This is a genomic window from Streptomyces sp. NPDC040589, from assembly GCF_055594445.1.
This window is the reverse complement of record NZ_JBVIWP010000001.1, coordinates 1,182,597-1,237,355: the sequence shown is the minus strand read 5'-3', so window position 1 is coordinate 1,237,355 and position 54,759 is coordinate 1,182,597. Positions and strand designations below refer to the sequence as shown.

Genomic DNA, 54,759 nt, shown 5'->3' with positions numbered 1-54,759 from the left:
GGTGGCGGACTCGGAGATCGCGCCGACTCGGGCGGAGACCCGGCGCTCGGTGGGAGGGGTTGCAGGGCTCATGGGCCCCATCGTTTCAGACCGGAAACGCTCGCGGCACGGGGGTTTCACAGACTGAACAACGTCGGGCAAACCCCTGAACAACAGTACGGATCGGCCGCCCGGCCTGGGCGATCTTCAGCCTGAGGCCCGCCGCCCGCTTCCTGCCCCGGGGGCGATCTTGCGCCAACCAGGCCTGCCGCGGGCCCTTTCTGTTCGACGACCGGCCGCGGAGCACGTACACTCTCACCTCGTTGGCCTTCAGCAGGCCGCGCCCGTTCGGTGCACACCAAGCATCCGGATGGATGCGGTACGTTGGGGGACACACAAAGGGTCGTAGCTCAATTGGTAGAGCACTGGTCTCCAAAACCAGCGGTTGGGGGTTCAAGTCCCTCCGGCCCTGCTACACACACCTTCGCCAGGATGTGTGCGCATGTACGTACAGCAATGCACCGCCGTGCGGCTCAGACCGGGCGCGGCACGGCCACGACCCGGAATCAGGTGAGGACGAGTGACGGACGCCGTGGGCTCCATCGACATGCCTGATGCCCAGGATGAGGCGCCGGAGTCCAAGAAGGCCCGCAAGGGCGGCAAGCGCGGCAAGAAGGGCCCGCTGAAGCGCCTGGCCCTCTTCTACCGCCAGATCGTCGCGGAGCTGCGCAAGGTCGTCTGGCCGACGCGCAACCAGCTCACGACGTATACGACCGTGGTGATCATCTTTGTCGTCATCATGATCGGCCTGGTCACCGTGATTGACTATGGACTCAGCAACGCCGCCAAGTACGTGTTCGGCTGAGCAGCCCGCGAAGAGCGCCGAGGTACCCGGCGCTCCTTTCGCATGTTCCACCCCTATGTATCCAGGAAGAAGCAGCCACCGTGTCTGACCCGAACGTGAACGACGCCATCGAGCCTGTCGAGTCCGTCGAGGACGAGCTCGACACCGTCGAGGGCGCGGACAGCGAGGACACCGAGACCTCCGCCGAGGTCGAGGCTGCCGACGCCGTCGCGGACGACACCGCCGAAGCGGAGTCCGAGGACGGCGAAGAAGCCGCGGACGAGGGCGAAGAGGCCGCGGACGAGGGCGAAGAGGCCGCGGACGAGCCTGAGGAAGAGCCCGAGGACGACCGCGACCCGATCGAGAAGCTCCGCGAGGAACTGCGAGTCCTGCCCGGCGAGTGGTACGTCATCCACACATACGCCGGTTACGAGAACCGCGTGAAGACCAACCTCGAGCAGCGCGCCGTCTCGCTGAACGTCGAGGACTTCATCTTCCAGGCCGAGGTGCCGCAGGAAGAGGTCGCGCAGATCAAGAACGGCGAGCGCAAGACGATCAAGCAGAACAAGCTCCCGGGCTACGTCCTCGTCCGCATGGACCTGACGAACGAGTCCTGGGGTGTCGTCCGCAACACCCCGGGTGTCACCGGCTTCGTGGGCAACGCCTACGACCCGTACCCGCTGACGCTGGACGAGATCGTCAAGATGCTCGCCCCGGAGGCCGAGGAGAAGGCGGCCCGCGAGGCCGCCGAGGCCGAGGGCAAGCCGGCCCCGCAGCGCAAGGTCGAGGTCCAGGTGCTGGACTTCGAGGTCGGCGACTCGGTCACCGTCACCGACGGCCCGTTCGCCACGCTGCAGGCGACCATCAACGAGATCAACCCGGACTCGAAGAAGGTCAAGGGCCTCGTCGAGATCTTCGGCCGCGAGACGCCGGTCGAGCTCTCGTTCGACCAGATCCAGAAGAACTAGCGGACACCAGCTTCCGAGCAGGTCAGACGGGCTCCTGGAGCCCGCCTGACCTGCTCGGTTTTTGGCCGCACATGGATACCCGTTATCGTTGTGCGGTATGCCTCCAGCCGGATGATCCGGTTCGGAGGCTGGAAAACTCTCACTAGGACCCGGAGAGAGCAATGCCTCCCAAGAAGAAGAAGGTCACGGGGCTCATCAAGCTCCAGATCCAGGCCGGTGCCGCCAACCCGGCCCCGCCGGTCGGCCCCGCGCTGGGCCAGCACGGCGTCAACATCATGGAGTTCTGCAAGGCCTACAACGCCGCGACCGAGTCGCAGCGTGGCTGGGTCATCCCGGTGGAGATCACGGTCTACGAGGACCGTTCCTTCACCTTCATCACCAAGACCCCGCCGGCCGCCAAGATGATCCTGAAGGCCGCGGGCATCGAGAAGGGCTCGGGCGAGCCGCACAAGACCAAGGTCGCGAAGATCACGCGTGACCAGGTCCGTGAGATCGCCACGACCAAGATGCCCGACCTCAACGCCAACGACCTGGACGCCGCCGCGAAGATCATCGCCGGCACCGCCCGTTCCATGGGCGTCACGGTCGAGGACTGAGCCCCAACTCCATCAGCAGAAGTGGCAGGGCCCGCTCGGCCCGGACCACGACTCCTAAGAATCCACAGGAGCAGTAGTGAGCAAGCGCAGCAAGTCCCTTCGCGCTGCGGACGCCAAGATCGACCGGGAGAAGCTCTACGCCCCGCTCGAGGCCGTCCGTCTCGCCAAGGAGACCTCCACGACCAAGTTCGACGGCACCGTCGAGGTCGCCTTCCGTCTGGGTGTCGACCCGCGCAAGGCCGACCAGATGGTCCGTGGCACCGTGAACCTCCCGCACGGCACCGGTAAGACCGCCCGGGTCCTGGTCTTCGCGACCGGTGACCGTGCCGAGGCAGCACTCGCCGCGGGCGCCGACATCGTCGGCTCCGACGAGCTGATCGACGAGGTGTCGAAGGGCCGTCTGGACTTCGACGCCGTCGTCGCCACCCCGGACCTCATGGGCAAGGTCGGCCGCCTCGGCCGCGTGCTCGGCCCGCGTGGTCTGATGCCGAACCCGAAGACCGGCACCGTCACCCCCGATGTCACCAAGGCTGTCAACGACATCAAGGGCGGCAAGATCGAGTTCCGCGTCGACAAGCACTCGAACCTGCACTTCATCATCGGCAAGACGTCGTTCGACGACACCAAGCTGGTGGAGAACTACGGCGCGGCGCTGGAGGAGATCCTCCGTCTGAAGCCGTCCGCCGCCAAGGGGCGCTACATCAAGAAGGCCGCCATCAGCACCACGATGGGCCCCGGCATTCCGGTCGACTCCAACCGCACCCGCAACCTCCTCGTCGAGGAGGACCCGGCCGCGGTCTGAGCCTGACGGCTCGCCCAACCGGTCACGGGCCCCGCACCTCTTACAGGTGCGGGGCCCGTTCCCTTTTCCGGTACGTACGCCGGTGGCCTGGGTTAACGTGCGGGAACCGGATACGAACGGGGGGACGTATGCAGGGCACGACCGTGCGCCGCGTGGGCCTGGTGCTCGCGGTGGCGACCGCGCTGTCGGGGGTGGCCGCCTGCACCTTCTCGGAGTCCTCCGACCGCCCCGGCAAGGACGACCGTGCCGCGCGCTCCGCCTCCCTTGCGGCCCTGCGCTCCGCCGAACGGGCCACCGCACGGGCCGAGTCCGCCCGGGTCGAGTCCACGACGACCATGGGCTCGCTGATGTCCATGAACGCCGACGGCACCCTCGGCTGGGGCGGCGGCATCACCGGCACCCTCACCATCACCTACACCGGCGGCACGGTCGCCGACACCATGCGCCGGCTCGGCACCACCTCGATGGAGGCCCGCTACCTGCCCGGCGCCTACTACGCGCGCATGGGCGACAAGTTCGCCGAGCAGACCGACGGCAGACACTGGATCCGGTACGCGTACGACGATCTCGAAGCACTCGCCGACGGCTCCGGGGCCCATCTCGGCGACCAGATGCGCGCCACCACGCCCAACCAGTCCGTGAAACTGCTGCTGGCCTCCGGGGACGTCAGAAAGGTCGGCGAGGAGACCGTGCGCGGCCGGGCCGCCACGCACTACTCCGGCACCGTGGCCGCGGCGGACGTCGCCGACGACGGCCTGAAGCAGCAGCTGACCGAGGCCGGCGTCACCACCGAGACCGTCGACATCTGGATCGACGAGCGGAACCTTCTGGTCAAGAAGGTGGAGAAGGCGCGGATGACCACGGGCCGGATGACCCAGACCGCGCACTACCGCGACTACGGCGTACGGGTCCGGGTCCAGCGGCCCCCGCTGTCCGACACCGGGGACTTCGAGGACCTGATGCGGAAGAAGGCCGGTACAGCCGATACGCCCTGAGGCCGCCGTGATTTCGGATAGATCACTTGTGCCCCTCTGGGATAGGCTCACCGCCTTGCTGTGAAGCAATCATGTATTCCTTGGGGGGAATCAATGAGGACATCCATACCCGCCGCCGGGCTGGGCGCGCTGCTTCTCGCCGCCGGTGCGGTCGGCTGCGGATCCGAGCAGTCGCCGGAGATGACGCCCGCGGCCGCCGTCGCCAAGGCCGCGAAGAACACGGAGGACATCACGTCCCTCCGGTACCGCCTGAGCGGCACGAGCCCGGGTGAGGGCAGGGTCAAGGGCGAGGCGTCGATGCGCCTGAAGCCCACGATCGCCATGAGCATGAAGGTGGAGGCGCCCGACAAGGGAACCACCGAGGCCGTGGAGATCCGCCTCGTCGACAAGGCCATGTATCTCGGTGGGGGAGCCGAGATGGCCAAGGAGATGGACGGCAAGAAGTGGATCAAGTTCGACCTGTCCGGGTCCGAGGCAGGCAAGGAACTGGACCAGATGGGCAGCAGCACCAGTCAGGCCGAGCAGAACCCGGCGGCCGAGTCCGCCTTCCTCACGGGCGCCAAGGACGTGAAGGAGGTCGGCTCCGAGAAGGTCGACGGCGTCGAGACGACCCACTACTCGGGCACGGTCACCCTCGCCGGCCTGCGCGCCTCGCTCAAGGACGCGAAGGCGGACACCCGCAAGCAGCGGGAGAAGAGCATCAAGCAGTACGAGAAGCTCGGCGTCGACAAGCTCACGATGGACATGTGGATCGACGGCGACGACCACACCAAGCAGTTCCGCATGAAGGGCGAGGCCGACAAGGGCCCGCTCGACATGACCATCACCTTCCTCGACTACAACAAGCCGGTGGACGTCAAGGCGCCGCCCGCCAAGGAGGTCGCGGACCTCGCCGGCATGTTCAAGGAGCTGGAGCAGGGCTGATCCGCCCTGCACTGACCGTCGTACGGGCGGATTTGCTTGACGGCGATCCGTTCCCGTACCCTCCTGTAGAAGCCAAAGACCGCTGGTCGTTACCGCGTGCTCGGAAGAGGGCGCGGTGGCCGAAGGATCCGCTGAACGGCGGACGACCCGCGCAGGTGACACTGGAAGAGCTCCCGGAGTTCGCCGCCTTGTGCGAGCGGACAAACGGTCGAGCTACGCCCCGTGCGCTTGCGCCGGGGCGTTTCGTTTTCCCCAGTCCTCCTTCGGGTCCGCGCGGTCCGAATCACCCGGAAGGAGGCCGAGGCTCATGGCGAGGCCTGACAAGGTCGATGCCGTCGAGGAGATGCGGGACAAGTTCCGCAACTCCAACGGTGCCGTCGTTACCGCGTACACCGGTCTCACCGTGGCGCAGCTGCAGCAGCTGCGTCGTTCACTCGGTGAGAACGCTAACTACCGTGTGGCGAAGAACACGCTGACCAAGATTGCGGCCAATGAGGCCGGGATCAACACGATCGACGACCTCTTCACGGGTTCGTCGGCCGTCGCCTTCGTGACCGGTGACCCGGTCGAGGCGGCGAAGGGTCTCCGCGACTTCGCCAAGGACAACCCGAACCTCGTCATCAAGGGCGGTGTCCTTGACGGCAAGGCGCTGTCCGCCGACGAGATCAAGAAGCTTGCGGACCTCGAGTCCCGCGAGGTTCTGCTCTCCAAGCTGGCCGGTGCCATGAAGGGCAAGCAGTCCCAGGCTGCCTCTGTCTTCCAGGCGCTGCCGTCGAAGCTCGTCCGCACCGTGGACGCGCTCCGTGCCAAGCAGGACGAGCAGGGCGGTGCCGAGTAACTCGGCTCGCATCCCGGCCCCCGCTGCCTGAACGCGGAGGCCGTCGCGGGCCAGACGTACGCCCGCCTCACATGTACATCCGGCACCTGCCGATTTAGTGGAAGGACCGCCATCATGGCGAAGCTCAGCCAGGACGACCTGCTCGCCCAGTTCGAAGAGATGACCCTCATCGAGCTCTCCGAGTTCGTGAAGGCGTTCGAGGAGAAGTTCGACGTCACCGCCGCCGCTGCCGCGCCGGTCGTCGTCGCCGGTGGTGCCGCTGGTGGCGCCGCCGCCGAGGCCGCCGAGGAGCAGGACGAGTTCGACGTCATCCTCACCGGCGCCGGCGACAAGAAGATCCAGGTCATCAAGGTCGTGCGTGAGCTGACCTCCCTGGGCCTGAAGGAGGCCAAGGACCTCGTGGACGGCGCCCCGAAGCCCGTCCTCGAGAAGGTCGCCAAGGACGCCGCCGAGAAGGCCGCCGAGTCCCTCAAGGGCGCCGGCGCCTCCGTCGAGGTCAAGTAAGACCTCTCGGATCCGCCAGGATCCACGACACGTCCTCCTGGGCGTGTAACGCGTAAGCGCGGAAGAGCGATCATCCATCCGGGTGGTCGCTCTTCGGCGTTCCCGGGGTCCGGCCACGGTTGCCTTGCACCCTCAGTGACGGGGGGTATGGTGATCTTCGTTGTGTCTCCGGGCGGCTCCGGTTCGGGCAGGGGGGCCTTGACGAACCGCACGCAGCGCGCAATTCTCAGGACGCGTCGTCACAACGATCCGTATCCGAGGCATGGATCGACGACGAAGAGGGCAGTATCAACGTGCGTTGAGGGCAGCGCCTTGTAGCAGGAGTGGAACAACGAGGGTCAACACGGGCGTGAAAACCCGGACTGGACATCAGTGTGCCAAGTGGCTACACTGACCCTTTGCGCTGCCTGTTAGCTGTCCCCTGCCCGTCACCAGGGGTCTGCCCTCGCCCGAGCATCGACGACAAGACCTGTCTGACCTGGCCTTTCGGCCGGACCGACTCGGCTTGTCTCTGTGTACGGGAGAGGGGCCGGTACGCGCGTAGTGAGTCCGAGCCCTCGGAAGGACCCCCTCTTGGCCGCCTCGCGCAACGCCTCGACCGCGAATACGAACAACGCCGCCAGCACTGCCCCGCTGCGCATCTCTTTTGCAAAGATCAAGGAGCCTCTCGAGGTTCCGAACCTGCTCGCGCTGCAGACCGAGAGCTTCGACTGGCTGCTCGGCAACACCGCTTGGCAGAGTCGGGTCGAGGAGGCTCTGGACAGCGGTCAGGACGTCCCCACCAAGTCCGGTCTGGAGGAGATCTTCGAGGAGATCTCCCCGATCGAGGACTTCAGCGGGTCGATGTCGCTGACCTTCCGTGACCACCGCTTCGAGCCGCCGAAGAACTCGATCGACGAGTGCAAGGAGCGCGACTTCACGTACGCGGCCCCGCTCTTCGTCACCGCCGAGTTCACCAACAACGAGACCGGCGAGATCAAGTCCCAGACCGTCTTCATGGGCGACTTCCCGCTCATGACGAACAAGGGCACCTTCGTCATCAACGGCACCGAGCGTGTCGTGGTGTCGCAGCTGGTCCGTTCGCCGGGTGTCTACTTCGACTCCTCGATCGACAAGACGTCCGACAAGGACATCTTCTCCGCCAAGGTCATCCCGTCCCGGGGTGCCTGGCTGGAGCTGGAGATCGACAAGCGCGACATGGTCGGTGTCCGCATCGACCGCAAGCGCAAGCAGTCCGTCACCGTCCTGCTCAAGGCTCTCGGTTGGACGACCGAGCAGATCCTGGAGGAGTTCGGCGAGTACGAGTCCATGCGCGCCACCCTGGAGAAGGACCACACCCAGGGTCAGGACGACGCGCTGCTCGACATCTACCGCAAGCTGCGTCCGGGCGAGCCCCCGACCCGTGAGGCCGCGCAGACGCTGCTCGAGAACCTCTACTTCAACCCCAAGCGCTACGACCTCGCCAAGGTCGGCCGCTACAAGGTCAACAAGAAGCTGGGCGCGGACGCTCCGCTCGACGCCGGCATCCTGACCGTCGAGGACGTCATCTCGACGATCAAGTACCTGGTGAAGCTGCACGCGGGCGAGACCGAGACGGTCGGCGACAGTGGTACCTCGATCGTCGTCGAGACCGACGACATCGACCACTTCGGCAACCGCCGTCTGCGCAGCGTCGGCGAGCTCATCCAGAACCAGGTCCGTACGGGTCTGGCGCGTATGGAGCGTGTCGTCCGTGAGCGGATGACGACCCAGGACGTCGAGGCGATCACGCCGCAGACCCTGATCAACATCCGGCCGGTCGTCGCCTCCATCAAGGAGTTCTTCGGCACCAGCCAGCTGTCGCAGTTCATGGACCAGAACAACCCGCTGTCGGGTCTGACGCACAAGCGGCGTCTTTCCGCGCTCGGCCCGGGTGGTCTGTCCCGTGAGCGGGCCGGCTTCGAGGTCCGTGACGTGCACCCCTCGCACTACGGCCGCATGTGCCCGATCGAGACGCCCGAAGGCCCGAACATCGGTCTGATCGGCTCGCTCGCCTCCTACGGCCGGGTCAACGCGTTCGGTTTCGTCGAGACCCCGTACCGCAAGGTCTTCGAGGGCCAGGTCACCGACGACGTCGACTACCTGACCGCCGACGAGGAGGACCGCTTCGTCATCGCGCAGGCCAACGCGCCGCTGACGGACGACCTCCGCTTCGCCGAGGCCCGCGTCCTGGTCCGCCGTAAGGGCGGCGAGGTCGACTACGTCACCGGTGAAGACGTGGACTACATGGACGTCTCGCCGCGCCAGATGGTGTCGGTCGCGACCGCCATGATCCCCTTCCTCGAGCACGACGACGCCAACCGTGCCCTCATGGGCGCGAACATGATGCGTCAGGCCGTGCCGCTGATTAAGTCCGAGGCCCCGCTGGTCGGCACCGGCATGGAGTACCGCTCCGCGGCCGACGCCGGCGACGTGGTCAAGGCCGAGAAGCCGGGTGTGGTCCAGGAGGTCTCCGCGGACTACATCACCACCGCCAACGACGACGGCACGTACATCACGTACCGCCTGGCCAAGTTCGCCCGCTCCAACCAGGGCACCTCGGTCAACCAGAAGGTCATCGTCAACGAGGGCGACCGGATCATCGAGGGCCAGATCCTCGCCGACGGTCCGGCCACCCAGCACGGTGAGATGGCGCTGGGCAAGAACCTGCTCGTGGCGTTCATGCCGTGGGAGGGTCACAACTACGAGGACGCGATCATCCTGTCGCAGCGCCTCGTGCAGGACGACGTCCTCTCCTCGATCCACATCGAGGAGCACGAGGTCGACGCCCGTGACACCAAGCTCGGCCCCGAGGAGATCACCCGGGACATCCCGAACGTCTCCGAGGAGGTCCTCGCCGACCTCGACGAGCGCGGCATCATCCGCATCGGTGCCGAGGTCGTCGCCGGCGACATCCTGGTCGGCAAGGTCACGCCCAAGGGTGAGACCGAGCTGACGCCGGAAGAGCGCCTGCTGCGCGCGATCTTCGGTGAGAAGGCGCGCGAGGTGCGCGACACCTCGCTGAAGGTGCCGCACGGTGAGATCGGCAAGGTCATCGGCGTCCGCGTCTTCGACCGCGAGGAGGGCGACGAGCTTCCCCCCGGTGTGAACCAGCTGGTGCGCGTCTACGTCGCGCAGAAGCGCAAGATCACCGACGGTGACAAGCTCGCCGGCCGTCACGGCAACAAGGGCGTCATCTCGAAGATCCTGCCGATCGAGGACATGCCGTTCCTGGAGGACGGCACCCCGGTCGACATCATCCTCAACCCGCTCGGTGTGCCGTCCCGAATGAACCCGGGGCAGGTCCTGGAGATCCACCTCGGCTGGCTCGCCAGCCGCGGCTGGGACGTCTCCGGCCTCGCGGACGACTGGGCGCAGCGCCTCCAGGCCATCGAGGCCGACAAGGTCGAGCCCGGCACCAACGTCGCCACCCCCGTCTTCGACGGTGCGCGTGAGGACGAGCTGGCGGGTCTGCTGAACCACACCATCCCGAACCGCGACGGCGAGCGCATGGTGCTCCCGACCGGTAAGGCGCCGCTGTTCGACGGCCGCTCCGGCGAGCCGTTCCCGGAGCCGATCTCGGTCGGCTACATGTACATCCTGAAGCTGCACCACCTGGTCGACGACAAGCTGCACGCCCGTTCGACCGGTCCGTACTCGATGATCACCCAGCAGCCGCTGGGTGGTAAGGCCCAGTTCGGTGGCCAGCGCTTCGGTGAGATGGAGGTGTGGGCGCTGGAGGCTTACGGCGCCGCGTACGCCCTCCAGGAGCTGCTGACCATCAAGTCCGACGACGTGACCGGTCGCGTGAAGGTCTACGAGGCCATCGTCAAGGGCGAGAACATTCCCGAGCCCGGCATCCCCGAGTCCTTCAAGGTGCTCATCAAGGAGATGCAGTCCCTGTGCCTCAACGTGGAGGTGCTGTCCTCGGACGGCATGTCCATCGAGATGCGCGACACCGACGAGGACGTCTTCCGCGCTGCGGAGGAGCTTGGCATCGACCTGTCCCGGCGCGAGCCGAGCAGCGTCGAAGAGGTCTGACGGGAGTTCGGAGGCCTTCGCGATGAAGGCCTCCGGCCCCAGGACCCCCGTATCAGACCCCATGACTTACAACCCTGAGAGGGATTGACGCATAGTGCTCGACGTCAACTTCTTCGACGAGCTCCGGATCGGTCTGGCTACCGCTGACGACATCCGTCAGTGGAGCCACGGCGAGGTCAAGAAGCCCGAGACCATCAACTACCGCACCCTCAAGCCCGAAAAGGACGGACTCTTCTGCGAGAAGATCTTCGGTCCGACCCGGGACTGGGAGTGCTACTGCGGCAAGTACAAGCGCGTCCGCTTCAAGGGCATCATCTGTGAGCGCTGTGGCGTCGAGGTCACCCGCGCCAAGGTGCGTCGTGAGCGGATGGGCCACATCGAGCTGGCCGCGCCCGTCACGCACATCTGGTACTTCAAGGGCGTCCCGAGCCGGCTGGGCTACCTGCTCGACCTGGCTCCCAAGGACCTCGAGAAGGTCATCTACTTCGCGGCGTACATGATCACGTACGTCGACGAGGAGCGCCGTACGCGCGACCTGCCCTCGCTGGAGGCCCACGTCTCCGTCGAGCGCCAGCAGGTCGAGCAGCGCCGCGACGCCGACCTGGAGGCCCGCGCCAAGAAGCTCGAGACCGACCTGGCCGAGCTGGAGGCCGAGGGCGCCAAGGCCGACGTGCGCCGCAAGGTGCGCGAGGGTGCCGAGCGTGAGATGAAGCAGCTGCGTGACCGTGCGCAGCGCGAGATCGACCGGCTCGACGAGGTGTGGAACCGCTTCAAGAACCTCAAGGTCCAGGACCTCGAGGGCGACGAGCTGCTCTACCGCGAGCTGCGTGACCGCTTCGGCACGTACTTCGACGGCTCGATGGGTGCCGCGGCGCTGCAGAAGCGCCTGGAGTCCTTCGACCTCGACGAGGAGGCCGAGAAGCTCCGCGAGATCATCCGCACCGGCAAGGGCCAGAAGAAGACCCGTGCGCTCAAGCGCCTGAAGGTCGTCTCCGCGTTCCTGCAGACCAGCAACAGCCCCAAGGGCATGGTGCTCGACTGCGTGCCGGTCATCCCGCCGGACCTTCGCCCGATGGTGCAGCTGGACGGTGGCCGCTTCGCGACCTCCGACCTGAACGACCTGTACCGCCGTGTGATCAACCGGAACAACCGCCTGAAGCGCCTTCTCGACCTCGGTGCGCCCGAGATCATCGTGAACAACGAGAAGCGCATGCTCCAGGAGGCCGTCGACGCGCTGTTCGACAACGGCCGTCGTGGCCGTCCGGTCACCGGTCCCGGTAACCGCCCGCTGAAGTCCCTCAGCGACATGCTGAAGGGTAAGCAGGGCCGCTTCCGTCAGAACCTGCTCGGTAAGCGTGTGGACTACTCCGCGCGTTCCGTGATCGTCGTCGGTCCGCAGCTGAAGCTTCACCAGTGCGGTCTGCCGAAGGCCATGGCGCTGGAGCTCTTCAAGCCGTTCGTGATGAAGCGCCTGGTCGACCTGAACCACGCGCAGAACATCAAGAGCGCCAAGCGCATGGTCGAGCGCGGCCGCACGGTCGTGTACGACGTGCTGGAAGAGGTCATCGCGGAGCACCCGGTTCTGCTGAACCGTGCGCCCACGCTGCACCGCCTCGGCATCCAGGCCTTCGAGCCGCAGCTGGTCGAGGGCAAGGCCATCCAGATCCACCCGCTCGTCTGCACCGCGTTCAACGCGGACTTCGACGGTGACCAGATGGCCGTCCACCTGCCGCTGTCCGCGGAGGCGCAGGCCGAGGCCCGCATCCTGATGCTGTCCTCGAACAACATCCTCAAGCCCGCCGACGGCCGTCCGGTGACGATGCCGACCCAGGACATGGTCCTCGGTCTGTTCTTCCTCACCACCGACGGCGAGATGCGCGACCTCAAGGGCGAGGGCCGTTCCTTCGCCTCGGTCGCCGAGGCGATCATGGCCTTCGACGCGGGCGAGCTGTCGCTCCAGTCGAAGATCGACGTCCGCTTCCCGGTCGGCACCATCCCGCCGCGTGGCTGGATGCCGCCGGCGCGTGAGGAGGGCGAGCCCGAGTGGCAGCAGGGTGACACCTTCCGGCTGAACACCACCCTGGGCCGCGCGCTCTTCAACGAGCTGCTGCCCGAGGACTACCCGTTCGTCGACTACGAGGTCGGCAAGAAGCAGCTCTCCGAGATCGTCAACGACCTCGCCGAGCGCTACCCCAAGGTCATCGTGGCGGCGACGCTCGACAACCTGAAGGCGGCCGGCTTCTTCTGGGCGACCCGCTCCGGCGTCACCGTGGCCATCTCCGACGTCGTCGTTCCCGAGGCGAAGAAGGAGATCGTCCGCGGGTACGAGGCGCAGGACGAGAAGGTCCAGAAGCAGTACGAGCGCGGTCTGATCACCAAGGACGAGCGCACGCAGGAGCTCATCGCGATCTGGACCAAGGCGACCAACGAGGTCGCCGAGGCGATGAACGACAACTTCCCGAAGACCAACCCGATCTTCATGATGGTGAACTCGGGCGCACGAGGCAACATGATGCAGATGCGTCAGATCGCCGGTATGCGTGGTCTGGTGTCGAACGCGAAGAACGAGACGATCCCGCGTCCGATTAAGGCGTCGTTCCGTGAGGGTCTGTCCGTGCTGGAGTACTTCATCTCCACGCACGGTGCCCGTAAGGGTCTGGCGGACACCGCTCTGCGTACCGCCGACTCGGGTTACCTGACCCGTCGTCTGGTCGACGTCTCCCAGGACGTCATCATCCGTGAGGAGGACTGCGGCACCGAGCGCGGTCTGAAGCTGCGGATCGCCTCGAAGGACGAGACCGGTGTCCTGCGCAAGGCCGAGGACGTCGAGACCAGCGTCTACGCCCGCATGCTCGCCCAGGACGTCGTCATCGACGGCAAGGTGATCGCGCCGGCCAACGTGGACCTGGGCGATGTGCTCATCGACCAGCTCGTGCACCACGGTGTCGAGGAGGTCAAGACCCGCTCGATCCTGACCTGCGAGTCGCACGTCGGCACCTGCGCCATGTGCTACGGCCGTTCGCTGGCCACCGGCAAGCTGGTCGACATCGGTGAGGCGGTCGGCATCATCGCCGCCCAGTCCATCGGTGAGCCCGGCACCCAGCTGACGATGCGTACCTTCCACACCGGTGGTGTGGCCGGTGACGACATCACCCAGGGTCTGCCGCGTGTCGTCGAGCTCTTCGAGGCCCGTACCCCGAAGGGTGTCGCCCCGATCTCCGAGGCCTCGGGCCGCGTGCGGATCGAGGAGACCGAGAAGACGAAGAAGCTCGTCGTCACCCCGGACGACGGCAGCGACGAGACGGCGTTCCCGATCTCGAAGCGTGCCCGGCTCCTGGTCAGCGAGGGCGAGCACGTCGAGGTGGGCCAGAAGCTCACCGTGGGTGCCACCAACCCGCACGACGTGCTGCGCATCCTGGGTCAGCGTGCCGTCCAGGTCCACCTGGTCGGCGAGGTCCAGAAGGTCTACAACTCGCAGGGTGTGTCGATCCACGACAAGCACATCGAGATCATCATCCGGCAGATGCTCCGCCGCGTGACGATCATCGAGTCCGGTGACGCCGAGCTGCTGCCCGGCGAGCTGGTCGAGCGCTCGAAGTTCGAGACCGAGAACCGTCGTGTGGTCCAGGAGGGCGGTCACCCGGCCTCCGGTCGTCCGCAGCTGATGGGTATCACCAAGGCCTCGCTGGCGACGGAATCCTGGCTGTCGGCCGCCTCCTTCCAGGAGACGACCCGAGTCCTGACGGACGCGGCGATCAACGCCAAGTCCGACAGCCTCATCGGCCTCAAGGAGAACGTCATCATCGGTAAGCTCATCCCGGCCGGTACGGGTCTGTCCCGCTACCGCAACATCCGGGTCGAGCCGACCGAGGAGGCCAAGGCCGCGATGTACTCGGCCGTCGGCTACGACGACATCGACTACTCGCCGTTCGGTACGGGCTCTGGGCAGGCCGTGCCGCTGGAGGACTACGACTACGGTCCGTACAACCAGTAAGCGAGTCGCTTGAGTCGGAGGGCGGTCACCTTTGGTGGCCGCCCTTCGGCGTGTCAGCGCCGGCCGTCCAGATGGGCCTGCAAGCGGTGGAGCCGAGTGTGGACGTCGGGGTGGGAGTCGAGCAGCCGCGCGATCATTCCGCCCTTGTCGAAGGCGAGGCCCGGGGCGGTGGCCGTTACCTCCCGCTCGCGCTCCTGGTGCAGTACGGCCATCAGCTGGGGCGCGAAGCCGAGCCCCGCCGCGTGCTCGTCGGCCCGTAGCTCGGACCGCCGGGAGACCGCGGCCACCAGGTAGGGCGTCGCCAGCGGCAGGAAGATCAGGCCGTACGTGGCGGTCGCCAGCGCGATCAGCACGGCCCCGGCCACGCCGATCACCACGGCGGCCGCACCTGTCGGAAGCCGGTCCAGCCGTGTGGCCGACCGGAGCAGCAGCCGCCAGGTGAGCCGGGCCGGCAGCGCGTACCAGAGGGACAGCAGCGAGGACCACGCGTGGCCGCGCGTGTGATGCCCCAGTTCGTGGGCGAGGACGCCGGCGAGCTGGGCGGGCGTCAGGGTCCGCAGCGAGTGACTGGTGACGCCGACGATGTGACCGGCCGCCGCCAGGGCGTTGATCTCGTCGCTCTCCTCCATCCAGAGTTGATAGGCGCTCGCGTCCACTCCGGCCCGGGCGGTCACCTCGCGCCAGACGGGCCGCAGTCGCCCGTCCTCCTCCGGTGTGGGGTAGCGCAGGCCGAACAGCCACCGGGCCAGGAGCCGCTCGCACGGCCGGTGGAAGACGAGGGCCCCGCTCAGGACCCAGCAGCCGAAGAGAAGCCACCAGGGCAGATCGCTCAGGTGGCCCAAGGCGTACGAGACGACGAAGACGACGGCCAGGCTGGCGGTGACGTGGGGCAGGTGCAGCACCAGCGAGCCGAAGGCGGCGAGGTCCGCCCCGCGCCGGCGGGCGGCTATGTGGACACGGCCGGGGCGGCGGGGGAGGTCGTCGTCGGGGACCGGTGCGGACATGGGTATGGGCCTTCCTTCCCGTGCGGGGGACAGAGCGGCGAAGTTCAGGCGAGGAGCATCGATCCGGGCAGCAGGACCGCCGCGCAGCCGAACGAGAGCAGTCCGGCCCGGATCCAGAAGTGCTTGCGGGCGGCGATGCCGCTCGTCTCGGCGAGGGCGAGCAGAAGGCCACGAGCGGGGTCGCGGCCCGTGTCCGCGAGGGCCGTGGTGAGCCGGCCCTCGCGTGCGGCTCGTCGTACGTCGCCGAAGTAGGTGAGCGGGCTGCCGGGCGTCCAACGGCTGCCCCGGTAGCGGGGCATGACCGCCAGCAGCAGGGCGAACAGCGCGACGACCAGGGCCGCCGCCCCGGCCCACCACAGCGCGGCGGCGGGCGCCGGAAGCTGGTAGGGAGTCCAGCCGCGCTGGGTCAGGAGCGCGGCGAGCATGCCCCCCGAGATGCCGAGCGCGCCGACGAGCACGGTGGCCTTGGCGTCGGCACGGGCGATCTCGCCGCGGAGGTCGGCGAGCAGCTGGGTGCCCGCCCGCACCGCGGAATCGTCCGAGGGGGTCATGTCCCGGACTCCGGGTCGTCCTCGGGTGGGGCGGACGGGTCCGCGGTCCGCAGGATCGCCTTCATCCGCTCGGCGATGAGCTTGTGCGGCTCATCGAGCTGGTAGCCCTCCAGCTGCTTGTTGTCCAAGGCCTGGTTGATCAGGTTCACCTGGGTGTCCAGCAGCCTGTTCTGGCCTGACTGGAGGTGTTCCAGGACGAGCCGGGTCTCGTCGGGGTGTGCCGCCAGGTGCAGGGCGAGCGCTGCGGTACCGCCCCCGGCCAGGGTGCGTTCGTAGAACCTGATCTGTTCGGCCCTGCGCTCGGCCTCGTAGGTGTCGCGGAGCCGGGTCGCCTCGTGCTCCGGCTGCGCGGCCTCCACCTCGTGCCGGGCGGCCCGCAGGCGGTCTTGGTGGGATCGCTCGGTGGCGTCGCGGCGCAGGCGTATGGAGCAGGTGACGTGCAGGCCCTGGGCGCGGCCCAGCGAGGTCGCGTCCCGCACCGCCCGCTGCACGGCCCGCTCCGCCTCGGCACTCGCGTCGATGGGGTGACGGCGGCCGGCCTCCCGCATCAGGGGCAGCAGCTCCCGTGTGAGCAGGCCGGGTACGTCCCGCTCCTGGCTGCGGACGAAGAGCGCCGGGTGGGTGACCCGCCAGCCGACGTCGGCCGTGACCTCGAACTCGAAGCTGTCGACCAGGCTGGGCAGGGGCACGGTCAGCTCGAAGGCGTGCGGGTCGGTGTCCACCTCGTACACGGCGACGTACCGCCGCACGGACGCGGGACGGTCGGGCGGCGGGAAGGTCTCGTACGCGCCCTTTCGGGTCACACACACCAGGGCGTGGTCGATGCGCCCCATGAAGCGCCGGCCGCCGAGGTGGAAGCGCGGCAGCTGCCAGACGGTGCGGACGGGGTCGGTGTCGTGTTCCATGGTCGGCCTCCGAAGGCGGGTCAGTCGAGGGCGAGGCGCTTGCTCAGCCGGTCCGCGGCCGGTGTGACGGCTCCCCTGGAGTCGCGGACCGTGCCCAGCAGATGGCTGACGCGCCGCCGGTTGGTGGGCGTGGTGACGAGGGCGCCGAGCAGCGAGGTGAGGGCCGATTCCGTCTCCGGGTCGTCGTCGGCTCCGCGCACCCAGCCGCGCAGGACGCCGAGGGCCTTCGGGTTGTGCGTCCGGTCGGTGAGCAGCGCGTCCCAGAACGCGGCCAGCTGCCGGGCGGCCGCCGGGTCCTCGGCCGCCGCGGCCCGCGCGTACCAGGCGAGGACGGGCGGGCGGTCGCTGTCCTCGTCCTTCGTCTGCCGGCAGGCCTGGAGGAAGGCGAGCAGGGCGTGCGGGCGGACCACGCGGTCGGTGCGGCGGAGTTCGTCCAGGGCGGTCAGTACGGGGTCCCGTACGGCGAGGAGGAGGAGTTCCAGGGCGTCGGCGAGCTGCCGGGCCTCCTCCGGTGGCTCCCCGTCCTCCTGGACACTGGCGGCCTCGGCGGGCGGTGGCCGGTGCATGGCGTCCACGAGTGCCGCCAGGGTCTCCTCGTGGTGCACCGGCCCCAGGAGGCCGTAGGCACGGATGGCCGTCCAGCGGCGGCTCTCGACGTCGCCGATGCACCAGTCGTGCAGGATCCGGGAGACGGCCGGCACATCCAGCAGCTGGGTCATGGTGAGGGCGTTGGCCGCGGTCAGCCAGGCGTGCGGTTTACGGCCGTCCGCCCACGGCTCGATGAGGTGGGCCATGGCGGACGACAGATCGGCCCTGGCCAGCAGCGCGGCGGCCGACGCCGCCCGGGTCCGTACCAGAGGGCGGCGGTCATCGGCCAGCTTGCGGATCCACTCCGCGAAGGCCGGGCGCGCGGACGGGTGGAGGTTCCACACCTCCTCCAGCAGCATCGGAGCCGTCCGCTCGTCCCGGAAGGCGGCGCAGAACCTGCCCTTCAGCGGACCCCACTCGGTGACCTCCGCTGTCATATAGCCGTCGGCGTGCGCGAGCCGGAGCCGCTCCTCGCGGGAGCTGCCGAAGACGGGGATGGGCGGCCGGCCGTTCGGATCCTGGATGTCGTGCAGGCGTGCGAAGAGGCCGTCGGCGAGTTCGGCCGTCACCGCGTACGGCGCCTTGTCGAAGACGGCGAGGGAGACGAGGAACGCCTTGTCGCGCAGCTCGGGCTTCTCCTCCGTGAGCCAGCGGTTCACCTGGGTCGCCACGGCCGTCTCGCCGAAGGCGGCGAGCTCCGCCTCGTCGACCTCGCCGCGATGGTGTGCGACGAGCCGCAGCGCGAACTGCCTGATCTCCTCGGGCCGGTGGTGCCGGGTGAGGAACTCCTTCACCGCTGTCAGTCCGCACAATTCCGGCCAGGCGGACTCACCGGTCGCCGGAGTGACATGAGCGTGCAGCAGTTCCTCGGCCGACGGCGGCTCCCACCGCACGGAGGGCAGGTCGCCCAGCGCCGCCGAGGGCTCGACGGTGATCACCATACGGGCGTGGGCGCGCTCCAACCGCTCGCGAAGAGAGAACAGTTGGGCCTCGCGCAGGGGACGGTTCCGGCTGACGGGCAGATCGCACAGGACGTATCCGGCCGAGGCGTCCACCTGGTCGGCCAGCTCCGGGAACGACGCGGGGGGATCGAGGGAGCGCAACCGCTCGGCGCCCAGCCGGTGCAGCAGCATCAGCGCGGCGGTACGGCGGCCCGTCTCGCGTCCGCCGGACAGGATGACGAGCCTGTCGTCCCGCAGGCGCTTCAGGGCCTCGTCGAAGCTCTGGCAGCCCCGGAAGACGACCTTCAGTTCTTCGATCTCCGCGTGCGGTATCGGCCCGGACAGCGGGAGAGGCGCCTCGGCCCGGCCTCCGAAGTGGAAGTGCTGGTCGCCGTAGTGCGTGCCGCCCGCCTGGCCGAACTGGTCGCGGGCGACCAGAGTGGAGACGAAGTCCGGGGCGTGCGCGATCAGGTCCCGGCGCGCGGCCCACGCCTCCTGCCTCGGCTGTTCCTCGGCCGCCTCTTCCCGCTGCTTCTTCTCGCCGTCCTGCCCTTCGGCCGGATTCGCCGCGTCGGCCGGATTCTCCTCCTGGCTCATCGGCGCTCGTCCCGCGCAGGACGGGTGAAGTCGAAGCGCTGGTCGCCGTGGTGGGTGCCGCCGGCCTGACCGTACTGGTCGCCGTAGATCTGGACGTCGGAGCGCTGGGGGGCGGGTGCGTCCGTGCCCGAGGCACCGGCGGGGGCTTCGGGGGAGGCCGGCGTGCTGCCCGGCTCTCCGTGCACCCAGGCCACCGTGGGCCCCTCCTTCGTCCCCACCGTCACCCGGTGGAACTCCTCCGGCCGCACGCCCAGCGGGCCGTGCCGTACCACCCCCTGGTAGATCCCTTCCGACACGCACAGCACGCAGTCGGACTCGCGCTGCTTCAGGGCGTCGCGCAGGGGGTCGGAGTTCAGCAGGCGGACCGCGTGGTTGAGGTCGGAGCCGACCCAGCCGTCGAGTTCGTCGACGGCGACGTAGCCGGAGGACAGGACGATGCGCAGCCGCATGCGGGCGCTGGTCGCCAGGAGGCGGTTCTTGTTGTGGAGGAGGGCGGGGGTCTCGGTCAGGAGGGTCTTGATCAGGGCGGGTACGGGGACCGCGGTGTCGATCAGCTCCATCACGGAGTCGCCGCGGTCGGCGCGCAGCCGGGCCGTCTCGTCGACGGCGGCGTCGAGCAGGGTCGCATCGACGACGTCGCACAGGACGCGGCGCAGGAACGCCTGCTCCACGTCGTCGCGTGAGCCGTACTGCTCGATGTCGAAGAGGAGGATCGTGCGGTACACGGGGTCGGTCATGGCTGCCTCTCGCACGTCGGTGTCCGTCGTCCAGCACGATGGCGGGTCGCGGGCGAGGGCCGCAGGGCCGATGACACGGACGGAATGTGACCGTGTGCATGGAACGGCGGGCGGGGATGTGCGTCAGGCGCAGGCGTCACCGGCGATGCGGCGCAGCACGTCGGGGCGGAGTACGACGATGCGGCGGCGCCGGGTGGCGACGACCTGCCGGTCCCGCAGCTCCTTGAGGAGCCGGGCCACCGCCTCGCGCGAGGAGCCCACGGAACCGGCGAACTCCTGCTGGCTGAGCCCGATGGTGAGTTCGATGCCCTCATCCGTCCGGTTGCCGTGCGTGCGCACCAGTTCGAGCAGCAGGACGGCCAGCCGCTCGCGCACGCTCAGCGCGGCCCATTCCAGCCGGCGGCGGTCGGTCGAGCGCTGCCGGTCCGTGGACAGGCTCAGCAGGTGCAGCGCCACCCGGGGGTTGTCCGAGACGAACACGGTGAAACGGTTCTGGTCGATGACGACCGCCTCGACCGGCTCCAGGGCCGTCACGGTCGCCGAGCGGCCGCGACCGCTGAGGGCCGCGCCCTCGCCGATGATGTCGCCGGGGCCGCGCAGGGCGAGCAGAGCCTCGTAGCCGTTGGCCGCGATCGCCGTGACCTTGGTCCAGCCGTGCAGTAACAGCAGGACGTGGGCCGAAGGCTCGTCCTGGTGCAGGATCACGCCCCGGGCCCGGTAGCCGAGGGGGCGGCCGATGGCGAGCAGGGCGGCGCGGTCCTCCCGCTCCAGCCGGGCGAGGAACGGGACGCCGTCGTCGTCCCACGCGCGTGCCTGCCCCCCGGTCATTCCGCCGACCCCCGCGTTCACCTGTGCCGATGCCTGCCCTGTACAGGCGGCGTACTGGCGTCAACGTACTGGAAACGACCATGGAGGAAACGGGCGTGATTCGGCCGCGTGGCTGACGAACGGCGCCTCGCCCGGGTGCACCGATGCCGGAACCGTCCCTTCGGCGCATCATGGAAGGACTCAGGCTCCCGGGGAGGTACTCCGTGTCGCAGCCGCCCTATCCGTCCTGGCAGCCCTGGCAGGGCGCCGGCGTCCCGTCGATGCTCGCCTCGCACGCCGACCGCGAGCGAACCGTGGACGTGCTCAGAGCCGGGTACGGCGAGGGGCGGATGGAGCGGGACGAGTTCGAGAAGCGGGTGGCGCGGGCGTACGGGGCCCGGACGGTGGGGGAGCTGGCGCTGCTCGTGGCGGATCTGCCGCAGGGGCCGGTGCCGCAGTCGACGGGCGCCGTGCCCGTGGCGCGGACGTTCCTGCCGGTGCCGCGGCCCCCGACGAACGGGAAGGCGGTCGCGGCGGGCGTGTGCGGTCTGCTGTGTGTGCCGACGATGGGGCTGACCGGGATTCCGGCCGTCGTGCTGGGACACGTGGCGCGGGCCGAGATCCGCAGCCGGGGCGAGTTGGGGGACGGGCTCGCGCTGACCGGACTGGTGCTCGGATGGTTGTCCACGGCAGGCTGGGCACTCGTCCTGGTGTTGCTGACGGTGGTGTCCATCGCGGCGGGATGAGCGATCGGCTGAATGGCTGGCTGAACGGCCGGATGAACGTCCGGCTCAACGGCCCGGGGTCTTGACATGCTCCGCATAACCATGCGGGCGGCACCCATTTGTTTTGACCGCAGCGAATGCGATAGGTACGCTCAGACCTTGTGCCTGGGGTGTGCCCTGGCTCTCGTGCGTGCCATCAACCGCATCGCGAGCTGTTACCGGCCACCGCAATCTGCGCTTCTTTCTGCCTCGCGGCGGGAGTCCGCGGGATTCGACACACCCGACCGCGTGGGTCGGCGACGTTCCAGGTTAGCTTCACCATTCGGCACACAGAAACCGGAGAAGTAGTGCCTACGATCCAGCAGCTGGTCCGTAAGGGCCGGCAGGACAAGGTCGAGAAGAACAAGACGCCCGCACTCGAGGGTTCCCCTCAGCGTCGTGGCGTCTGCACGCGTGTGTTCACGACCACCCCGAAGAAGCCGAACTCGGCCCTGCGTAAGGTCGCGCGTGTGCGTCTGACCAGCGGGATCGAGGTCACCGCTTACATTCCGGGTGAGGGACACAACCTGCAGGAGCACTCCATCGTGCTCGTGCGCGGCGGCCGTGTGAAGGACCTGCCGGGTGTTCGCTACAAGATCATCCGCGGCTCGCTCGACACCCAGGGTGTCAAGAACCGCAAGCAGGCCCGCAGCCGCTACGGCGCCAAGAAGGAGAAGTAAGAATGCCTCGTAAGGGCCCCGCCCCGAAGCGCCCGGTCATCATCGACCCGGTCTACGGTTCTCCTCTGGTGACCTCCCTCATCAACAAGGTGCTGCTGAACGGCAAGCGCTCCACCGCCGAGCGCATCGTCTACGGCGCCATGGAGGGTCTGCGTGAGAAGACGGGCAACGACCCGATCATCACGCTGAAGCGCGCACTGGAAAACATCAAGCCGACCCTCGAGGTCAAGTCCCGCCGTGTCGGTGGTGCGACGTACCAGGTTCCGATCGAGGTCAAGCCCGGTCGTGCCAACACGCTCGCGCTGCGCTGGCTGGTCGGTTACTCCCGCGCCCGTCGCGAGAAGACCATGACCGAGCGTCTGCTCAACGAGCTTCTCGACGCCTCCAACGGCCTCGGTGCCGCTGTGAAGAAGCGCGAGGACACCCACAAGATGGCCGAGTCCAACAAGGCCTTCGCGCACTACCGCTGGTAGTCGCTACCCACATCGAGACCGAGAGAAGACTGAAGCCTTATGGCTACCACTTCACTTGACCTGGCCAAGGTGCGCAACATCGGCATCATGGCCCACATCGACGCGGGCAAGACGACCACCACCGAGCGGATCCTCTTCTACACCGGCGTCAGCTACAAGATCGGTGAAGTCCACGACGGCGCTGCCACCATGGACTGGATGGAGCAGGAGCAGGAGCGTGGCATCACGATCACCTCTGCTGCCACCACCTGTCACTGGCCGCTCGAGGACAACGACTACACCATCAACATCATCGACACCCCGGGTCACGTCGACTTCACCGTCGAGGTGGAGCGCTCCCTGCGCGTGCTCGACGGTGCCGTGACGGTGTTCGACGGTGTCGCCGGCGTTGAGCCGCAGTCCGAGACGGTGTGGCGTCAGGCGGACCGCTACGGCGTTCCGCGTATCTGCTTCGTCAACAAGCTCGACCGTACCGGTGCCGAGTTCCACCGCTGCGTCGACATGATCACCGACCGCCTGGGCGCGCAGCCGCTGGTCATGCAGCTGCCGATCGGTGCCGAGGCGGACTTCAAGGGCGTCATCGACCTCGTGACGATGAAGGCCCTGGTCTGGTCGGCCGAGGCGACCAAGGGCGAGATGTACGACACCGTCGACATCCCGGACACCCACGCCGAGGCTGCCGAGGAGTACCGCGGCAAGCTGCTCGAGGCCGTCGCCGAGAACGACGAAGAGCTGATGGAGCTGTACCTGGAGGGCACCGAGCCCACCGTGGAGCAGCTCTACGCCGCGATCCGTCGCATCACGATCGCGTCCGGCAAGAGCGACGGCACCACCGTCACCCCCGTGTTCTGCGGCACCGCGTTCAAGAACAAGGGCGTCCAGCCCCTGCTCGACGCGGTCGTGCGCTACCTGCCCACCCCGCTCGACGTCGAGGCCATCGAGGGCCACGACGTCAAGGACCCGGAGCAGGTCATCGCGCGCAAGCCGTCGGAGGACGAGCCCCTCGCCGCGCTGGCGTTCAAGATCATGAGCGACCCGCACCTCGGCAAGCTCACCTTCGTCCGCGTGTACTCCGGCCGCCTGGTGTCCGGCACCGCCGTGCTGAACTCCGTCAAGGGCAAGAAGGAGCGCATCGGCAAGATCTACCGCATGCACGCGAACAAGCGTGAGGAGATCGAGTCGGTGGGCGCCGGCGACATCGTCGCCGTCATGGGCCTGAAGCAGACCACCACCGGTGAGACGCTGAGCGACGACAAGAACCCGGTCATCCTGGAGTCCATGGACTTCCCGGCGCCGGTCATCCAGGTCGCCATCGAGCCCAAGTCGAAGGGTGACCAGGAGAAGCTGGGCGTCGCGATCCAGCGCCTGGCCGAGGAGGACCCGTCCTTCCAGGTCCACACCAACGAGGAGACCGGCCAGACCATCATCGGTGGTATGGGCGAGCTTCACCTCGAGGTGCTGGTCGACCGCATGAAGCGCGAGTTCAAGGTCGAGGCCAACGTCGGCAAGCCGCAGGTCGCCTACCGTGAGACGATCCGCAAGGCCGTCGAGCGCGTCGACTACACGCACAAGAAGCAGACTGGTGGTACCGGCCAGTTCGCCAAGGTGCAGATCGCGATCGAGCCGATCGAGGGCGGCGACGCCGCGTACGAGTTCGTGAACAAGGTCACCGGTGGCCGCATCCCGAAGGAGTACATCCCTTCGGTGGACGCCGGTGCGCAGGAGGCCATGCAGTTCGGCATCCTGGCCGGCTACGAGATGACGGGCGTCCGCGTCACGCTCATCGACGGTGGCTACCACGAGGTCGACTCCTCCGAGCTCGCGTTCAAGATCGCTGGTTCGCAGGCCTTCAAGGAGGCCGCGCGCAAGGCCAGCCCCGTGCTGCTCGAGCCGATGATGGCCGTCGAGGTCACCACGCCCGAGGACTACATGGGTGAGGTCATCGGCGACATCAACTCCCGCCGTGGCCAGATCCAGGCCATGGAGGAGCGGGCCGGTGCCCGCCTCGTGAAGGGCCTGGTGCCCCTCTCGGAGATGTTCGGCTACGTCGGAGACCTCCGCAGCAAGACGTCGGGTCGCGCAAGCTACTCGATGCAGTTCGACTCCTACGCCGAGGTTCCCCGGAACGTCGCCGAGGAGATCATCGCGAAGGCCAAGGGCGAGTAACGCACCGCGTCTACACGCCGTAGGCTTGACTCCGGAGCCTTGAGGGGCATTCCGCCACAATCATGGTGAGAATGTCCCGGGGCCCGGGCTTTCCAGCAAAGATCATCCTGGCGCCGATGAGTAAGGCGTACCAGAACCACTCCACAGGAGGACCCCAGTGGCGAAGGCGAAGTTCGAGCGGACTAAGCCGCACGTCAACATCGGCACCATCGGTCACATCGACCACGGTAAGACGACCCTCACGGCCGCCATTACCAAGGTGCTGCATGACGCGTACCCCGAGCTGAACGAGGCCTCGGCCTTCGACCAGATCGACAAGGCTCCCGAGGAGCGCCAGCGCGGTATCACGATCTCGATCGCGCACGTCGAGTACCAGACCGAGACGCGTCACTACGCCCACGTCGACTGCCCCGGTCACGCGGACTACATCAAGAACATGATCACGGGTGCGGCGCAGATGGACGGCGCCATCCTCGTGGTCGCCGCCACCGACGGCCCGATGCCGCAGACCAAGGAGCACGTGCTCCTGGCCCGCCAGGTCGGCGTTCCGTACATCGTCGTCGCCCTGAACAAGGCCGACATGGTGGACGACGAGGAGATCCTGGAGCTCGTCGAGCTCGAGGTTCGTGAGCTCCTCTCCGAGTACGAGTTCCCGGGCGACGACGTTCCGGTCGTCAAGGTCTCCGCTCTGAAGGCCCTCGAGGGCGACAAGGAGTGGGGCAACTCGGTCCTGGAGCTCATGAGCGCCGTCGACACCGCGATTCCGGAGCCGGAGCGCGACGTCGACAAGCCGTTCCTGATGCCGATCGAGGACGTCTTCACGATCACCGGTCGCGGTACGGTCGTCACCGGCCGTATCGAGCGTGGTGTCCTCAAGGTCAACGAGACCGTCGACATCATCGGCATCAAGACCGAGAAGACCACCACCACGGTCACCGGCATCGAGATGTTCCGCAAGCTGCTCGACGAGGGCCAGGCCGGTGAGAACGTCGGTCTGCTGCTCCGTGGCATCAAGCGCGAGGACGTCGAGCGCGGCCAGGTCATCATCAAGCCGGGCTCGGTCACCCCGCACACCGAGTTCGAGGCGCAGGCCTACATCCTGTCCAAGGACGAGGGCGGCCGCCACACGCCGTTCTTCAACAACTACCGCCCGCAGTTCTACTTCCGTACGACGGACGTGACCGGCGTGGTGACCCTCCCCGAGGGCACCGAGATGGTCATGCCGGGTGACAACACCGAGATGAAGGTGGAGCTCATCCAGCCCGTCGCCATGGAGGAGGGCCTGAAGTTCGCCATCCGTGAGGGTGGCCGGACCGTGGGCGCCGGCCAGGTCACCAAGATCAACAAGTGAGTCTTCGGACTGGCTTGAGGGTCCACTGACCTGAGTGGCTCGAAGGGGCCCGTACGACTTCGGTCGTGCGGGCCCTTTTGCTGTGTGCGGGTTGCCATCCGGGCGGGGCAGGGTCAGAAGCCCAGATACGTGAACTGGACGACGTAGATCCGCTCACTGGGGACGACGACCTGATACGTGAACATGCCGCTGGGGACGATGATGTTGCCGCCCTTCGGGTCGACGCCGTCATGTGCCTGTCCGTGGACGTGTAAGGCTTCGGCGGCTCTGACCAGTTCCTCCGCCTTGCTTTCCACTTCGGCGAGGAAGCCGTTCCACTTCGGCGAGGAAGCCGGTGGGAGCGGTTCGGGCCGCGTCGGCGCCGAAGGCGTACTCCCATTTCCAGCTCACTCGCGGACTGCCTTCATGGCTTCGTCCAGGACGGCGCTCAGCTCACGCAGCGCCTCCTGGGCGACGGCGGGGTCCTCGTGTTCCAGGTGGGTCTTCGCGTGGGCGTAGCGGGTGGACAGGTCGGGGCGTCGGGCGATCTCGATGTCCCGGGCCCAGGTCAGCACCCAGCTCCGCACCGGGCTGAGGGACTGCCATTCGACCGCCTTGGCGAACGCGTCGTCCTTGGTTGCCTGCATCTCTTCCAGACGGGCCGGATCGACGGTGGCGAGGGCCGCGCGCAGGGCGTCAGGAGTCTGCTGGGGGCGGGGCGCCAGCTCATGTCCGTGGTCGGCCTGCGTGCTCATCGTGTCCGCCTCCGGAGAGCGCCCCGGCCAGGCTATCCCGCCCGGGTGGCGGGAGAGCGCGGCAATGTGTGCGGCATTTGCTCTCCTCATGCGGCTTCCAGGAACTTGGCACCCTTGGATCGGCAATCGCGGCAATGGCCCGGGGCCGCTGCGCGGAACGCCCGGTCGCAGCCGTCGCAGGTCTGGAGGGGGTGCTGGGTGGGCGGTGGTGTCGCTGGCTGGGCGAGGGGCGGCGGGGGTGGTAGCTGCGCTGTGAGGCGGTGGGCCAGGAGGGCGGCCGGGCGGCGGAGGGGCTCCGGTGGGAGCTCGGAAGTCAGGGCGTGGCGTACGGCGGCCGGGGTGACGTCGCGTTCGAGCCAGGCGGCGACGCCGGGGGCGAGGCGGGCGGTGTCGCACGCCGAGAGCAGGAGGCGAGGGTCCTCGCGGCGGAGACCGGTGAGGAGGTCCGCGGCCTGCTGAAGGAGGGCGGGGGCGGGGAAGGCCGGTTGCGGTACGGCAGGGAGGGGTTTGCCGCTGGGCGACCCCGTCCGCTTCCTCGGGGCCGGCCGCGGGGCCTCCGTACGGCTGTGACCTGGCTGGTTGCAGGAGGTCGTGCGGGTGACGATCCGGCCGTCGGGGACGCGTACGCGCTCGCGGCGCAGGTAGCCGTGGGCCTCCAGCTCGTTCAGGGCGGAGGAGATACGGGTCGTCCCCTCGGGGAAGCGGGCCGCGAGGGACTTGATGTCGATGCGGGCGCCGACGGGCAGCGACTGGATGTGCGTGCCGAGCCCGATCGCGAGCAGTGACAGCTCCGGGTGCTGGGCGAGGTGGTTGCCGATCACCGTGAAGCGGGTGGTGTGGCGGGTGTGGTCGTGGACCAGGCCGGAGTGGGGGTGCCGCCGGTTCGGGTGCTTCTTTGCGGCAACTCGGGTGTGGGCGTGCGTGGGCACGTTAGGGTTCTGCGTATCCATCAGGAAGGTCTCTTCTTCCTCGGTGGTCAGGCCCTCGCACTGGGATTGCCGTCCCGGCGGGGGCCGTCGCATGTCTGCGGTTGTGTGGTGACGTGTTGCGCTGAGCGTAGGGCAGGCAATGGCTCCCGAAGCTAGTCGAGTTGGGGATGTTCACTCGCGCGAGTGAGGCCGCCCGGCGTGCGGGAGGAGGGGTGGGGCTTGGTGGGGTTCTTTCACCGGTGTGGTCCTTCTGGGAAGCCGCCCGCGCCGCCGAAGTCCAGGTTCTTGGGCTTCGGTGCGAGGTCGATTTCGGCCCAGACGGTCTTGCGGGGCGGGAGTCCTGGGGCGGTGCCCCAGCGGTTGCTGAGCGCCTCGACGAGGAGCAGGCCCCTGCCGGAATCGGACAGTGCCGGCAGACGGTCGTCGCGGGTGTCCGCCACCTCGATGCGGAGAGTGTCGGCGACGACGTAGAGGAGCAGGCGGAAGTCGCGGCCGGGGATGCGGCCGTGCGTCACCGCGTTGACCGACAGTTCCGCGATGACCTGCCGTGCCGGGTCCAACGGAAGGCCCCAGGAGCGCAGTTGTTCGGTGGCCAGGAGGCGGGCGAGGCGGGCGCCGCGTGGGGTCGGGGACAGCTGGAGGCTGAAGTTGCGGATGCGGGTGGTGAGTTCGGGGGGATTCTGCTTCACGTCACTCAGCGTGGCGGTCTGTGGCTACCGTGAACAGTGACTCAGTGGGTGCGTACGGTGACTGTCCGGAGCTTGTCCGGTGGTGTCCGGGCTGTCGGAGCCGGGCGTACGGGTAGAGCGCTGGGCACGGTCGTACGACGGCGGAAGGGTGCGGGATGACGGTGGTCGAGGCGGGCTCGGGGCGGCTCAAGGGCGAGGCGGACGAGCCGGGTTGGGAGGTGGATCCCGACGACGAGTGGGGCGTCGCCGTCATCGCGACCGTCGGGCGGCAGCTGAAGCTGCGGCGGGAGGCGGTGGGGATGCGGGCCGGCGAGTTCGGGACGGCGGTGGGGTACGGCGAGGACATGGTCTACAAGATCGAGGGTGGGAAGCGGATCCCTCGGCAGGACTATTTGGTCAGGGCGGATGAGGTGTTGGGGGCGGGTGGGCTGGTCGCGGCGACTTGGGAGGACGTGAAGAGGGTTCGGTATCCGAAGAAGGTGCGGGAGCTTGCCAAGTTGGAGGGGCAGGCGGTTGAGATTGGTGTGTACGAGAGCATCAGCATCAATGGGCTGTTGCAGACCCCCGACCATGCGCGAGCCCTGTTCGAGTCGTGGCAGCCCGCGTACTCGCCAGACGAGGTGGAGCGCTTGGTGGCCGCGCGCGTGGCCCGGCAGTCCGTGTTCGAGCGGTCGCCCGCGCCATCGCTCAGCTTCGTCCAGGAGGAGGCGACGCTGCGACGCCCGGTTGGGGGCACAATGGTCTGGCGTCAGCAGCTTGAGCGTCTGCTGGAGGTGGGACGGTTGCGTAACGTCAGGCTTCAGGTGATGCCGACGAGCAGCGAGGCCCATCCCGGTCTGAACGGGAGGATCGAGGTGCTGAAATTCGGGGACGGCACTGCGGTGGGCAGGTCCGACGGCGCTTTCGCCGGCCGGCCGACCACCGATCCGAAGCACATCCGGATCCTCGAACTCCGCTATGGCACCATCCGAGCTCAGGCCCTTCCCCCGCGGGAGTCGCTGGCCTTCATCGAGCAACTGCTGGGAGAGACATGATCCGCAACGCTGAACTGGCGTGGTTCAAGAGCAGCTACAGCAGTGGCCCTGACGGCGACTCCTGCGTCGAGATCGCGATAGCCCCCCACACCATCCACGTCCGCGACTCCAAGCACGCCACCCAGGGCCCCCGGCTCGCGCTCGCGCCGGAGGCCTGGGTCGGGTTCGTGGCTTCCCTCTAGCCGTCGTTCAGCCCTTGTTCCGAAGGACGCTCACCGCGCGGTCGAACGCCGAGTCGCGCTTCTTGGCGAACTCCTCCTTCGTGAAGACCGGTTCGGTGAGGTGGGGCGGGATGCCGGAGCCGTCGTAGGTCCGGCCCGACCGGTTCAGGAACTCCTCGTTCGGGAGGATCGCGGTCATGCCGTTGGGCAGGTTGCGTTCCATGACGTCGGAGAAGACGCCCTGGGTGGGCTGACCGATGCGGATGGTGCCGCCCGGCCGGTCGATGAGGGCCTGGGTGAAGGTCTCGCCCGCGCTGACGGTGGAGCCTCCGGTGAGTACGGCGATGGGGCCGGTGTAGCGGGGGCCGTCGGCAGGGGCCACCCGGATGGGCTCGGGGCGGGTGTGCCGGCCCGGGTCGGTGGGGTGGTTGCGGGCGCGCTTGGCGTAGGCGACGTAGGGCTTGTCCGTGAGGTGCTCGGCGATGTGGATGCCGAGGGCGTCGGAGCCGCCGCCGTTGATGCGCAGGTCGATGATCAGGCCGTTGAGGCGTTGGGTGCGGTCCTTGGTGAGGATGGTGTCCAGGGCCTTGCCGAGTGCGGCGAGGTGGGCGGCGTACGGGGCATCCTCGGAGGTGTAGCCGCCGAAGCCGGAGATACGGAGATAGCCCTGGCGGGCGCTACCGGGCAGGTCGGCGTAGGTGATGCGGCCGTTCGCGAAGTCCTGGCGGTACGGGGCGCCCTTGAGATCGCGCTCGACGACGAACTTCTTGACCTTGGTGTCCAACGACTCCGTGGGCACCTCGGTGCCCGGGCGGGCCTGGGCGAAGACGAGGTCCCCGTCCTCGACGGCGACATGGGCGTCGTAGAGAGGCCGCACCATGTCGCTGAAGATCCCGAAGAGCTCCTTGCGGGTGGTGTCCTTGTGCACCATGGGCCGATACCGGTCCCGCATGCCCTGCCAGTCGACGCCCTTCGCGGCGAAGAAGGGGTAGTTCTCGGCGAAGGAGTGCCAGAAGACGTCGAAGGAGGTGCGGGCGTCCTTGGGCGTGGGGCGGGTGCAGTCGGAGGGCAGTTCCTTGATCCGCCGGAGTGCGCGATGGCCGACGGAACTGTCCGCGCCGAGGGTGGCGCGGTCCTGGTCCGGGCCGGGGCGGACGGTCAGTACGGTGCCGTCGGCGGTCGTGTAAGCGCCAGAGCCGGTCCTCCGCGCGGCCTCGCCCTCGACGCAGCTGACGGACGTCGTCTGGAACTCCTGGAGGGTGTCGCCGTCGAGGGAGAGGACAGTGCCGTAGCCGTCCATGCGCCAGACGCCGTCGATGCCGGGCCTGCCGGGGCTGGCGGTGGCGGGCGCTGCCGCTGCCGCGGCGAGGGCCAGGCTGAGGACGGTGGCTGTGACGGTTCGCATGATCGGTTCCCCCGTTGAGTGGTCGTGTATCTCCTACGGTGCCCGGGGGAGCGGGGGCGGGCCATCCGGCGGGCTGGTGGACGGGGGTGGGGACAGCCCCCTCTTCCGCCGGTCGGCCGCTGCCGTGCTGTGACACTGGAGCATGACTTCAGAACCGGCGGCTCGCGACGACCACCTTGACCTGGACGCGATCGAGGAACTGTGCGCGGCCGCGACCACGGACCACGCGTTCGCCGCCATGGCGAGGGAAGCGGTGCCGCGACTGGTGGCGGAGGTCAGGCGCCTGCGCTGGCTCGTCTCCTTCGGGGCGTGCGATACGGCCGGCACCACGGGCACGGAGTTCGTGCTGGCGCTCGACGAGGAGATGCTGGCGTACTTCCGCGAGATGGCGGACGTACTGGTGGAGCGCATCGGTATCTCCCGTGCGGAGGCGGTCGCGAGGATCAACGCGTCGTACGGGACGCGGGAGTGGGTCACCCTGGACCTCCAGCTCATGGGGCACGAGCTGCCCGAGTACTGGGCCTACGGTCTGTACTACGGCCAGGACGGCCGGGGCCGGGGACCGGTCGGGGACCCGGTCGCGGATGCGGACATCGACTTCACCGCGCTCCCCGTACGCCCGGCACCGCCGAAGGACTCGCCCTTCTGGACGGTGGAATAGCCTCAAGGTGCTCAGTGAGTCAGCCGAGGGCCCAGGAGTGGCAGAAGCCGGTCCCTGAGGAGGCCGCGCGTGGGCTCCATGGACATCCACAGCAGCTTGTGATGTGTCCCGTCGGCCATCGACAGCGTCATACCGGAGGTGGTCAGGCCGCCGTGGATCCGGGCGTGCGTGATCTCGGTGAGGGGGAGCACCTTGTTGGTGCGGTGGGCGGAGCGGATGGTGTCGGGGTCGTAGACGAGGGTCTGGAGTCTGTCCGGGGCTGCCAGTTCGGGCCCGACGAGCCCGACCAGCATGGTGGCCAACACGCTGCCGCGGATGCGGACCAGGTGGTCGGAGAGCAGCCACAGTTCGCCGTGAATCCAGTCCAGCCAGCCGGTCGTGCAGGTACGGGCGATGAGCCTCGCCGGCTGCAGGCTGACCCGTCCGGCCCGGGCAACCGCCTCGTCGAGCAGCGTACCGACCGCCTGCACGGACGAGACCCGCCGAGACTCCTGCACGGCCTCGCTCGGTGAAGTGAAGTGCAGGCGCGCCTGCCCGTTGCAGTGCACCTCCACGAACAACCGGACGGCCCAGTCGGCAGCGGTGAAATGCACCGCCAACTGCTCGCGATCGTCCGCCCAGGGCACGGGGGACACCTGGATCCCCTCCGCGAGCCAGTGCGATCTGCGCTGCTCGATCTCCGCACCGGCCATGTCCATGGCTATCCGATGTCTCGTCTCTCTCACGCCGCCGATCTTGTCGTAACCCGCCCTCGCATGATGGGACGATGGTCGGACTTGTGATCGAGTGAACGGGGAGGCCGGCGTCATGGCCCGCTACATGGAGACCCTGACCGTCGAGCGGGGCGGTTTCCGGATCAAGGTGCCGGAGACGTGGTGGGAGTTCGACGTACGGCCGGAGTCGCGGGACGACTCGATCCGCCGGATGGTGAGCGAACGGGTGCAGCAGCGCCCTGAGTTGGAGCAGTACCGAGGTACGTACGTCGACTTCCTCCAGAAGGCCGCCGCCGATGCCTGGAAGTCCGGCGCGCTGTACTGCGGCTGCATGGCGGAGAGCTTCGGCGGGGACACTCCGATCACCGGCTCCGTCACCGTCTCCCTGGTCGGCGGCCGCAACGAGCGGGGCGAGCCGCTCTCGAACGACCCCTCTGTCATCGCGAGCCAGCTCGCGGTGAAGGAAGCCAAGCGGGAGGGCGACTCCTGGCGCAAGGTGACGACGGTCGACATCCCAGGGGTCGGTCCCGCCGCGCGCACGCACGGCATCGAGGACATCGCCGTACCCGGCGACGCGCTCAACCGCACGATCCGAGCTGTGCTGATGCAGACGTACATCCCCGTGCCGGGCCAGGAGGGCAAGGTGGCCCTGGTCGCCGGCAGCAGCCAGGTCCTGGACCTCGCGGACTCGTTCTTCGACATCTTCGACGCGATCACGTCTACGTTTCGGTTCACGGAGTGATCCCGTTGTCCGAGATCTCCGATGGGCGGGCCAGCATGCCTGACATCAGATTGTCTCGGCACAGTGTGGTCATTGACTGTGAGAAATCCAGCTATGGCGAGCTTTGACATCACAGGAGCATCGAAGCCCTGGGTCATCTTCGTTCCGGAGGGAGAGGCCAGTATCCAGCGTCAGCTGTCGAGGCTGGAGGCGAAGGGAGGGCTCGTCCACCGCTTCGACTCCCGCGACATGATGACCGAGGAAGGCATATACCGGGTGTTCGCCGAAGCCCTGCAATTTCCGAGTTACTTCGGCAAGAACTGGGACGCTTTGGTGGACTGCCTGGACGATCTGTGCGGTGCGGTGACAGGTGGTGTCGGAGTCGCGGGCGTGTTTCAAGACGCGGATCGAATCCTGGAGACGGAACACTTCTCCCTGCTCGTATCGGTCCTCTGCCAGGGCGCAGACCGCGCGAACTCGGCTGTGGACCTCGATGGTTCCCCCCTGGACCGGCCCGCGATCGTCCAGCATTTCGTATTCGAGTTCCGCCAGTTCGATCGCGAGAAGGTGGCATCGAGGATCGAACAACGTGACCTCGACATCGCCACCGGAGGACAGTTCGTCGCCGTTGCTCTCAACCCTGACGAGTGGCGCTGAGCCGAGGAGGGCAGTCATGGAGGGCGGCTATGACTGGGCGTCCGGTGAGGGCCTGCTGAGGCTCGACGACCCAGGGGAGTGGGACGCGGCGTTTGAGCGTGGTGAGCACTGGCTCGGCACGGCCGTGATCGGGTTGGTGTTCCACTGTCCCCTGGCGGACGTGTCTCCACGGATCGTCAGGGCCATGCAGTTGCCGGACGCTGGCCAGCGAGGATTCGCCTTCACAGCAGCTGGCCACGCGGCCCGTCTCAACGGCGAGATGACGCCGGAGCTGTACGCGGCCCTGCGTGCCGAAGGCCCGGGCGGTTTCGCGGAGAACGCCATCGGGGACACGCTCACCTTCGTGCCGTTCCGGAAGCTGCCGCCGTGGTTCAAGTGGCGCTGGGTATATGAGGCGGTGCGGGACAAACTGGAAGCCTGGTGGCTTCAGTCCGTGTACGCCGTCGAGGACGCTTGGCGGGCGGCGTGCCGACGCAGCTCCTGATGCCGGTCTCCGCAGCTCCGGCTCCGGGACCCGCCTTTCCGTCGAACCGGTTGTGCCTTGTAAGTTCACGTGTGCATACGGTTGTTGACGTTGATGTGCGCGTGACGGGGGTTGCGGTATGGCGGGGCACAGGCCTTCGGACTGGCATGTCCTGGATCTGGACAAGGATCCGACGCCGGGCGACCCACAGCGCGTGCGCACACTCGCGAAGCATCTGCATGACTTCGCCGACGACGTCTCCGAGGGACTGCGGCTGGTCAAGGGCATGGCGGGGGAGGGCACGCTCCATGAGTGGGCGGGCAAGTCGGCGGACGTCTTCAAGGAGGACTTCGCCGACGTCCCGAAGAACCTGAAGAAGCTGAGGAAGTCGTACGAGATGTGCGGCGACGCGCTGGCGGACTTCTGGCCGAAGCTGGAGCGGGCGCAGTCGCTGGCGGACAAGGCGCTGCGCAAGGGCCGTGAGGCACGCGAGACTCTTTCCTCCGCCCAGTCCCGTCTTGCCTCGGCGGACTCGTGGGTGACGCGGGCGGGCAAGGAGGCGGACAAGTACAAGGACGACCCGACCGGCAGTAAGTCGGACGCGGACAAGCCCGATGAGGGGAAGGTCCGTGCCGCCACCCGGGATGTGCAGCACGCCGAGTCGGCCCAGTCGAAGGCCCAGTCGGATGTCTCCGACGCGCAGGACGCGCTGGCGGCGGCGAGGAAGATGGCCGAGGACGCGCGCAAGATGCGCGACGATGCGGCGCGTGAGGCGAAGTCGAAGATCGACGAGGCCTCGGACGCGGGTATTCAGAACCGGTCGTGGTGGGAGGAGGTCGGCGACTGGTTCACCGACAACTGGGACACCATCGTGGCCGTGTGCAAGGTCGTGGTCGCGGTGGTCGGGATCGTGGCGATGATCATCGGTGGGCCGATCCTGGGCGCGATCGTGCTGATCGCGGCGGCTGTGGTCCTCGCTGACACGCTCTATAAATACTCCAAGGGCCAGGCGTCCCTATGGGACGTGGGCCTGGCCGCGCTGGACTGCATACCCGGCATGAAGGGTCTGACCACGCTCGGCGGCGTGGCCAAGGGCCTCAAGGGCGGCCTCTCCGCGATGAAGGGGCTCAGGGGCGGGCTGAAAGGCATGGGACTGGCCGTGCGCGGTCTGGGCAAGAACGCCCGAGGCATGCTGGCCGACGGTGCGCAGGGCGCATACAACCGGGTCAAGAAGGTTGTCCGTTCAGATGGCAGCGACCCCATCGACATGGCTACGGGCGCCATGTACTTGCCGCAGACCGATGTGGAGCTGCCCGGGTTGCTGCCCCTGGCTTTCACCCGCAGGGTCGCATCCGACTACCGCTGCGGCTGGTGGTTCGGCCCCACCTGGGCATCGACCATCGACCAGCGGTTGGAAGTCGACCAGGACGGCATCGTCTTCGTGACCGAGGACGGGCTGCTGCTGGCCTACCCTCATCCCAGCGATGCGGACACGCCGCTGATGCCCCGGTCCGGCCCTCGTCGGCCACTGACCCGCCTGGAGGACGGCGGCTATCAGATCAAGGACCCGCTCACCGGCCAGACATGTCATTTCGGCCGCCCGAGCCACCACGGCATAGCCTTGCTGACCAGAATTGCCGACCGTAACCAGCACACGATCACCTTCGACTACGACGAGTACGGCAGTCCGCTGGCCATCCGCCACTCGGCCGGCTATCACCTCAGGCTCACCACTGAGGAAGGCCGCGTCACCGCCCTGTGCCTCGCCGGGGCCGCCGAAGACGGCTCGGATGCCGTCATCAAGCGCTATGGGTACACGGACGGCAACCTCACCGAGACCATCAACTCCTCCGGCCTGCCGCTGAAGTTCACCTACGATGAGCGGCTGCGCATCACGTCGTGGACGGACACCAATAATCGCAGTTACGCCTACCGCTACGACGACCAGGACCGCTGCATCGCAGAAGGTGGCGAGGCCGGTCACTTCGCCATCACCCTCGACTACGACGGCACGGATCACGCCTGGCCCGGGTCCCGCATTACCAAGCTCACCACCGCGGAAGGTGCTGTCACCCGCTTCGTAGTCAATGCCGGCAGCCAAGTCATCGCCCAGGTAGACCCTCTTGGCCACGCCACCGGCACGGCTTACGACGAGCACCATCACGTGGTGTCCCAGACGAACGCTCTGGGCCACGTCACACAGTTCGTCAACAACGCGGTGGGTCAGCGCATCCGAGTCGTCCGTCCCGATGGGCATGTGATCTTGGCGGAGTACAACGAGCTGTTCCTTCTGGAGAAGCTCGTCAGTCCCGACGGCACGGTCCAATGCCAGACACACGACGATCGTGGTAACCGCGTCGCGGAGACGGACCGCGCTGGGAATGTCACCCGCTTCACGTACGACGATGCGGGCCGTCTCACCTCCGTCACGGACCCGCTGGGGATCGTCAGTGACGTCCGCTGCGACCGAGCGGGGCTTCCTGTCGAGATCACGGACCCTTCTGGTGGCGTCACTCGCTACGAGCGGGATGCTTTTGGCCGTCCGACTGGCATCGTCGATGCAACAGGAGCGCTGACCTGCCTGGAGTGGACGGTGGAAGGGCAGCTCACTCGGCGCACGGCCCCTGACGGCACCGCTGAGTACTGGACCTATGACGGCGAGGGCAACTGCACCAGCCATGGGAACCCGCAGGGTGACATCACCAGGTACGAATACACGCACTTCGACCTGCTGGCGGCTCGTACCACTCCCGACGACGTCCGTTACGAATTCGCCCACGATGCGGGATTGCGTCTGACGCAGGTCACCAGGGCGGATGGTCTGAACTGGACCTACCGGTACGACTTGGCCGGCAGGCTGGTCGGTGAGACGGACTTCGACGGTCGCACGCTTGCGTACGCCTACGATGCCGCGGGTCGGCTCCGATTCCGCACGAACGCCCTTGGCCAGACCGTTCAGTTCGAGCGCGATGAACGGGGCCAGGTGGTGAGGAAAGACGTCGTCGGCAATGTCACGACATACGGCTATGACCCTGCGGGTCGGTTGACTCACGCGGTGAGTCCTGACGCCGCCCTCGAACTGGACCATGACGATCACGGTCGTCTTCGCCAGGAGACGGTGAACGGCCGAGCCCTGACATTCGAGTACGACGCCCTCGGCCGTCGCACAGGTCGCAGACTACCGAGCGGTGCACGGACCACGTGGACGTATGACGCCATGGGCAACCGCGCCGGCATGGTGTCGTCCGGCCGCAGCATCGACTTCACCTACGACCAGGCTGGCCGTGAACTGTCGCGCAGTATCGGTACCGACCACCTGACCCTGGCCCAGACGTACGACGGTCTGGGACGTGTTGCGAGCCAGAGCGTGACAGGGCCGCAGGGTCAGAGTGTTCAGCACCGTACCTACACGTACCGCGCCGACGGACACGTGACAGCCATCGACGACGACCTCGGAGGCTCCCTCCGCTTCGAACTGGATCAGGTCGGCCGCGTCACCGCGGCGTATGCGGCGGGCTGGACCGAACGGTATGCCTATGACGAGATGGGCAACCAGACGAAGGCGTCCTGGCCGGAACACCACCCTGGTGCGGATGCCTCCGGTGAACGGACCTATACCGGCACGCGCATCACCGGCGCCGGCCGTGTCAGATACGAACACGACGGGCTCGGCCGCATCGTCCTGCGCCAGAAGACGCGACTCAGCCGAAAACCGGACACCTGGCGCTATGAGTGGGATGCAGAAGACCGACTGGTCGCAGTCACCACACCGGACGGGGTTCGATGGTGCTACGCATATGATCCGCTCGGGCGTCGCATAGCCAAGCTCCGTTTCGGCGAGGACGGTGACACGGCCGAGCGCGTCGACTTCACCTGGGATGGTTCGATTCTCGTCGAACAGACCACGGTCGTGCGGGACGCCCCCCACCTGGTGACCTTGACCTGGGAGCACCAGGGGCGGCATCCCATTGCGCAGTCGGAGCGGATCGCCGCAGTAGAAGCACCCCAAGAGGACATCGATTCTCGCTTCTTCGCGATCGTCACCGACCTGGTCGGTACCCCTGCCGAACTTGTCGACGAGCAGGGCGAGGTGGTGTGGCGTGCCCGCAGTACCGTCTGGGGGAGTACAGCATGGCCGAGGAATAGCAGGGCATATACTCCGCTACGGTTTCCGGGCCAGTACTACGACCCCGAAACGGGTATGCATTACAACTACTTCCGCCACTACGACCCGGAAACGGCAAGATATGTAACTCCGGACCCGCTTGGCCTCGCACCGGGGCCGAACCCGGCAGCATACGTCGCGAATCCGCTCAGGTTCACCGATGTTCTCGGCCTGGCTCCCGATTACCCGCTTGGAGAGCGGGGGAATCCCTTCGCTAGCCGGGCCGATGCCGAGAAGGCCGCCTTCGATGTCGCGGGGGTGCCGCACGGATCCACACCCGACGCCGAGTGGGTGGTCATGGGGGACAAGGCATATAAGAACATGCCGGGCTATGTGTACTCAAAGGAACCGACTCACTGGGGAAACTTCCGTCAGTTCGAAACAGATAGCGGATCTCGTGTGATCGTGGAGCATACCCACGATCCAGCAGGCCTTCACTTCCATGCCGGAGCACCCAAGGGTATGACCGCTGAGGAACGGAGTCGAAATCTGGTCAACTTCGGCTGGGACAGCACGCAGGAAGGGTACGGCACCATGGAACGCTATCGAGCATTGGATAAACCTGGCGGAGACCATCACTTCTTTTATCAGGGTTAGAGCTTGGAGAGCGTAATGGACGCGGAAATTGAATCCCTCTTCCGAAATGCAGGTATCGAGGTGATCGGAAAGTTGGAAGTCGACAGCGGCCCTTCGGTCACAGAAGCGTTTCGCAGGGTGGTGCACATCGACGCCGAGCCGGTTGAGCGCATTCAGCGCCGTGCGGCCGACGCGGCTCGCAGCGTCGACGAGTCATGGAAAGCCCGTGCTCGGAGCAGCGGCGTCCTGGCCGAGGACGGTACATGTCTGGCGGCCGCCAGCATGGAGTACGGCTGGGTACAGGTGCGGCTGACCGATGACGCCGATATCTCGGCTCTGCGATCCCCGGAAGGAGAACTGCTCCTCATCGCCCGCTCCTCGAGTGGCCACCGTGTCTGTGCGGCGAGCACCGAAGGGGGTGAGTACTGGATCCTCGAAGAAGGATTCCCTAGCTCATGAGGAACTGCTCGTGCGGCGTATGTGTAAGCCGGCGCCGACCCACAGGTGGCCAGGCACCTTCAAGCTCTCGCCGTCACGGCCCTCCCGTCGGGCGGTGACGTGAGTGAGTGACGACCGGGCACGTAACTGGTCCCCGCAGGCCGAAGAGGTGCTGCGCCGCGCCGGCTGGCGCCCCGGTCGTTCGGTGCCGACGGGCACCTGGGAGTCGATCCTGCTTGAGCGTGGGTCCTTTGAGGTCCACGAGGCCGCGCGCCGGTTCCTGTCCGAGTTCGGCGGCCTGGTGACGTATGGCTGGCCCGCCGACTCGATCACCACGTCATCGGCCGTCCGGTTCGATCCTCTCCTGGCTGAATGGCAGGACGAGTGGTTCGCGAAGGCGAGCCGGGAAGCGGGTGTGCCCCTGTACCCCGTGGGCGTGGCGGACGAGGGGGCCGGCTTCCTGGGCATCACCGAGGACGGGGCGCTCCACCTCGTGCGGAACCACGTGGAACTGCTGTCCACGACGATCGACGAGGGATTGGACCGTCTGGTGGCGACGCAGGGAGCCCAGTCCCTCCTCTACAAGCCTGGCAGGCCGGCGGCCGGCCACGCTTTCTGGCACCGGCTGGACGTCGTGGAGGCCGATGCGGACTCCGGGCGGGGGTGGTCTGCGGAGACGGACCAGGTGCTTCGGGCCGGCGGCTGGTTCCCGGGCCGGTCGGTTCCCACGGGGACCTGGGAGGGCATTCTTGTGCAGACCGGTGAGTTCGAGATCCACGACGCGGCGCGGCGCTTTCTGGCGGAGTTCGCTGCCGTGGGAGTGCCCTACCGCGAGCCGTGGGACTCGATGCCGTGGATGCAGTTCCGGCTGGACCCGCTGTCGGCGATGTGGGACGCGGAGATCATCGACGACCTCGCCGACCAGGCGGGCGTCGAGCTCTTCCCCATAGGGGTGCGCGACCGAGGGAACGAGTACCTGGCCATGGCCGAGGACGGCGCGGTCTACGCCGGCATGGACAGTGTCCGACTGCTGGCTCCCACGCCTGACGAGGCGCTGCAGCGGCTCGTCAGCAGGCTTCGGCCAACGGCTTCCTATTGATCATCGGCGGGCAGGGCGCGCCCACGGTTTGACCTACATCACCCCCGGGGTATTCTCCTCGGCTCGATTGGCGTCGCCCCTGCCCCATATGGCAGACTGTCCGAGTTGCTCGGTCGAGTGTTGATGCTGCGCGCCTCCCGCCGGGGGGACCGGAAGCGAGTCCCACAGTACTCGTCGCCCTAACTGCCACACGGCAGCGCTGGGGCGGACGTACGGGAATCTTTCGGGAAGTGTTAGTGCGGCACCGGCCAGGCACCCGGTGGGTCTTCCGCCCCCGGCTCGCGGTTCCGGAAGGGCCGTGTGCAATCCCGCAGGGATGTTCGAACCATGGGACATCCATGTCAGCGAGAGAGCGACACGCCCGACCGCGTGGGTCGGAGAACGAAGGTACGGAACACCGGGTTCCAGAGCGTTACGAGAGACAGGACTACTAGTAGCCATGGCGGGACAGAAGATCCGCATCCGGCTCAAGGCCTACGACCACGAGGTCATCGACTCCTCGGCGAAGAAGATCGTCGAGACGGTGACTCGCACTGGTGCGTCGGTCGCGGGCCCGGTGCCGCTGCCCACTGAGAAGAACGTGTACTGCGTCATCAAGTCGCCGCACAAGTACAAGGACTCGCGCGAGCACTTCGAGATGCGCACGCACAAGCGCCTGATCGACATTCTCGACCCGACCCCCAAGACCGTTGACTCTCTGATGCGACTCGACCTCCCGGCCGGTGTCGACATCGAGATCAAGCTCTGAAGGCCGGTGATCTGAGAATGGCTAAGCAGATCAAGGGCATCCTGGGCGAGAAGCTCGGCATGACGCAGGTGTGGGACGCGAACAACCGCGTTGTTCCGGTCACCGTCGTCAAGGCCGGCCCCAACGTCGTCACCCAGGTCCGCACGAACGACGTCGACGGCTACGAGTCCGTCCAGATCGCGTTCGGCGAGATCGACCCGCGCAAGGTGAACAAGCCCCTCAAGGGCCACTTCGCCAAGGCCGACGTCACTCCCCGCCGCCACCTCGTCGAGATCCGTACCGCTGACGCCAGCGAGTACACCCTCGGCCAGGAGATCACCGCCGAGGTGTTCGAGGCCGGCCTCAAGGTCGACGTGACCGGCAAGAGCAAGGGCAAGGGCTTCGCCGGTGTCATGAAGCGTCACAACTTCAAGGGCCTCGGCGCCGGACACGGCACCCAGCGCAAGCACCGCTCCCCCGGTTCCATCGGTGGCTGCGCCACCCCGGGCCGCGTGTTCAAGGGCCTCCGCATGGCGGGTCGCATGGGCAACGAGCGTGTCACCACCCAGAACCTGACCGTCCACGCCGTTGACGCGGAGAAGGGTCTGCTGCTCATCAAGGGCGCGGTTCCCGGTCCGAACGGCGGCCTCGTCCTGGTCCGCACCGCGGCCAAGGGGGCCTGAGGTACCGATGAGCACTGTTGACATCCTTTCGCCTGCAGGCGAGAAGACCGGTAGCGTCGAGCTCCCCGCGGAGATCTTCGGCGTGGAGAAGATCAGCATCCCGCTGATCCACCAGGTCGTCGTCGCGCAGAACGCCGCTGCCCGCCAGGGCACGCACAAGACCAAGCGTCGCGGTGAAGTCCGTGGTGGCGGCAAGAAGCCGTACCGCCAGAAGGGCACCGGTCGCGCCCGTCAGGGTTCGACCCGCGCGCCGCAGTTCGCCGGTGGTGGCGTCGTGCACGGTCCCGTGCCGCGCGACTACTCGCAGCGGACCCCGAAGAAGATGAAGGCTGCCGCTCTGCGTCACGCCCTCACCGACCGGGCCCGCCACAACCGCATCCACGTCGTCTCCGGCGTCATCGAGGGTGAGAACCCGTCGACGAAGGCCGCCAAGTCGCTGTTCGGCAAGATCTCGGAGCGCAAGAACCTGCTCCTGGTCGTCGACCGCGCCGATGAGGCCGCGTGGCTGTCCGCCCGTAACCTGCCCCAGGTCCACATCCTGGAGCCGGGCCAGCTGAACACGTACGACGTTCTCGTCTCGGACGACGTGGTCTTCACCCAGGCCGCCTTCGAGTCCTTCGTGTCCGGCCCGAAGGCCAATGACACCGAAGGGAGCGAGGCCTGATGGCTATCCGTCACCCCGCTATCGCCTCCAAGGCGGCGAAGAAGGCCAAGGCCGCGCGCGTCGCCAAGGCGCGCCGCCACGCCGCCGAGGGCAAGAACACCGTCGAGACCCCGCTGAGCAAGTCGTTCACGGACCCCCGTGACGTGCTGCTCAAGCCGGTCGTCTCGGAGAAGAGCTACGCGCTCCTCGACGAGGGCAAGTACACGTTCGTCGTGGACCCGAGCGCCAACAAGACCCAGATCAAGCAGGCCGTCCAGGCGGTCTTCTCGGTCAAGGTCACCGGGGTCAACACGATCAACCGCCAGGGCAAGCGCAAGCGGACCCGCACCGGCTTCGGCCAGCGCGCGTCCACCAAGCGCGCGATCGTGACCCTCGCTGAGGGCGACCGTATCGACATCTTCGGCGGTCCGACCGCCTAAGGGCGGTCCGGATCGTCCGATATCGGACGAGGACTGAGAAATGGGAATCCGCAAGTACAAGCCGACTACGCCGGGCCGCCGTGGCTCCAGCGTCGCCGACTTCGTCGAGGTCACGCGGTCCACGCCGGAGAAGTCGTTGGTCCGCCCCCTGCACAGCAAGGGTGGCCGTAACAACTCCGGTCGTGTGACCGTCCGCCACCAGGGCGGTGGCCACAAGCGCGCCTACCGCGTGATCGACTTCCGTCGTCACGACAAGGACGGCGTGCCGGCGAAGGTCGCGCACATCGAGTACGACCCCAACCGCACCGCGCGCATCGCGCTGCTGCACTACGCCGACGGCGAGAAGCGCTACATCCTCGCCCCGCGCAACCTGCAGCAGGGTGACCGCGTCGAGAACGGTCCCGGGGCCGACATCAAGCCGGGCAACAACCTTGCCCTGCGCAACATCCCGGTCGGTACCACGCTGCACGCCATCGAGCTGCGTCCGGGCGGCGGTGCGAAGTTCGCCCGCTCCGCCGGCGCCTCGGTGCAGCTGCTCGCGAAGGAGGGCTCGATGGCCCACCTCCGCATGCCGTCCGGTGAGATCCGCCTGGTCGACCAGCGCTGCCGCGCCACGGTCGGCGAGGTGGGCAACGCCGAGCAGAGCAACATCAACTGGGGTAAGGCGGGCCGTAAGCGCTGGCTGGGCGTTCGCCCGACCGTGCGTGGTGTGGTCATGAACCCGGTGGACCACCCGCACGGTGGTGGCGAAGGCCGTACCTCGGGTGGTCGTCACCCGGTGTCCCCCTGGGGCAAGAAGGAAGGCCGTACTCGTTCGCCCAAGAAGGCGTCGAACAAGTACATCGTCCGCCGCCGCAAGACGAACAAGAAGCGCTAAGGACGGGTTGAGATGCCTCGTAGCTTGAAGAAGGGGCCCTTCGTCGACGACCACCTGATCAAGAAGGTGGACGCTCAGAACGAAGCCGGCAGCAAGAACGTCATCAAGACCTGGTCCCGTCGCTCCATGATCGTGCCGGCCATGCTCGGTCACACGCTCGCGGTGCACAACGGCAAGACCCACATTCCGGTGTTTGTCACCGAGTCGATGGTCGGCCACAAGCTCGGCGAGTTCTCGCCGACGCGCACCTTCCGGGGTCACGTCAAGGACGACCGGAAGTCGAAGCGCCGCTAGCAGCGGGGTGGAATGACCATGACAGACACTGGAAGGACAACCATGGACGCCAGGGCCCAGGCGCGGTACATCCGCGTCACGCCCATGAAGGCCCGCCGAGTGGTGGACCTCATCCGTGGCCTGAACGCCACGGAGGCTCAGGCGGTCCTGCGTTTCGCCCCGCAGGCCGCGAGCGTGCCGGTCGGCAAGGTGCTGGACAGCGCCATTGCCAACGCCGCGCACAACTACGACCACACCGATGTCGACAGCCTCTTCATTTCCGAGGCCTACGTCGACGAGGGCCCGACCCTGAAGCGGTTCCGTCCGCGTGCCCAGGGCCGTGCCTACCGGATCCGCAAGCGGACCAGCCACATCACCGTGGTCGTCAGCAGCAAGGAAGGAACCCGGTAATGGGCCAGAAGGTAAACCCGCACGGGTTCCGGCTCGGTGTCACGACCGACTTCAAGTCGCGTTGGTACGCCGACAAGCTGTACAAGGACTACGTCAAGGAAGACGTCGCCATCCGTCGGATGATGACGTCCGGCATGGAGCGCGCCGGCATCTCCAAGGTCGAGATCGAGCGCACCCGTGACCGTGTGCGTGTGGACATCCACACCGCGCGTCCGGGCATCGTCATCGGCCGCCGTGGCGCCGAGGCCGACCGCATCCGCGGTGACCTCGAGAAGCTCACGGGCAAGCAGGTCCAGCTGAACATCCTCGAGGTCAAGAGCCCCGAGACCGACGCTCAGCTGGTTGCCCAGGCCGTCGCCGAGCAGCTCTCCTCCCGCGTCTCCTTCCGTCGCGCCATGCGTAAGAGCATGCAGGGCACGATGAAGGCCGGCGCCAAGGGCATCAAGATCCAGTGCGGTGGCCGCCTCGGTGGCGCCGAGATGTCCCGCTCGGAGTTCTACCGCGAGGGCCGTGTGCCCCTGCACACGCTCCGCGCGAACGTGGACTACGGCTTCTTCGAGGCCAAGACGACCTTCGGCCGCATCGGTGTGAAGGTCTGGATCTACAAGGGCGACGTCAAGAACATCGCCGAGGTCCGCGCCGAGAACGCTGCTGCCCGTGCGGGTAACCGCCCGGCCCGCGGCGGTGCCGACCGCCCGGCCCGTGGTGGCCGCGGTGGCGAGCGGCGCGGTCGCAAGCCGCAGCAGGCTGCCGGCGCCGAGGCCCCCAAGGCCGAGGCTCCCGCGTCCGCCGCTCCGGCTGAGAGCACCGGAACGGAGGCCTGACCGAAATGCTGATCCCCCGTAGGGTCAAGCACCGCAAGCAGCACCACCCCAAGCGCAACGGCATGTCCAAGGGTGGCACGCAGGTTGCGTTCGGCGAGTACGGCATTCAGGCCCTGACCCCGGCGTACGTGACGAACCGGCAGATCGAGGCAGCTCGTATCGCCATGACGCGTCACATCAAGCGTGGCGGCAAGGTCTGGATCAACATCTACCCGGACCGCCCCCTCACGAAGAAGCCCGCCGAGACCCGCATGGGTTCCGGTAAGGGTTCTCCGGAGTGGTGGATCGCCAACGTCAAGCCCGGACGCGTGATGTTCGAGCTGTCGTACCCCAACGAGAAGATCGCGCGCGAGGCCCTGACCCGTGCGGCCCACAAGCTGCCGATGAAGTGCAAGATCGTCAAGCGCGAGGCAGGTGAAGCGTGATGTCGGCCGGTACCAAGGCGTCCGAGCTGCGCGAACTGGGCAACGAGGAGCTGCTGAACAAGCTCCGCGAGGCCAAGGAAGAGCTGTTCAACCTCCGCTTCCAGGCGGCGACGGGCCAGCTCGAGAACCACGGCCGGCTGAAGGCCGTCCGTAAGGACATCGCGCGGATCTACACCCTGATGCGTGAGCGCGAGCTGGGCATCGAGACGGTGGAGAGCGCCTGATGAGTGAGAGCAACGTGACTGAGCAGACTGCAGAGGCCCGCGGCTTCCGCAAGACCCGTGAGGGTCTCGTCGTCAGCGACAAGATGGACAAGACCGTCGTCGTCGCCGTCGAGGACCGCGTCAAGCACGCGCTGTACGGCAAGGTCATCCGCCGTACCAACAAGCTCAAGGCGCACGACGAGCAGAACGCCGCGGGTGTCGGCGACCGTGTCCTCCTCATGGAGACCCGGCCGCTGTCCGCGACGAAGCGCTGGCGCGTCGTCGAGATCCTCGAGAAGGCCAAGTAATCCCGCCCAGGGGGACCCCCTAGGCATCGTTCCGCCAGGCTCGGCAGGGGCCGACCTCGAAAGAGGAGAGCCCCTGTCGGGAACCGGCAGACAACCAGGAGATAGACGTGATCCAGCAGGAGTCGCGACTGCGTGTCGCCGACAACACGGGTGCGAAGGAAATCCTCTGCATCCGTGTGCTCGGTGGCTCCGGTCGCCGCTACGCGGGTATCGGTGACGTCATCGTCGCCACCGTCAAGGACGCGATCCCCGGCGGCAACGTGAAGAAGGGTGACGTCATCAAGGCGGTCATCGTTCGCACCGTCAAGGAGCGCCGCCGTCCGGACGGCTCGTACATCCGCTTCGACGAGAACGCCGCTGTCATTCTGAAGAACGACGGCGACCCTCGTGGCACCCGTATCTTCGGCCCGGTCGGCCGTGAGCTGCGCGAGAAGAAGTTCATGAAGATCATCTCCCTCGCGCCGGAGGTGCTGTGAGCATGAAGATCAAGAAGGGCGACCTGGTTCAGGTCATCACCGGTAAGGACAAGGGCAAGCAGGGCAAGGTCATTGCCGCTTACCCGCGCGACGAGCGTGTCCTGGTCGAGGGTGTCAACCGGGTCAAGAAGCACACCAAGGCAGGTCCGACGGCTCGCGGTTCGCAGGCCGGCGGCATCGTCACCACCGAGGCGCCGATCCACGTCTCCAACGTCCAGCTGGTCGTGGAGAAGGACGGCAACAAGGTCGTGACCCGCGTCGGTTACCGCTTCGACGACGAAGGCAACAAGATCCGCGTTGCCAAGCGGACGGGTGAGGACATCTGATGACGACCACCACCAGCCCGCGTCTGAAGCAGAAGTACCGTGAGGAGATCACGGGCAAGCTGCGTGACGAGTTCAAGTACGAGAACGTCATGCAGATCCCCGGTCTCGTCAAGATCGTGGTCAACATGGGTGTGGGCGACGCCGCCCGCGACTCCAAGCTGATCGAGGGTGCCATCAAGGACCTCACCACGATCACCGGTCAGAAGCCGGCCGTCACCAAGGCCCGCAAGTCCATCGCGCAGTTCAAGCTGCGTGAGGGCCAGCCGATCGGTGCCCACGTCACGCTCCGTGGCGACCGCATGTGGGAGTTCCTGGACCGCACCCTGTCGCTCGCGCTGCCGCGCATCCGCGACTTCCGCGGCCTGTCCCCCAAGCAGTTCGACGGCCGTGGCAACTACACCTTCGGTCTCACGGAGCAGGTCATGTTCCACGAGATCGACCAGGACAAGATCGACCGCACCCGGGGTATGGACATCACCGTGGTGACCACGGCGACCAACGACGCTGAGGGCCGTGCGCTCCTTCGTCACCTCGGCTTCCCCTTCAAGGAGGCGTGAGCGAGATGGCGAAGAAGGCTCTGATCGCTAAGGCTGCTCGCAAGCCCAAGTTCGGTGTGCGTGGCTACACCCGCTGCCAGCGCTGCGGCCGCCCGCACTCCGTGTACCGCAAGTTCGGCCTGTGCCGCGTGTGCCTTCGTGAGATGGCTCACCGTGGCGAGCTGCCGGGCGTGACCAAGAGCTCCTGGTAATCCCACCTTTTAGGGATTCCCAGGGCTCTCGGTAAGCAATGGGCGCGTCAGGCGCCCTCCCCTTCATGGCTTAGGCTTGGAGGGTTGGGCGCCTGACGGTCGCCCGTACGACTTACTACGCCGTAGGTCCACCGCGCCGCACCCGTCCCGTCTCGGATCGGGGAGAGGGATGGCGCACCAGGAAACCCCGGCGAGAGAGGCCGAAGGCCAATTCATGACCATGACTGATCCGATCGCAGACATGCTGACGCGTCTGCGGAACGCGAACTCGGCATACCACGACTCCGTGACGATGCCGGCGTCGAAGATCAAGTCGCACATCGCGGAGATCCTCCAGCAGGAGGGCTTCATCACGGGCTGGAAGGTCGAGGACGCCGAGGTCGGCAAGAACCTCGTTCTCGAGCTGAAGTTCGGCCCGAACCGTGAGCGCTCCATCGCGGGCATCAAGCGGATCTCCAAGCCCGGTCTCCGGGTGTACGCGAAGTCCACCAACCTGCCGAAGGTTCTGGGCGGCCTGGGCGTGGCCATCATCTCCACGTCCCACGGTCTCCTGACCGGCCAGCAGGCGCAGAAGAAGGGCGTGGGTGGGGAAGTCCTCGCCTACGTCTGGTAGTTCGGGAACGGAGGAGAGACAGCAATGTCGCGTATCGGCAAGCTCCCCATCCCGGTTCCCGCCGGCGTGGACGTCACCATCGACGGCCGTACGGTCGCGGTCAAGGGCCCCAAGGGCGAACTGACCCACACCGTCATCGCGCCGATCGACATCGCCAAGGCCGAGGACGGCACCCTTCAGGTGCTCCGGCCCAACGACGAGCGGCAGAGCAAGGCCCTGCACGGCCTGTCCCGCACGCTGGTGGCGAACATGATCACCGGTGTGACCCAGGGATACGTCAAGAAGCTCGAAATCAGCGGTGTCGGTTACCGCGTCGTGGCGAAGGGCTCCAACCTGGAGTTCTCCCTCGGCTACAGCCACCCGATCCTGGTCGAGGCCCCCGAGGGCATCACCTTCAAGGTGGAGTCCCCGACTCGTTTCTCGGTCGAGGGCATCGACAAGCAGAAGGTCGGCGAGGTTGCGGCCAACATCCGCAAGCTGCGCAGGCCCGACCCGTACAAGGCCAAGGGCGTCAAGTACGAGGGCGAAGTCATCCGCCGCAAGGTCGGAAAGGCGGGTAAGTAAGCCATGGCATACGGACAGAAGATCCTTAAGGGCGACGCCTACAAGCGCGCCGCGATCAAGCGCCGCCACATCCGGATCCGTAAGAACATCAACGGAACGGCGGAGCGTCCGCGTCTGGTCGTTACCCGCTCGAACCGCCACATCGTGGCCCAGGTGATCGACGACATCAAGGGTCACACCCTTGCGTCGGCGTCCACCCTGGACACCTCGATCCGCGGTGGCGAGGGCGACAAGTCCGCGCAGGCCAAGCAGGTCGGCGCCCTGGTCGCCGAGCGCGCCAAGGCCGCCGGTGTCGAGGCCGTCGTGTTCGACCGTGGTGGTAACCAGTACGCGGGGCGCATCGCCGCCCTGGCGGACGCCGCCCGCGAGGCCGGGCTCAAGTTCTGAGCCGGTTCCGTAGCTAGCGGAAACAGAGAGAGGTAATTCCAATGGCTGGACCCCAGCGCCGCGGTGGCGGTGCCGGTGGCGGCGAGCGGCGGGACCGGAAGGGCCGTGACGGCGGCGCTGCTGCCGCCGAGAAGACCGCGTACGTTGAGCGCGTTGTCGCGATCAACCGCGTCGCCAAGGTTGTGAAGGGTGGTCGTCGCTTCAGCTTCACCGCGCTGGTCGTGGTGGGCGACGGTGACGGCACCGTGGGTGTCGGATACGGCAAGGCCAAGGAGGTGCCGGCCGCCATCGCCAAGGGTGTTGAGGAGGCCAAGAAGCACTTCTTCAAGGTCCCCCGCATCCAGGGCACCATCCCGCACCCCATCCAGGGTGAGAAGGCTGCCGGCGTCGTGCTGCTCAAGCCCGCGTCGCCCGGTACCGGTGTTATCGCCGGTGGTCCGGTGCGTGCCGTGCTCGAGTGCGCCGGTATCCACGACGTGCTGTCGAAGTCGCTCGGCTCCGACAACGCGATCAACATCGTGCACGCGACCGTGGAGGCCCTCCGTGGCCTGCAGCGCCCCGAGGAGATCGCGGCCCGCCGTGGTCTGCCCCTCGAGGACGTCGCCCCCGCGGCTCTTCTCCGTGCGCGTGCCGGGGCGGGTGCGTAATCATGGCGCAGCTCAAGATTACGCAGGTCAAGTCCTACATCGGCAGCAAGCAGAACCACCGTGACACCCTGCGTTCCCTTGGTCTCAAGGGCATCAACACGCAGGTCGTCAAGGAGGACCGCCCCGAGTTCCGCGGCATGGTGCACACCGTCCGCCACCTCGTGACGGTCGAGGAGGTCGACTGATCATGGCGGAGAACAACCCGCTCAAGATCCACAACCTCCGTCCCGCCCCGGGCGCCAAGACCGCCAAGACCCGTGTCGGTCGTGGTGAGGCGTCGAAGGGTAAGACGGCCGGTCGTGGTACCAAGGGCACGAAGGCCCGTTACCAGGTTCCGGAGCGCTTCGAGGGTGGCCAGATGCCCCTCCACATGCGTCTTCCGAAGCTGAAGGGCTTCAAGAACCCGTTCAAGACGGAGTTCCAGGTCGTGAACCTGGACAAGCTCGCCGCCCTCTACCCCGAGGGTGGGGAGGTCACCGTTGCCGACCTGGTCGCCAAGGGTGCCGTCCGCAAGAACAGCCTCGTCAAGGTCCTCGGCCAGGGCGAGCTCTCCGTGGCGCTGCAGGTGACGGTCGACGCCGTCTCCGGCTCCGCCAAGGAGAAGATCACCGCCGCCGGCGGTACCGTCACCGAGCTCGTCTGAACACCACAGGCGTCTTGATGACCTGAGCGATCCCGACCGGGGATACCCCACATATGGGGTATCCCCGGTTGGTCGTTCCTAGGGCGGCAGTCACGCCGGTAAGGTGGCCTGCACTGCCCTCATTTCACAGGGTGCTTCACTTCGGGCACTCTGAGCGGCAGTTGACCGTTACCTATGTCGTTGTTCCTATTGGACTCTCAAGACCGTCACCCTTGACGCAGTTGCGCGGGGGTCGCAGGAGGCACCGTGCTCACCGCGTTCGCCCGGGCGTTCAAGACGCCCGACCTGCGCAAGAAGCTGCTCTTCACGCTCGCCATCATCGTGGTCTACCGGGTGGGTACACACATCCCGATCCCAGGTGTCGATTACCGGAACGTCCAGACGTGTATCGACAACGCCCAGGCCAACCAGGGCATCTTCGGCCTGGTCAACATGTTCAGCGGTGGCGCGCTGCTGCAGATCACGATCTTCGCGCTGGGCATCATGCCGTACATCACGGCGAGCATCATTCTGCAGCTGCTGACCGTGGTGATTCCGCGTCTGGAAGCCCTGAAGAAGGAGGGCCAGGCCGGTACGGCGAAGATCACGCAGTACACCCGTTACCTGACGATCGCCCTCGCCATCCTTCAGGGCACCGGCCTCGTCGCCACCGCCCGTAGCGGCGCCCTGTTCCAGGGGTGCCCGGTGGCCAGCCAGATCGTCCCGGACCAGTCGATCTTCGTCACCATCACCATGGTCATCACGATGACCGCCGGTACGGCCGCCGTGATGTGGCTCGGTGAGCTCATCACCGACCGCGGCATCGGCAACGGCATGTCGATCCTGATGTTCATCTCGATCGCCGCCACCTTCCCGTCCGCGCTGTGGGCCATCAAGCAGGAGGGCTCCCTGGCCGGCGGCTGGATCGAGTTCGGCACGGTCATCCTGGTCGGCTTCGCCATGGTCGGCCTGGTGGTCTTCGTCGAGCAGGCCCAGCGCCGTATCCCGGTGCAGTACGCCAAGCGCATGATCGGCCGCCGTTCCTACGGCGGTACGTCCACCTACATCCCGCTCAAGGTGAACCAGGCGGGTGTGATCCCCGTCATCTTCGCCTCGTCGCTGCTCTACATCCCGGCGCTGATCGCTCAGTTCGCCGGAGGCACCTCGGGCTGGAAGACCTGGATCGAGCAACACTTCGTCAAGGGCGACCACCCGTACTACATCATTACGTACTTCCTGTTGATCGTTTTCTTCGCGTTCTTCTACGTGGCCATCTCGTTCAACCCCGAGGAAGTCGCCGACAACATGAAGAAGTATGGTGGCTTCATCCCGGGCATCCGGGCTGGCCGACCGACCGCTGAGTACCTGAGCTACGTACTCAACCGGATCACCTGGCCGGGTTCGCTGTACTTGGGACTGATCGCTCTCGTGCCGACGATGGCGTTGGCAGGTTTCGGGGCAAACCAGAACTTCCCGTTCGGCGGGACCAGCATCCTGATCATCGTGGGTGTCGGTCTTGAGACGGTGAAGCAAATTGAGAGCCAGCTCCAGCAGCGCAATTACGAAGGGTTCCTCCGCTGATGCGTATCGTCCTCGTCGGGCCGCCGGGTGCCGGTAAGGGAACGCAGGCCGCGTTCCTGGCCAGAAACCTGTCGATCCCGCACATCTCCACGGGCGACCTGTTCCGGGCCAACATCAGCCAGCAGACGGAACTCGGCAAACTGGCGAAGTCCTACATCGACGCGGGCAACCTGGTGCCGGACGAGGTCACCATCGCCATGGCGAAGGACCGCATGGAGCAGCCGGACGCCGAGAACGGTTTCCTGCTGGACGGCTTTCCCCGCAATGTCTCGCAGGCCGAGGCGCTCGACGAGCTGCTCGAGGCCGAGAGCATGCAGCTCGACGCGGTGCTGGACCTGGAGGTCCCCGAGGACGAGGTCGTCAAGCGGATCGCCGGCCGGCGCGTCTGCCGCAAGGAGTCGGCGCACGTCTTCCACGTGACGTACAAGCCGGCCGCCAAGGAGGGCGTCTGCGACGTCTGCGGCGGCGAGCTGTACCAGCGGGGCGACGACTCCGAGGAGACCGTCCGCAAGCGGCTGGAGGTCTACCACACGCAGACCGAGCCGATCATCGACTACTACAAGGCGCAGGGCCTGGTGGTCACGATCTCCGCGCTCGGCAAGGTGGAGGACGTCACGAAGCGCGCCATGGAGGCGCTGAAGCGTGACGAGGGCGACAAGTAGTCGTTCGTACGCAGCCACGGCCGCGGTTCCCCTGGGGGAGCCGCGGCTGCTGCGTGGGGCGGGGTCGCTCGCGCGGCCCCTTATCGTTGAAGGCGTTCATTCTCTCTCCGGTCCAGAAAGGCCGTAGTCCCCATGGTGCAGATCAAGACCTCCGAGCAGATCGCCAAGATGCGTGAGGCGGGCCTGGTCGTCGCCGCCATCCACGCGGCGACCCGTGAAGCCGCCGTGCCGGGGGCCACGACGAAGGATCTGGACCAGGTCGCCCGCAAGGTCCTCGCCGAGCACAACGCCAAGCCGAACTTCCTCGGCTACGGCGGCTTCCCGGCGACGATCTGCACGTCCGTGAACGAGGTCGTCGTCCACGGCATCCCGTCCGACGACGTCGTCCTCAAGGACGGGGACGTCATCTCCATCGACTGCGGCGCGATCATCGAGGGCTGGCACGGCGACGCCGCCTACACGGCCTTCGTCGGCTCCGGCCACTCCCCGGAGCTGGTCGAGCTCTCCCGGGTGACCGAGGAGTCGATGTGGGCCGGCATCGCCGCCATGAAGCAGGGCAACCGGCTGGTCGACGTCTCCCGGGCCATCGAGACGTACATCCGCCGCCAGCCCAAGCCCGGCGGTGGCAAGTACGGGATCATCGAGGACTACGGCGGCCACGGCATCGGCACCGAGATGCACATGGACCCGCACCTGCTGAACTACGTCGACCGGCGGCGCGGCAAGGGCCCGAAGCTGGTGCCGGGCTTCTGCCTCGCCATCGAGCCGATGGTCTCCCTGGGCACCCCGAAGACGGAGGTCCTCCAGGACGACTGGACGGTCATCACCACCGACGGCACCTGGTCCTCGCACTGGGAGCACTCGGTCGCGCTGACCGAGGAAGGGCCGCTGGTGCTGACGTCTCCCGACGGGGGGAAGGCGAAGCTCGCCGAGCTGGGGATCACGGCAGCTCCTGACCCGCTGGGCTGAGCGCGTTCCGGGGTGGGTGATCCCGGTGGTCGGCGGCCGCGGGTTCGTCGTGGCTTGTCGCGCGGTTCCCCGCGCCCCTTTCCGGGCGCTTAAAGATCTGTCCGCTGGGGCAGACTCCCCCGATTCGTCTTTCCGGGTGCCCTGACGTAGACTGACTCGTCGGCTCTGGTGCACCCGCATGTCTGCATGCTCGCTCGGAGTCGATCAAGGTAGTCGATTCGAAGGGCGAAGCGTGGCCAAGAAGCAAGGTGCCATCGAGATCGAGGGCACTGTCGTCGAGTCTCTTCCGAACGCCATGTTCAAGGTCGAGCTCCAGAACGGCCACCAGGTCCTGGCACACATCAGCGGCAAGATGCGCATGCACTACATCCGCATCCTCCCTGACGACCGGGTCGTGGTGGAGCTGTCTCCGTACGACCTGACGCGTGGCCGGATCGTCTACCGCTACAAGTAGATCTTGCCCCGCATCTCGCCTCGGCGAGGTGGTGGCACTGACCCGGAGAACCTCACTAATGAAGGTCAAGCCGAGCGTCAAGAAGATCTGCGACAAGTGCAGGGTGATCCGCCGTCACGGCCGGGTCATGATCATCTGCGACAACCCGCGCCACAAGCAGCGCCAGGGCTGATCGACAGCGGATCGCACCCTCTGCATCCATCGCAGGGATTCGCGCGACGCGAGCTGAATATGTTCATACGCAGGACCCGGGCGGACGCTGTTCGCCTGACACCCCTGGTTCGGAGGCCGGGGACCCAGTTCGTACCTCATACGGCGGCTGGGATTCGGTTCTGTGGAAGACCTCCGACAAGTAACTGGAGCCATTGAATGGCACGCGTTTCC

The 54,759-nt window shown here is 67.1% G+C and carries 64 protein-coding genes and 1 tRNA gene (2 of these 65 running past the window's edge); 52 read left to right on the top strand and 13 right to left on the bottom strand.

The annotated features are described in order from the left end of the window. Window positions 1-72 carry the start of a pyridoxal phosphate-dependent aminotransferase gene (locus ACZ58V_RS05685; protein ID WP_468186860.1) on the bottom strand. Its footprint begins 1,155 nt before the window's first position, so only the first 72 of its 1,227 coding nucleotides appear in the window; its start codon is at window positions 70-72; its stop codon lies beyond the left edge, outside the window. Window positions 73-378: 306 nt separating this feature from the next. Between ACZ58V_RS05685 and ACZ58V_RS05680 the strand changes: the two genes are divergently transcribed. From ACZ58V_RS05680 to ACZ58V_RS05630, 11 genes are all read left to right on the top strand, one after another. After that, a tRNA-Trp gene (locus ACZ58V_RS05680) sits at window positions 379-451 on the top strand. A 108-nt stretch (window positions 452-559) separates the two neighbouring features. Further along, complete coding sequence (secE, locus tag ACZ58V_RS05675; protein ID WP_104785540.1) at window positions 560-844, top strand: preprotein translocase subunit SecE; 285 nt, start codon at window positions 560-562, stop codon at window positions 842-844. An 80-nt stretch (window positions 845-924) separates the two neighbouring features. Beyond that, window positions 925-1,791: a transcription termination/antitermination protein NusG gene (gene nusG, locus ACZ58V_RS05670; protein ID WP_471288490.1), complete on the top strand. Its 867-nt coding sequence runs from the start codon at window positions 925-927 to the stop codon at window positions 1,789-1,791. 161 nt (window positions 1,792-1,952) lie between these two features. Continuing rightward, entirely contained in the window at window positions 1,953-2,387 is a 435-nt protein-coding gene (rplK, locus tag ACZ58V_RS05665; protein ID WP_031141270.1) for a 50S ribosomal protein L11, read from the top strand. A gap of 76 nt (window positions 2,388-2,463) precedes the next feature. Continuing rightward, on the top strand, window positions 2,464-3,189 hold the full coding sequence (gene rplA / locus ACZ58V_RS05660; protein WP_382827533.1) for a 50S ribosomal protein L1: 726 nt from the start codon (window positions 2,464-2,466) through the stop codon (window positions 3,187-3,189). 128 nt (window positions 3,190-3,317) lie between these two features. Then, window positions 3,318-4,184: an SCO4651 family lipoprotein gene (locus ACZ58V_RS05655; RefSeq protein ID WP_471288489.1), complete on the top strand. Its 867-nt coding sequence runs from the start codon at window positions 3,318-3,320 to the stop codon at window positions 4,182-4,184. A gap of 93 nt (window positions 4,185-4,277) precedes the next feature. Continuing rightward, window positions 4,278-5,108, top strand: a complete 831-nt coding sequence (locus ACZ58V_RS05650; RefSeq protein ID WP_468186875.1) for an SCO4651 family lipoprotein — start codon at window positions 4,278-4,280, stop codon at window positions 5,106-5,108. A gap of 307 nt (window positions 5,109-5,415) precedes the next feature. Continuing rightward, a complete protein-coding gene (gene rplJ / locus ACZ58V_RS05645) occupies window positions 5,416-5,946 on the top strand; it encodes a 50S ribosomal protein L10 (RefSeq protein WP_184591473.1) in 531 nt (176 codons plus the stop codon). A gap of 114 nt (window positions 5,947-6,060) precedes the next feature. After that, a complete protein-coding gene (gene rplL / locus ACZ58V_RS05640; protein ID WP_189728713.1) occupies window positions 6,061-6,450 on the top strand; it encodes a 50S ribosomal protein L7/L12 in 390 nt (129 codons plus the stop codon). Window positions 6,451-7,023: 573 nt separating this feature from the next. Continuing rightward, entirely contained in the window at window positions 7,024-10,509 is a 3,486-nt protein-coding gene (gene rpoB, locus ACZ58V_RS05635) for a DNA-directed RNA polymerase subunit beta (RefSeq protein ID WP_468186880.1), read from the top strand. Window positions 10,510-10,603: 94 nt separating this feature from the next. Further along, window positions 10,604-14,503: a DNA-directed RNA polymerase subunit beta' gene (locus ACZ58V_RS05630; protein ID WP_468186883.1), complete on the top strand. Its 3,900-nt coding sequence runs from the start codon at window positions 10,604-10,606 to the stop codon at window positions 14,501-14,503. Window positions 14,504-14,556: 53 nt separating this feature from the next. On the opposite strand, the gene ACZ58V_RS05625 is transcribed toward ACZ58V_RS05630, so the two are convergent. From ACZ58V_RS05625 to ACZ58V_RS05600, 6 genes are all read right to left on the bottom strand, one after another. Further along, window positions 14,557-15,507 (bottom strand): M48 family metalloprotease, encoded by a 951-nt coding sequence (locus ACZ58V_RS05625; RefSeq protein ID WP_471288487.1) that lies wholly within the window; start codon window positions 15,505-15,507, stop codon window positions 14,557-14,559. A 44-nt stretch (window positions 15,508-15,551) separates the two neighbouring features. Next, entirely contained in the window at window positions 15,552-16,058 is a 507-nt protein-coding gene (locus ACZ58V_RS05620; protein WP_468186889.1) for a Pycsar system effector family protein, read from the bottom strand. After that, complete coding sequence (locus ACZ58V_RS05615) at window positions 16,055-16,963, bottom strand: SPFH domain-containing protein (RefSeq protein WP_471288485.1); 909 nt, start codon at window positions 16,961-16,963, stop codon at window positions 16,055-16,057. The genes ACZ58V_RS05620 and ACZ58V_RS05615 overlap by 4 nt, the downstream gene beginning before the upstream one ends. A 20-nt stretch (window positions 16,964-16,983) precedes the next feature. After that, complete coding sequence (locus ACZ58V_RS05610) at window positions 16,984-19,089, bottom strand: hypothetical protein (RefSeq protein ID WP_471288483.1); 2,106 nt, start codon at window positions 19,087-19,089, stop codon at window positions 16,984-16,986. After that, a complete protein-coding gene (locus ACZ58V_RS05605; protein WP_471288482.1) occupies window positions 19,086-19,826 on the bottom strand; it encodes a hypothetical protein in 741 nt (246 codons plus the stop codon). The genes ACZ58V_RS05610 and ACZ58V_RS05605 overlap by 4 nt, the downstream gene beginning before the upstream one ends. Before the next feature lie 123 nt (window positions 19,827-19,949). Continuing rightward, on the bottom strand, window positions 19,950-20,654 hold the full coding sequence (locus ACZ58V_RS05600; RefSeq protein WP_471288481.1) for a Crp/Fnr family transcriptional regulator: 705 nt from the start codon (window positions 20,652-20,654) through the stop codon (window positions 19,950-19,952). A 203-nt stretch (window positions 20,655-20,857) separates the two neighbouring features. Here ACZ58V_RS05600 and ACZ58V_RS05595 point away from each other — a divergent pair, with 203 nt between their 5' ends. The 5 genes from ACZ58V_RS05595 to tuf all read left to right on the top strand — a co-directional run bounded on the left by ACZ58V_RS05595 (window position 20,858) and on the right by tuf (window position 26,067). Next, complete coding sequence (locus tag ACZ58V_RS05595; RefSeq protein WP_468186904.1) at window positions 20,858-21,379, top strand: DUF1707 and DUF4190 domain-containing protein; 522 nt, start codon at window positions 20,858-20,860, stop codon at window positions 21,377-21,379. A 326-nt stretch (window positions 21,380-21,705) separates the two neighbouring features. After that, the gene (gene rpsL / locus ACZ58V_RS05590; RefSeq protein WP_003948652.1) at window positions 21,706-22,077 is read left to right on the top strand and encodes a 30S ribosomal protein S12; all 372 of its coding nucleotides are present in this window, start codon (window positions 21,706-21,708) and stop codon (window positions 22,075-22,077) included. Between the two features lie 2 nt (window positions 22,078-22,079). Beyond that, window positions 22,080-22,550, top strand: coding sequence for a 30S ribosomal protein S7 (gene rpsG / locus ACZ58V_RS05585; protein ID WP_003992340.1), 471 nt, complete (start codon window positions 22,080-22,082; stop codon window positions 22,548-22,550). 39 nt (window positions 22,551-22,589) lie between these two features. Beyond that, complete coding sequence (gene fusA, locus ACZ58V_RS05580) at window positions 22,590-24,716, top strand: elongation factor G (protein WP_189728729.1); 2,127 nt, start codon at window positions 22,590-22,592, stop codon at window positions 24,714-24,716. 157 nt (window positions 24,717-24,873) lie between these two features. After that, the gene (tuf, locus tag ACZ58V_RS05575) at window positions 24,874-26,067 is read left to right on the top strand and encodes an elongation factor Tu (RefSeq protein ID WP_193482362.1); all 1,194 of its coding nucleotides are present in this window, start codon (window positions 24,874-24,876) and stop codon (window positions 26,065-26,067) included. 113 nt (window positions 26,068-26,180) lie between these two features. Here tuf and ACZ58V_RS05570 read toward each other — a convergent pair whose 3' ends face one another. From ACZ58V_RS05570 to ACZ58V_RS05555, 4 genes are all read right to left on the bottom strand, one after another. Then, the gene (locus tag ACZ58V_RS05570) at window positions 26,181-26,363 is read right to left on the bottom strand and encodes a hypothetical protein (RefSeq protein WP_468186910.1); all 183 of its coding nucleotides are present in this window, start codon (window positions 26,361-26,363) and stop codon (window positions 26,181-26,183) included. Between the two features lie 90 nt (window positions 26,364-26,453). After that, window positions 26,454-26,801: a hypothetical protein gene (locus tag ACZ58V_RS05565; protein ID WP_468186913.1), complete on the bottom strand. Its 348-nt coding sequence runs from the start codon at window positions 26,799-26,801 to the stop codon at window positions 26,454-26,456. An 86-nt stretch (window positions 26,802-26,887) separates the two neighbouring features. Next, on the bottom strand, window positions 26,888-27,751 hold the full coding sequence (locus tag ACZ58V_RS05560) for a helix-turn-helix domain-containing protein (RefSeq protein ID WP_471288478.1): 864 nt from the start codon (window positions 27,749-27,751) through the stop codon (window positions 26,888-26,890). Between the two features lie 212 nt (window positions 27,752-27,963). Then, entirely contained in the window at window positions 27,964-28,419 is a 456-nt protein-coding gene (locus ACZ58V_RS05555; RefSeq protein ID WP_471288476.1) for an ATP-binding protein, read from the bottom strand. A 155-nt stretch (window positions 28,420-28,574) separates the two neighbouring features. Here ACZ58V_RS05555 and ACZ58V_RS05550 point away from each other — a divergent pair, with 155 nt between their 5' ends. Continuing rightward, a complete protein-coding gene (locus ACZ58V_RS05550; protein WP_471288475.1) occupies window positions 28,575-29,453 on the top strand; it encodes a helix-turn-helix domain-containing protein in 879 nt (292 codons plus the stop codon). Continuing rightward, complete coding sequence (locus ACZ58V_RS05545) at window positions 29,450-29,635, top strand: DUF397 domain-containing protein (RefSeq protein WP_468186922.1); 186 nt, start codon at window positions 29,450-29,452, stop codon at window positions 29,633-29,635. Before ACZ58V_RS05550 ends, ACZ58V_RS05545 begins: the two co-directional genes overlap by 4 nt. Window positions 29,636-29,642: 7 nt before the next feature. Here the strand turns inward: ACZ58V_RS05545 and ACZ58V_RS05540 are convergent, their stop codons facing one another. Next, complete coding sequence (locus tag ACZ58V_RS05540; RefSeq protein WP_471288474.1) at window positions 29,643-31,019, bottom strand: S41 family peptidase; 1,377 nt, start codon at window positions 31,017-31,019, stop codon at window positions 29,643-29,645. A 142-nt stretch (window positions 31,020-31,161) separates the two neighbouring features. On the opposite strand from ACZ58V_RS05540, the gene ACZ58V_RS05535 reads away from it, so the two are divergent. Then, a complete protein-coding gene (locus ACZ58V_RS05535; RefSeq protein WP_471288472.1) occupies window positions 31,162-31,680 on the top strand; it encodes a hypothetical protein in 519 nt (172 codons plus the stop codon). An 11-nt stretch (window positions 31,681-31,691) separates the two neighbouring features. On the opposite strand, the gene ACZ58V_RS05530 is transcribed toward ACZ58V_RS05535, so the two are convergent. After that, window positions 31,692-32,405, bottom strand: coding sequence for a hypothetical protein (locus tag ACZ58V_RS05530; RefSeq protein WP_468186931.1), 714 nt, complete (start codon window positions 32,403-32,405; stop codon window positions 31,692-31,694). Between the two features lie 82 nt (window positions 32,406-32,487). Between ACZ58V_RS05530 and ACZ58V_RS05525 the strand changes: the two genes are divergently transcribed. From ACZ58V_RS05525 to rpsM, 33 genes are all read left to right on the top strand, one after another. Further along, complete coding sequence (locus tag ACZ58V_RS05525; protein WP_468186934.1) at window positions 32,488-33,135, top strand: hypothetical protein; 648 nt, start codon at window positions 32,488-32,490, stop codon at window positions 33,133-33,135. Between the two features lie 93 nt (window positions 33,136-33,228). Further along, entirely contained in the window at window positions 33,229-33,771 is a 543-nt protein-coding gene (locus ACZ58V_RS05520) for a barstar family protein (RefSeq protein WP_468186937.1), read from the top strand. 16 nt (window positions 33,772-33,787) lie between these two features. After that, complete coding sequence (locus tag ACZ58V_RS05515) at window positions 33,788-34,255, top strand: hypothetical protein (RefSeq protein WP_468186940.1); 468 nt, start codon at window positions 33,788-33,790, stop codon at window positions 34,253-34,255. 118 nt (window positions 34,256-34,373) lie between these two features. Continuing rightward, window positions 34,374-38,996, top strand: coding sequence for a DUF6531 domain-containing protein (locus ACZ58V_RS05510; protein ID WP_468186943.1), 4,623 nt, complete (start codon window positions 34,374-34,376; stop codon window positions 38,994-38,996). 15 nt (window positions 38,997-39,011) lie between these two features. Then, a complete protein-coding gene (locus ACZ58V_RS05505; protein WP_468186946.1) occupies window positions 39,012-39,434 on the top strand; it encodes a hypothetical protein in 423 nt (140 codons plus the stop codon). A 103-nt stretch (window positions 39,435-39,537) separates the two neighbouring features. Beyond that, window positions 39,538-40,512: an SUKH-3 domain-containing protein gene (locus ACZ58V_RS05500; protein WP_468186949.1), complete on the top strand. Its 975-nt coding sequence runs from the start codon at window positions 39,538-39,540 to the stop codon at window positions 40,510-40,512. Window positions 40,513-40,951: 439 nt separating this feature from the next. Then, window positions 40,952-41,260: a 30S ribosomal protein S10 gene (rpsJ, locus tag ACZ58V_RS05495; protein WP_003948644.1), complete on the top strand. Its 309-nt coding sequence runs from the start codon at window positions 40,952-40,954 to the stop codon at window positions 41,258-41,260. A gap of 17 nt (window positions 41,261-41,277) precedes the next feature. Then, window positions 41,278-41,922 carry a 50S ribosomal protein L3 gene (rplC, locus tag ACZ58V_RS05490; RefSeq protein ID WP_030839681.1) on the top strand — a complete coding sequence of 215 codons (645 nt, stop codon included), beginning with the start codon at window positions 41,278-41,280 and terminating at the stop codon, window positions 41,920-41,922. Window positions 41,923-41,929: 7 nt separating this feature from the next. Further along, window positions 41,930-42,586, top strand: coding sequence for a 50S ribosomal protein L4 (gene rplD / locus ACZ58V_RS05485; RefSeq protein ID WP_189728748.1), 657 nt, complete (start codon window positions 41,930-41,932; stop codon window positions 42,584-42,586). Then, window positions 42,586-43,005, top strand: a complete 420-nt coding sequence (gene rplW / locus ACZ58V_RS05480; RefSeq protein WP_031105224.1) for a 50S ribosomal protein L23 — start codon at window positions 42,586-42,588, stop codon at window positions 43,003-43,005. Before rplD ends, rplW begins: the two co-directional genes overlap by 1 nt. Window positions 43,006-43,045: 40 nt before the next feature. After that, on the top strand, window positions 43,046-43,882 hold the full coding sequence (gene rplB, locus ACZ58V_RS05475; protein WP_030839671.1) for a 50S ribosomal protein L2: 837 nt from the start codon (window positions 43,046-43,048) through the stop codon (window positions 43,880-43,882). 12 nt (window positions 43,883-43,894) lie between these two features. After that, window positions 43,895-44,176 (top strand): 30S ribosomal protein S19, encoded by a 282-nt coding sequence (gene rpsS / locus ACZ58V_RS05470; RefSeq protein WP_057607913.1) that lies wholly within the window; start codon window positions 43,895-43,897, stop codon window positions 44,174-44,176. Between the two features lie 42 nt (window positions 44,177-44,218). After that, on the top strand, window positions 44,219-44,566 hold the full coding sequence (gene rplV / locus ACZ58V_RS05465) for a 50S ribosomal protein L22 (protein ID WP_184591450.1): 348 nt from the start codon (window positions 44,219-44,221) through the stop codon (window positions 44,564-44,566). Beyond that, the gene (gene rpsC, locus ACZ58V_RS05460; RefSeq protein ID WP_184591448.1) at window positions 44,566-45,390 is read left to right on the top strand and encodes a 30S ribosomal protein S3; all 825 of its coding nucleotides are present in this window, start codon (window positions 44,566-44,568) and stop codon (window positions 45,388-45,390) included. Before rplV ends, rpsC begins: the two co-directional genes overlap by 1 nt. Before the next feature lie 5 nt (window positions 45,391-45,395). Further along, the gene (rplP, locus tag ACZ58V_RS05455; protein WP_003992362.1) at window positions 45,396-45,815 is read left to right on the top strand and encodes a 50S ribosomal protein L16; all 420 of its coding nucleotides are present in this window, start codon (window positions 45,396-45,398) and stop codon (window positions 45,813-45,815) included. Beyond that, the gene (gene rpmC / locus ACZ58V_RS05450; protein WP_010036720.1) at window positions 45,815-46,039 is read left to right on the top strand and encodes a 50S ribosomal protein L29; all 225 of its coding nucleotides are present in this window, start codon (window positions 45,815-45,817) and stop codon (window positions 46,037-46,039) included. The genes rplP and rpmC overlap by 1 nt, the downstream gene beginning before the upstream one ends. Next, a complete protein-coding gene (rpsQ, locus tag ACZ58V_RS05445; RefSeq protein ID WP_003992363.1) occupies window positions 46,039-46,326 on the top strand; it encodes a 30S ribosomal protein S17 in 288 nt (95 codons plus the stop codon). The genes rpmC and rpsQ overlap by 1 nt, the downstream gene beginning before the upstream one ends. A 107-nt stretch (window positions 46,327-46,433) precedes the next feature. Further along, window positions 46,434-46,802, top strand: a complete 369-nt coding sequence (rplN, locus tag ACZ58V_RS05440) for a 50S ribosomal protein L14 (protein WP_003992364.1) — start codon at window positions 46,434-46,436, stop codon at window positions 46,800-46,802. Between the two features lie 2 nt (window positions 46,803-46,804). Then, window positions 46,805-47,128, top strand: coding sequence for a 50S ribosomal protein L24 (gene rplX / locus ACZ58V_RS05435; protein WP_053674523.1), 324 nt, complete (start codon window positions 46,805-46,807; stop codon window positions 47,126-47,128). Continuing rightward, window positions 47,128-47,685, top strand: a complete 558-nt coding sequence (gene rplE / locus ACZ58V_RS05430; protein ID WP_003992366.1) for a 50S ribosomal protein L5 — start codon at window positions 47,128-47,130, stop codon at window positions 47,683-47,685. The genes rplX and rplE overlap by 1 nt, the downstream gene beginning before the upstream one ends. A gap of 5 nt (window positions 47,686-47,690) precedes the next feature. Next, complete coding sequence (locus ACZ58V_RS05425) at window positions 47,691-47,876, top strand: type Z 30S ribosomal protein S14 (RefSeq protein ID WP_003948630.1); 186 nt, start codon at window positions 47,691-47,693, stop codon at window positions 47,874-47,876. A gap of 214 nt (window positions 47,877-48,090) precedes the next feature. Then, window positions 48,091-48,489, top strand: a complete 399-nt coding sequence (rpsH, locus tag ACZ58V_RS05420) for a 30S ribosomal protein S8 (protein WP_104789270.1) — start codon at window positions 48,091-48,093, stop codon at window positions 48,487-48,489. A gap of 24 nt (window positions 48,490-48,513) precedes the next feature. Continuing rightward, complete coding sequence (gene rplF / locus ACZ58V_RS05415; protein ID WP_010036705.1) at window positions 48,514-49,053, top strand: 50S ribosomal protein L6; 540 nt, start codon at window positions 48,514-48,516, stop codon at window positions 49,051-49,053. Between the two features lie 3 nt (window positions 49,054-49,056). Continuing rightward, window positions 49,057-49,440 carry a 50S ribosomal protein L18 gene (rplR, locus tag ACZ58V_RS05410; protein ID WP_030930487.1) on the top strand — a complete coding sequence of 128 codons (384 nt, stop codon included), beginning with the start codon at window positions 49,057-49,059 and terminating at the stop codon, window positions 49,438-49,440. Between the two features lie 41 nt (window positions 49,441-49,481). Next, window positions 49,482-50,087, top strand: coding sequence for a 30S ribosomal protein S5 (rpsE, locus tag ACZ58V_RS05405; protein ID WP_164332815.1), 606 nt, complete (start codon window positions 49,482-49,484; stop codon window positions 50,085-50,087). Between the two features lie 2 nt (window positions 50,088-50,089). After that, a complete protein-coding gene (gene rpmD, locus ACZ58V_RS05400) occupies window positions 50,090-50,272 on the top strand; it encodes a 50S ribosomal protein L30 (protein ID WP_003974250.1) in 183 nt (60 codons plus the stop codon). Window positions 50,273-50,274: 2 nt separating this feature from the next. Beyond that, window positions 50,275-50,730: a 50S ribosomal protein L15 gene (gene rplO / locus ACZ58V_RS05395; protein WP_193482350.1), complete on the top strand. Its 456-nt coding sequence runs from the start codon at window positions 50,275-50,277 to the stop codon at window positions 50,728-50,730. A 246-nt stretch (window positions 50,731-50,976) separates the two neighbouring features. Continuing rightward, the gene (gene secY / locus ACZ58V_RS05390) at window positions 50,977-52,290 is read left to right on the top strand and encodes a preprotein translocase subunit SecY (protein WP_398663059.1); all 1,314 of its coding nucleotides are present in this window, start codon (window positions 50,977-50,979) and stop codon (window positions 52,288-52,290) included. Then, the gene (locus ACZ58V_RS05385) at window positions 52,290-52,952 is read left to right on the top strand and encodes an adenylate kinase (protein ID WP_468186965.1); all 663 of its coding nucleotides are present in this window, start codon (window positions 52,290-52,292) and stop codon (window positions 52,950-52,952) included. Before secY ends, ACZ58V_RS05385 begins: the two co-directional genes overlap by 1 nt. 132 nt (window positions 52,953-53,084) lie before the next feature. Then, entirely contained in the window at window positions 53,085-53,921 is an 837-nt protein-coding gene (gene map / locus ACZ58V_RS05380) for a type I methionyl aminopeptidase (protein WP_468186968.1), read from the top strand. 232 nt (window positions 53,922-54,153) lie between these two features. After that, complete coding sequence (infA, locus tag ACZ58V_RS05375; protein WP_003948620.1) at window positions 54,154-54,375, top strand: translation initiation factor IF-1; 222 nt, start codon at window positions 54,154-54,156, stop codon at window positions 54,373-54,375. A gap of 58 nt (window positions 54,376-54,433) precedes the next feature. Further along, window positions 54,434-54,547 (top strand): 50S ribosomal protein L36, encoded by a 114-nt coding sequence (rpmJ, locus tag ACZ58V_RS05370; protein WP_003948619.1) that lies wholly within the window; start codon window positions 54,434-54,436, stop codon window positions 54,545-54,547. Window positions 54,548-54,744: 197 nt separating this feature from the next. Next, window positions 54,745-54,759 carry the beginning of a 30S ribosomal protein S13 gene (gene rpsM, locus ACZ58V_RS05365; RefSeq protein ID WP_189728755.1) on the top strand. 366 nt of this gene lie beyond the right edge of the window, so only the first 15 of its 381 coding nucleotides appear in the window; the start codon lies at window positions 54,745-54,747; its stop codon lies beyond the right edge, outside the window.

What these genes read in the sequence shown, in the direction of transcription:
- rplK (WP_031141270.1), top strand. Translation starts at nt 1,953, where the DNA reads ATGCCTCCCAAGAAGAAGAAGGTCACGGGGCTCATCAAGCTCCAGATC.
- ACZ58V_RS05655 (WP_471288489.1), top strand. Translation starts at nt 3,318, where the DNA reads ATGCAGGGCACGACCGTGCGCCGCGTGGGCCTGGTGCTCGCGGTGGCG.
- ACZ58V_RS05650 (WP_468186875.1), top strand. Translation starts at nt 4,278, where the DNA reads ATGAGGACATCCATACCCGCCGCCGGGCTGGGCGCGCTGCTTCTCGCC.
- rplJ (WP_184591473.1), top strand. Translation starts at nt 5,416, where the DNA reads ATGGCGAGGCCTGACAAGGTCGATGCCGTCGAGGAGATGCGGGACAAG.
- rplL (WP_189728713.1), top strand. Translation starts at nt 6,061, where the DNA reads ATGGCGAAGCTCAGCCAGGACGACCTGCTCGCCCAGTTCGAAGAGATG.
- ACZ58V_RS05625 (WP_471288487.1), bottom strand. Translation starts at nt 15,507, where the DNA reads ATGTCCGCACCGGTCCCCGACGACGACCTCCCCCGCCGCCCCGGCCGT.
- ACZ58V_RS05620 (WP_468186889.1), bottom strand. Translation starts at nt 16,058, where the DNA reads ATGACCCCCTCGGACGATTCCGCGGTGCGGGCGGGCACCCAGCTGCTC.
- ACZ58V_RS05615 (WP_471288485.1), bottom strand. Translation starts at nt 16,963, where the DNA reads ATGGAACACGACACCGACCCCGTCCGCACCGTCTGGCAGCTGCCGCGC.
- ACZ58V_RS05610 (WP_471288483.1), bottom strand. Translation starts at nt 19,089, where the DNA reads ATGAGCCAGGAGGAGAATCCGGCCGACGCGGCGAATCCGGCCGAAGGG.
- ACZ58V_RS05605 (WP_471288482.1), bottom strand. Translation starts at nt 19,826, where the DNA reads ATGACCGACCCCGTGTACCGCACGATCCTCCTCTTCGACATCGAGCAG.
- ACZ58V_RS05600 (WP_471288481.1), bottom strand. Translation starts at nt 20,654, where the DNA reads ATGACCGGGGGGCAGGCACGCGCGTGGGACGACGACGGCGTCCCGTTC.
- rpsG (WP_003992340.1), top strand. Translation starts at nt 22,080, where the DNA reads ATGCCTCGTAAGGGCCCCGCCCCGAAGCGCCCGGTCATCATCGACCCG.
- fusA (WP_189728729.1), top strand. Translation starts at nt 22,590, where the DNA reads ATGGCTACCACTTCACTTGACCTGGCCAAGGTGCGCAACATCGGCATC.
- ACZ58V_RS05565 (WP_468186913.1), bottom strand. Translation starts at nt 26,801, where the DNA reads ATGAGCACGCAGGCCGACCACGGACATGAGCTGGCGCCCCGCCCCCAG.
- ACZ58V_RS05560 (WP_471288478.1), bottom strand. Translation starts at nt 27,751, where the DNA reads ATGGATACGCAGAACCCTAACGTGCCCACGCACGCCCACACCCGAGTT.
- ACZ58V_RS05550 (WP_471288475.1), top strand. Translation starts at nt 28,575, where the DNA reads ATGACGGTGGTCGAGGCGGGCTCGGGGCGGCTCAAGGGCGAGGCGGAC.
- ACZ58V_RS05545 (WP_468186922.1), top strand. Translation starts at nt 29,450, where the DNA reads ATGATCCGCAACGCTGAACTGGCGTGGTTCAAGAGCAGCTACAGCAGT.
- ACZ58V_RS05540 (WP_471288474.1), bottom strand. Translation starts at nt 31,019, where the DNA reads ATGCGAACCGTCACAGCCACCGTCCTCAGCCTGGCCCTCGCCGCGGCA.
- ACZ58V_RS05535 (WP_471288472.1), top strand. Translation starts at nt 31,162, where the DNA reads ATGACTTCAGAACCGGCGGCTCGCGACGACCACCTTGACCTGGACGCG.
- ACZ58V_RS05525 (WP_468186934.1), top strand. Translation starts at nt 32,488, where the DNA reads ATGGCCCGCTACATGGAGACCCTGACCGTCGAGCGGGGCGGTTTCCGG.
- ACZ58V_RS05520 (WP_468186937.1), top strand. Translation starts at nt 33,229, where the DNA reads ATGGCGAGCTTTGACATCACAGGAGCATCGAAGCCCTGGGTCATCTTC.
- ACZ58V_RS05515 (WP_468186940.1), top strand. Translation starts at nt 33,788, where the DNA reads ATGGAGGGCGGCTATGACTGGGCGTCCGGTGAGGGCCTGCTGAGGCTC.
- ACZ58V_RS05510 (WP_468186943.1), top strand. Translation starts at nt 34,374, where the DNA reads ATGGCGGGGCACAGGCCTTCGGACTGGCATGTCCTGGATCTGGACAAG.
- ACZ58V_RS05505 (WP_468186946.1), top strand. Translation starts at nt 39,012, where the DNA reads ATGGACGCGGAAATTGAATCCCTCTTCCGAAATGCAGGTATCGAGGTG.
- rpsJ (WP_003948644.1), top strand. Translation starts at nt 40,952, where the DNA reads ATGGCGGGACAGAAGATCCGCATCCGGCTCAAGGCCTACGACCACGAG.
- rplC (WP_030839681.1), top strand. Translation starts at nt 41,278, where the DNA reads ATGGCTAAGCAGATCAAGGGCATCCTGGGCGAGAAGCTCGGCATGACG.
- rplD (WP_189728748.1), top strand. Translation starts at nt 41,930, where the DNA reads ATGAGCACTGTTGACATCCTTTCGCCTGCAGGCGAGAAGACCGGTAGC.
- rplW (WP_031105224.1), top strand. Translation starts at nt 42,586, where the DNA reads ATGGCTATCCGTCACCCCGCTATCGCCTCCAAGGCGGCGAAGAAGGCC.
- rplB (WP_030839671.1), top strand. Translation starts at nt 43,046, where the DNA reads ATGGGAATCCGCAAGTACAAGCCGACTACGCCGGGCCGCCGTGGCTCC.
- rpsS (WP_057607913.1), top strand. Translation starts at nt 43,895, where the DNA reads ATGCCTCGTAGCTTGAAGAAGGGGCCCTTCGTCGACGACCACCTGATC.
- rplV (WP_184591450.1), top strand. Translation starts at nt 44,219, where the DNA reads ATGGACGCCAGGGCCCAGGCGCGGTACATCCGCGTCACGCCCATGAAG.
- rpsC (WP_184591448.1), top strand. Translation starts at nt 44,566, where the DNA reads ATGGGCCAGAAGGTAAACCCGCACGGGTTCCGGCTCGGTGTCACGACC.
- rplP (WP_003992362.1), top strand. Translation starts at nt 45,396, where the DNA reads ATGCTGATCCCCCGTAGGGTCAAGCACCGCAAGCAGCACCACCCCAAG.
- rpmC (WP_010036720.1), top strand. Translation starts at nt 45,815, where the DNA reads ATGTCGGCCGGTACCAAGGCGTCCGAGCTGCGCGAACTGGGCAACGAG.
- rpsQ (WP_003992363.1), top strand. Translation starts at nt 46,039, where the DNA reads ATGAGTGAGAGCAACGTGACTGAGCAGACTGCAGAGGCCCGCGGCTTC.
- rplX (WP_053674523.1), top strand. Translation starts at nt 46,805, where the DNA reads ATGAAGATCAAGAAGGGCGACCTGGTTCAGGTCATCACCGGTAAGGAC.
- rplE (WP_003992366.1), top strand. Translation starts at nt 47,128, where the DNA reads ATGACGACCACCACCAGCCCGCGTCTGAAGCAGAAGTACCGTGAGGAG.
- ACZ58V_RS05425 (WP_003948630.1), top strand. Translation starts at nt 47,691, where the DNA reads ATGGCGAAGAAGGCTCTGATCGCTAAGGCTGCTCGCAAGCCCAAGTTC.
- rpsH (WP_104789270.1), top strand. Translation starts at nt 48,091, where the DNA reads ATGACCATGACTGATCCGATCGCAGACATGCTGACGCGTCTGCGGAAC.
- rplF (WP_010036705.1), top strand. Translation starts at nt 48,514, where the DNA reads ATGTCGCGTATCGGCAAGCTCCCCATCCCGGTTCCCGCCGGCGTGGAC.
- rplR (WP_030930487.1), top strand. Translation starts at nt 49,057, where the DNA reads ATGGCATACGGACAGAAGATCCTTAAGGGCGACGCCTACAAGCGCGCC.
- rpsE (WP_164332815.1), top strand. Translation starts at nt 49,482, where the DNA reads ATGGCTGGACCCCAGCGCCGCGGTGGCGGTGCCGGTGGCGGCGAGCGG.
- rpmD (WP_003974250.1), top strand. Translation starts at nt 50,090, where the DNA reads ATGGCGCAGCTCAAGATTACGCAGGTCAAGTCCTACATCGGCAGCAAG.
- rplO (WP_193482350.1), top strand. Translation starts at nt 50,275, where the DNA reads ATGGCGGAGAACAACCCGCTCAAGATCCACAACCTCCGTCCCGCCCCG.
- ACZ58V_RS05385 (WP_468186965.1), top strand. Translation starts at nt 52,290, where the DNA reads ATGCGTATCGTCCTCGTCGGGCCGCCGGGTGCCGGTAAGGGAACGCAG.
- map (WP_468186968.1), top strand. Translation starts at nt 53,085, where the DNA reads ATGGTGCAGATCAAGACCTCCGAGCAGATCGCCAAGATGCGTGAGGCG.
- rpmJ (WP_003948619.1), top strand. Translation starts at nt 54,434, where the DNA reads ATGAAGGTCAAGCCGAGCGTCAAGAAGATCTGCGACAAGTGCAGGGTG.